Origin of the sequence: Psychrobacter sp. BI730, from assembly GCF_013414195.1 — a bacterium.
GTDB lineage: Bacteria > Pseudomonadota > Gammaproteobacteria > Pseudomonadales > Moraxellaceae > Psychrobacter.
In genome coordinates this window covers 1-48,750 of the sequence record NZ_JAATTV010000019.1, presented here as the reverse complement: position 1 = coordinate 48,750, position 48,750 = coordinate 1, and the positions used below count along the sequence as shown (strand labels likewise).

39 protein-coding genes and 2 tRNA genes are annotated in these 48,750 nt (G+C 43.2%); 18 read left to right on the top strand and 23 right to left on the bottom strand.

Annotated elements, in window-relative coordinates; translation table 11 throughout:
* Positions 1-104: 104 nt before the first annotated feature.
* From HCZ91_RS12815 to HCZ91_RS12775, 10 genes are all read right to left on the bottom strand, one after another.
* The gene (locus HCZ91_RS12815; protein ID WP_179799671.1) at positions 105-731 is read right to left on the bottom strand and encodes a DMT family transporter; all 627 of its coding nucleotides are present in this window, start codon (positions 729-731) and stop codon (positions 105-107) included.
* Between the two features lie 56 nt (positions 732-787).
* Entirely contained in the window at positions 788-1,636 is an 849-nt protein-coding gene (locus tag HCZ91_RS12810; RefSeq protein ID WP_257020065.1) for an FAD-dependent oxidoreductase, read from the bottom strand.
* A gap of 114 nt (positions 1,637-1,750) precedes the next feature.
* Positions 1,751-1,942: an NAD(P)-binding protein gene (locus tag HCZ91_RS14015; RefSeq protein WP_257020064.1), complete on the bottom strand. Its 192-nt coding sequence runs from the start codon at positions 1,940-1,942 to the stop codon at positions 1,751-1,753.
* 131 nt (positions 1,943-2,073) lie between these two features.
* Positions 2,074-2,496 carry a hypothetical protein gene (locus tag HCZ91_RS12805; protein ID WP_057761099.1) on the bottom strand — a complete coding sequence of 141 codons (423 nt, stop codon included), beginning with the start codon at positions 2,494-2,496 and terminating at the stop codon, positions 2,074-2,076.
* 433 nt (positions 2,497-2,929) lie between these two features.
* On the bottom strand, positions 2,930-3,418 hold the full coding sequence (locus HCZ91_RS12800) for a M48 family metallopeptidase (RefSeq protein WP_102092284.1): 489 nt from the start codon (positions 3,416-3,418) through the stop codon (positions 2,930-2,932).
* Between the two features lie 222 nt (positions 3,419-3,640).
* A complete protein-coding gene (betT, locus tag HCZ91_RS12795) occupies positions 3,641-5,686 on the bottom strand; it encodes a choline BCCT transporter BetT (RefSeq protein WP_102092283.1) in 2,046 nt (681 codons plus the stop codon).
* A 292-nt stretch (positions 5,687-5,978) separates the two neighbouring features.
* Positions 5,979-7,679 (bottom strand): choline dehydrogenase, encoded by a 1,701-nt coding sequence (gene betA, locus HCZ91_RS12790; RefSeq protein ID WP_179799670.1) that lies wholly within the window; start codon positions 7,677-7,679, stop codon positions 5,979-5,981.
* A 118-nt stretch (positions 7,680-7,797) separates the two neighbouring features.
* On the bottom strand, positions 7,798-9,300 hold the full coding sequence (gene betB, locus HCZ91_RS12785; protein WP_179799669.1) for a betaine-aldehyde dehydrogenase: 1,503 nt from the start codon (positions 9,298-9,300) through the stop codon (positions 7,798-7,800).
* Between the two features lie 181 nt (positions 9,301-9,481).
* The gene (locus tag HCZ91_RS12780) at positions 9,482-10,051 is read right to left on the bottom strand and encodes a TetR/AcrR family transcriptional regulator (protein WP_218870191.1); all 570 of its coding nucleotides are present in this window, start codon (positions 10,049-10,051) and stop codon (positions 9,482-9,484) included.
* A 1-nt stretch (position 10,052) separates the two neighbouring features.
* Positions 10,053-10,397 (bottom strand): multidrug efflux SMR transporter, encoded by a 345-nt coding sequence (locus HCZ91_RS12775; RefSeq protein ID WP_179799668.1) that lies wholly within the window; start codon positions 10,395-10,397, stop codon positions 10,053-10,055.
* Between the two features lie 487 nt (positions 10,398-10,884).
* On the opposite strand from HCZ91_RS12775, the gene HCZ91_RS12770 reads away from it, so the two are divergent.
* The 3 genes from HCZ91_RS12770 to HCZ91_RS12760 all read left to right on the top strand — a co-directional run bounded on the left by HCZ91_RS12770 (position 10,885) and on the right by HCZ91_RS12760 (position 12,561).
* Positions 10,885-10,960, top strand: a tRNA-Asn gene (locus HCZ91_RS12770).
* Between the two features lie 216 nt (positions 10,961-11,176).
* Positions 11,177-11,506 carry a hypothetical protein gene (locus HCZ91_RS12765; RefSeq protein ID WP_057761113.1) on the top strand — a complete coding sequence of 110 codons (330 nt, stop codon included), beginning with the start codon at positions 11,177-11,179 and terminating at the stop codon, positions 11,504-11,506.
* 323 nt (positions 11,507-11,829) lie between these two features.
* On the top strand, positions 11,830-12,561 hold the full coding sequence (locus tag HCZ91_RS12760) for a hypothetical protein (protein ID WP_179799667.1): 732 nt from the start codon (positions 11,830-11,832) through the stop codon (positions 12,559-12,561).
* Positions 12,562-12,666: 105 nt separating this feature from the next.
* On the opposite strand, the gene HCZ91_RS12755 is transcribed toward HCZ91_RS12760, so the two are convergent.
* The 3 genes from HCZ91_RS12755 to HCZ91_RS12745 form a co-directional block, all read right to left on the bottom strand.
* Positions 12,667-12,757, bottom strand: a tRNA-Ser gene (locus tag HCZ91_RS12755).
* A 92-nt stretch (positions 12,758-12,849) separates the two neighbouring features.
* Positions 12,850-13,998 (bottom strand): type I glyceraldehyde-3-phosphate dehydrogenase, encoded by a 1,149-nt coding sequence (locus HCZ91_RS12750; RefSeq protein ID WP_257020066.1) that lies wholly within the window; start codon positions 13,996-13,998, stop codon positions 12,850-12,852.
* A 159-nt stretch (positions 13,999-14,157) separates the two neighbouring features.
* Complete coding sequence (locus HCZ91_RS12745) at positions 14,158-16,104, bottom strand: AAA family ATPase (RefSeq protein WP_179799666.1); 1,947 nt, start codon at positions 16,102-16,104, stop codon at positions 14,158-14,160.
* A gap of 507 nt (positions 16,105-16,611) precedes the next feature.
* Between HCZ91_RS12745 and HCZ91_RS12740 the strand changes: the two genes are divergently transcribed.
* The 9 genes from HCZ91_RS12740 to HCZ91_RS12700 all read left to right on the top strand — a co-directional run bounded on the left by HCZ91_RS12740 (position 16,612) and on the right by HCZ91_RS12700 (position 28,126).
* The gene (locus tag HCZ91_RS12740) at positions 16,612-18,138 is read left to right on the top strand and encodes an aldehyde dehydrogenase family protein (RefSeq protein WP_179799665.1); all 1,527 of its coding nucleotides are present in this window, start codon (positions 16,612-16,614) and stop codon (positions 18,136-18,138) included.
* A 96-nt stretch (positions 18,139-18,234) separates the two neighbouring features.
* On the top strand, positions 18,235-19,263 hold the full coding sequence (gene adhP / locus HCZ91_RS12735; protein WP_173240509.1) for an alcohol dehydrogenase AdhP: 1,029 nt from the start codon (positions 18,235-18,237) through the stop codon (positions 19,261-19,263).
* Positions 19,264-19,583: 320 nt separating this feature from the next.
* Positions 19,584-19,910 carry a DUF779 domain-containing protein gene (locus HCZ91_RS12730; protein ID WP_179799664.1) on the top strand — a complete coding sequence of 109 codons (327 nt, stop codon included), beginning with the start codon at positions 19,584-19,586 and terminating at the stop codon, positions 19,908-19,910.
* A gap of 190 nt (positions 19,911-20,100) precedes the next feature.
* Positions 20,101-21,729, top strand: a complete 1,629-nt coding sequence (locus HCZ91_RS12725; RefSeq protein WP_179799663.1) for a GMC family oxidoreductase N-terminal domain-containing protein — start codon at positions 20,101-20,103, stop codon at positions 21,727-21,729.
* 459 nt (positions 21,730-22,188) lie between these two features.
* Positions 22,189-23,829, top strand: coding sequence for an ABC transporter substrate-binding protein (locus HCZ91_RS12720; protein WP_179799662.1), 1,641 nt, complete (start codon positions 22,189-22,191; stop codon positions 23,827-23,829).
* A 195-nt stretch (positions 23,830-24,024) separates the two neighbouring features.
* Positions 24,025-25,041, top strand: coding sequence for an ABC transporter permease subunit (locus HCZ91_RS12715; RefSeq protein ID WP_057761126.1), 1,017 nt, complete (start codon positions 24,025-24,027; stop codon positions 25,039-25,041).
* 133 nt (positions 25,042-25,174) lie between these two features.
* Complete coding sequence (locus tag HCZ91_RS12710; RefSeq protein WP_057761128.1) at positions 25,175-26,089, top strand: ABC transporter permease subunit; 915 nt, start codon at positions 25,175-25,177, stop codon at positions 26,087-26,089.
* Between the two features lies 1 nt (position 26,090).
* Positions 26,091-27,158: an ABC transporter ATP-binding protein gene (locus HCZ91_RS12705; RefSeq protein ID WP_179799661.1), complete on the top strand. Its 1,068-nt coding sequence runs from the start codon at positions 26,091-26,093 to the stop codon at positions 27,156-27,158.
* Positions 27,155-28,126 carry a peptide ABC transporter ATP-binding protein gene (locus HCZ91_RS12700; RefSeq protein WP_102093680.1) on the top strand — a complete coding sequence of 324 codons (972 nt, stop codon included), beginning with the start codon at positions 27,155-27,157 and terminating at the stop codon, positions 28,124-28,126. Before HCZ91_RS12705 ends, HCZ91_RS12700 begins: the two co-directional genes overlap by 4 nt.
* Positions 28,127-28,153: 27 nt before the next feature.
* Here the strand turns inward: HCZ91_RS12700 and HCZ91_RS12695 are convergent, their stop codons facing one another.
* The 4 genes from HCZ91_RS12695 to serS all read right to left on the bottom strand — a co-directional run bounded on the left by HCZ91_RS12695 (position 28,154) and on the right by serS (position 33,654).
* Positions 28,154-29,200, bottom strand: coding sequence for an NERD domain-containing protein (locus HCZ91_RS12695; protein WP_179799660.1), 1,047 nt, complete (start codon positions 29,198-29,200; stop codon positions 28,154-28,156).
* 60 nt (positions 29,201-29,260) lie between these two features.
* Positions 29,261-29,803, bottom strand: coding sequence for a hypothetical protein (locus HCZ91_RS12690; RefSeq protein WP_179799659.1), 543 nt, complete (start codon positions 29,801-29,803; stop codon positions 29,261-29,263).
* 271 nt (positions 29,804-30,074) lie between these two features.
* A complete protein-coding gene (gene tkt / locus HCZ91_RS12685) occupies positions 30,075-32,072 on the bottom strand; it encodes a transketolase (protein WP_179799658.1) in 1,998 nt (665 codons plus the stop codon).
* A 295-nt stretch (positions 32,073-32,367) separates the two neighbouring features.
* On the bottom strand, positions 32,368-33,654 hold the full coding sequence (serS, locus tag HCZ91_RS12680) for a serine--tRNA ligase (protein ID WP_179799657.1): 1,287 nt from the start codon (positions 33,652-33,654) through the stop codon (positions 32,368-32,370).
* Between the two features lie 498 nt (positions 33,655-34,152).
* On the opposite strand from serS, the gene HCZ91_RS12675 reads away from it, so the two are divergent.
* Both HCZ91_RS12675 and HCZ91_RS12670 read left to right on the top strand, forming a co-directional pair.
* Positions 34,153-34,812, top strand: a complete 660-nt coding sequence (locus tag HCZ91_RS12675; RefSeq protein WP_101206317.1) for a YcxB family protein — start codon at positions 34,153-34,155, stop codon at positions 34,810-34,812.
* Between the two features lie 256 nt (positions 34,813-35,068).
* Entirely contained in the window at positions 35,069-35,554 is a 486-nt protein-coding gene (locus tag HCZ91_RS12670; protein WP_179799656.1) for a Dps family protein, read from the top strand.
* 118 nt (positions 35,555-35,672) lie between these two features.
* Here the strand turns inward: HCZ91_RS12670 and HCZ91_RS12665 are convergent, their stop codons facing one another.
* The 3 genes from HCZ91_RS12665 to HCZ91_RS12655 form a co-directional block, all read right to left on the bottom strand.
* Entirely contained in the window at positions 35,673-36,377 is a 705-nt protein-coding gene (locus HCZ91_RS12665) for a DUF2057 family protein (RefSeq protein ID WP_102093671.1), read from the bottom strand.
* Between the two features lie 87 nt (positions 36,378-36,464).
* Positions 36,465-37,268, bottom strand: a complete 804-nt coding sequence (hda, locus tag HCZ91_RS12660) for a DnaA regulatory inactivator Hda (RefSeq protein ID WP_160022557.1) — start codon at positions 37,266-37,268, stop codon at positions 36,465-36,467.
* Positions 37,269-37,596: 328 nt separating this feature from the next.
* Positions 37,597-38,703: an AI-2E family transporter gene (locus tag HCZ91_RS12655; protein ID WP_179799655.1), complete on the bottom strand. Its 1,107-nt coding sequence runs from the start codon at positions 38,701-38,703 to the stop codon at positions 37,597-37,599.
* 519 nt (positions 38,704-39,222) lie between these two features.
* Here HCZ91_RS12655 and purM point away from each other — a divergent pair.
* Together purM and purN are read left to right on the top strand one after the other, a co-directional pair.
* Positions 39,223-40,284, top strand: a complete 1,062-nt coding sequence (gene purM, locus HCZ91_RS12650) for a phosphoribosylformylglycinamidine cyclo-ligase (RefSeq protein ID WP_179799654.1) — start codon at positions 39,223-39,225, stop codon at positions 40,282-40,284.
* Positions 40,284-40,976: a phosphoribosylglycinamide formyltransferase gene (purN, locus tag HCZ91_RS12645; protein ID WP_179799653.1), complete on the top strand. Its 693-nt coding sequence runs from the start codon at positions 40,284-40,286 to the stop codon at positions 40,974-40,976. The genes purM and purN overlap by 1 nt, the downstream gene beginning before the upstream one ends.
* Positions 40,977-41,147: 171 nt before the next feature.
* On the opposite strand, the gene HCZ91_RS12640 is transcribed toward purN, so the two are convergent.
* Positions 41,148-42,521: an NAD-dependent succinate-semialdehyde dehydrogenase gene (locus HCZ91_RS12640; protein WP_179799652.1), complete on the bottom strand. Its 1,374-nt coding sequence runs from the start codon at positions 42,519-42,521 to the stop codon at positions 41,148-41,150.
* Positions 42,522-42,925: 404 nt separating this feature from the next.
* Entirely contained in the window at positions 42,926-43,915 is a 990-nt protein-coding gene (locus HCZ91_RS12635) for a LysR family transcriptional regulator (protein WP_057761159.1), read from the bottom strand.
* Between the two features lie 698 nt (positions 43,916-44,613).
* On the opposite strand from HCZ91_RS12635, the gene HCZ91_RS12630 reads away from it, so the two are divergent.
* Positions 44,614-46,200 (top strand): isocitrate lyase, encoded by a 1,587-nt coding sequence (locus tag HCZ91_RS12630; RefSeq protein WP_179799651.1) that lies wholly within the window; start codon positions 44,614-44,616, stop codon positions 46,198-46,200.
* A gap of 153 nt (positions 46,201-46,353) precedes the next feature.
* Positions 46,354-47,964, top strand: coding sequence for a CYTH and CHAD domain-containing protein (locus HCZ91_RS12625; RefSeq protein ID WP_179799650.1), 1,611 nt, complete (start codon positions 46,354-46,356; stop codon positions 47,962-47,964).
* A gap of 146 nt (positions 47,965-48,110) precedes the next feature.
* Here the strand turns inward: HCZ91_RS12625 and HCZ91_RS12620 are convergent, their stop codons facing one another.
* Positions 48,111-48,626: a L,D-transpeptidase gene (locus tag HCZ91_RS12620; protein ID WP_179799649.1), complete on the bottom strand. Its 516-nt coding sequence runs from the start codon at positions 48,624-48,626 to the stop codon at positions 48,111-48,113.
* Between the last annotated feature and the right edge of the window lie 124 nt (positions 48,627-48,750).

Below are 48,750 nucleotides of genomic sequence, written 5' to 3'. Positions count from 1 at the left end.
CAATGTTTTTGATAACTTGTGCTCGAAAATCTGCTGAGTAGGTCATCTTTTATATTTCTCTTTGCTTGGTTTAAAAGCATTGTACCTTTTCTATTTTGGACTGACTATAGCAGCAGCGCTGCCGCAATCAACATACCTGGAGCGAGTGCGCCAGAAGACGCATTATCAGGCCAGCGTAACGTCCGATATATATTGCCAATAGCGAGTAGCACTGGACCAAAAAGCGCGATTAAAATCCAAAACACACTAGAATCTGGCGCAGAGAATTTATGCACGGCTAATGCTCCTGCCCCGATGAGTGCTGCGATGACCCCAAGCGCACGGACAATGTAAAATTGCTCTATACGTAGTATCAGCGCGCCAAGATAAGTTAGCAGTGGCGGTAATGAGAGGATTAAGGCGACGAAACCTGCGCCCACATGAGGAATGGCAGAGAATAATAGTAAGTTGGCGGCCGCGACACTGACCAGCGCCGCGACAAAGTAATACTCTAAGCTGCGAGCATTAAGAGGAGGAAGCTCTTTTCTGATGAGCGCTGTCATAAATAAAATAACAGCAGCGCCAGTAATCGACCAAAACAAAAACCCTAATGGGGTGAGACCGACATCGATAGCGTACTTTGCCACATTGGTCGAGATACCAGTGAGTGCCCCACCTGCCAGCAGACAAATGAAGGGCACCAGCCAAGTAGTAGTTTTGTGAATACTGGTTTGTTTGAGCGAGTCATTCATCGACTATCCTATTGGATGATGAATTTTTGAGTCATGTTAGATGGCTTTTATAATAGCTACTGGCGCAAAATGGTAGCAGGTAGGCTTTGTACAGCGACGGTTGCTGCATCAATTGCTCCAGCGACATAGCCAGGGAATTGCGCTGACCACTCACTACCACAACCTGTTAGACAGTCTTGCCACACGCCTGTTTTTGGTTTGGACGGCGGTGCTACTACATGCTGACCGTTACCGCTAGCATCAGCAGGCATCGCTGTTAATGGATCTTTTGCCCAGTCTTTAAGATATTCAGCTTTTGGAGTACTTGCCTGCGCACCAAATAGTCGCACTAACTGCGCACGGCAATGTTCTTTTAGCACCGTATCAGAAACGCTCTGTCGCACTTGAACAGGAACGCCAAAAAAACCAAACAACGCGCCATCGCCCTCTAACGTAAAAGCATCAAGTATCTCAGTGAGCGGCCCTATCGCACTGCGTGCGGCACCCGAGAGACCAGCATCTCGCCAAAATGGTGACTCATAAACAGCGACGTATTTGGCATGGGGTGCCATCCAAGTGGCTGTCTCGCGCCACTGTTCACTTAAGTCTTGCGGTAGCGCTGGCTGAAATGCTATCCGATCTTCTATCAATCGAGGCGGTAACGCAAGTAGCACATGCTGCGCTCGGAACGTCGTCACATGTCCGGTCACGTGCCCAAAGCTGTCTTCACTCTGTACTTCAATATATTGGGATGTCTTGTTTAATTGCTTTACGGTTTGACCAGTCATGATACAACTGGCATCTAAACGAGCATATAGCGCGTCAATCAAAGTGGCCATACCACCGACTAACCGCATAGAAGGTGGTGTGCTTTTGTAACCTTGCATACGCACAGGTGACTGATTGGCAGCGCGCTCAACCATCATATCGCCTTCTTCAAACTGCGCAAAACGTGATAAATCTAACGATTCAATAAGCGTACTTAACTGCGTTTGATAATCCGGCCAAAACCAAGACGGTCCTAAATCAAACGCCGCGCTTTATTCTGCTTGATCGATATCAGTACTGTTATTAGTAGCATGCGCATCTGAACATTTAGCAACTGCAATGCGACCACCTAAGGTATTACGCGCCTCTAGCAATCTATACGCTATACCCTTTTGCTCTAATAAAAGGGCGGCATATAATCCACTTAACCCACCACCGACGATTACCACAGGTATGTCTTGCATATCGGATTACCCTATTTATAATCGGTTCAATATCATTTGAATACAAGGAAGCCGAGTGAAAGTACTACAAGTAGTAAGCTAAGCGAGACTGACACCGTACTCAATTTATAGAGGATTGACTATAAACCAAACTACTCTGCCAATAGCTTCGTAAGCATCTCATCAATCTCAACCTTGAACTCTTTATCTTCTATTTTATTGGCTGTGACTTTGGCATTTTGCAGACTTTGGATAGCGGCTTCTTTTTCACCTGTCTCAAGCTGTAGCACCGCCATAGAAAAAGCAATCGATGACATATGATCTTTTGAGTTAATGGCAGTAGCTTTGGCCAATGCTTTGTCATAAATGACCAGCGCTGCGTCCAAATCTTCTGTGAAATCAGCAAGCGTTTCCCATTGTTCTGGGTGGTCTTTGTCAGTGCCTTCATTATCGGTACAAATGGCGTTTAGTTCAGCATACAGCGAATCAAATTTCTCTTGATTGCCTCTGCGATCCGCTTCTAATAACTCTTCAGCTAAGGTGTAAATGGCTTTATATATTTTGGTATTAATCATTGTTTACAACCTTTTATGGACTATATCGTGTGTGGTTAGGATTATAACGTAATTCTAGGGCGTGTCCTCATTTTAAAAATGGTGATAAAAATGAGATAAATTGCAGTCAAACAAGGAAAATAGCGCAGATCATATCGGGATATTAACCAGCTATTGAACGATGTTTGGCAAAATTTAGCCATTTTTAGCCCGTTTAGATATGATCAATTGAATTGAGGACACGCCCTAGCGGCTCAGATGATTGGCTTAAAAGAAGAACACGATATTTATGTGGCTGTTATTAAGATTACTATGAACCTTGTTAAGGTTGTTATTCGTACTATAGTCAATTCAATTTAAAAGTAGTACAAGGCAACCGAATGCAAGTTATATATTAGTATGCTTAGCGAGGATGACGATGTAGCAGATGTATATAGACTTGACTATATTAGGGCTACAACTCTCGCCAGTGTAACCATAGTCGTGTATCTAGCTCAAATTGATGATACTCAGGCTCCATATGGCAGCATAATTGATAAAACGCTTTGTTATGCTCATGCTCTTTGAAATGGGCAAGCTCGTGCACCACTATCATGCGCAAAAACTCTGGCGGCGCGTCTTTAAATAGGCTGGCTACCGTGATGCTATTGTGCGATTTGAGCTTACTGCCCTGTACGCGCGATTGCGTCGTATGGATACCTAGGGCATGCTTTAAAACCTTGAGCTTACTGCTATAGCTGACATTTGATAGCTGACCAATCTTACGCATGTATTGGGTTTTTATCTCATTTATATACTGATAAAGCGCTTTGTCGCTTTGGACTTGATGCTGAGTTGGGTACTTTTTTTCCAGATACTCGCCCAACCTACCATCACTGATAAGCTGAGCAGCTTGAGTTTGAATCTGTTCTGAGTAATGCGCTATGTACTTTAATTTGGTCACAAGTGTATCCTTTGCTAATACGTTGCAGCGTATCAGTCGATCAATTCAATCTTAATGAATTTTACCTTATATTTTCGGCGCTTGTTTTATACTTATTTGGGATATGTCCTCAATTCAAACGATAATTATTTATAAATGGTTATCCATAAAAGAAACCCCATAAGCTGCGAGCAACTTATGGGGATATTTTTACTGATAGTTTTACTTAAAAAGTGTACCGGATTAACGCTCTAAATGTAGATACTGCAAGTGGCGTTCGTACTGATTTAAGATATCAACCAATACCTGCTCTTTTGAGTAGCCAACCAAGTCATACTCTTGCGAGCCTTCGCTTAAGAACACTTCCGCACGGTAGTAATACTCTGCGTGCTTGGTAGATGTGCTCAATGTAAAGTTAGGACGATGAGCTTTAATCAGATTGACTTCATAAATAAAGTCATCTTCATCGCCATGACCGACACGCAATTTTAGACCGTCTACCTGACCACTATCTTGGTCCATGCCTGCATCGATACCTTCACCGATACTGGCAAGGTTTTTGGTATCCAACGAGGTTTTGAGGCCACCTGCTTTAAACTCTTTTTCGACCTCAGACATCGCTGGCATCACGACCGTATGCAAGAATTTCTCAACCTGTGCATGGCCTGGGAAACTCACAATACGTTGCAAGCGCGCTTTCCAACTCTTACCACTGTCCAACACATTTGCCGTGCCGATTGTACTGGCTTTACGCTTGTTGCCTTCTTCTTTTAGTGACTTCCACATAGACATCATGTATAGCACAAGAATAATAGAGAATGGCAAACCTGCAATGACAGAAACAGATTGCAATGAGGCAAAACCACCTGCAAATAGCAGTCCTAACGTAATAAGACCAGTCGCTGCTGCCCAAAACAGACGTAACCAAACAGGAGCATCGGTATCATTGGTCATACCTCTTGAGCTCAAGTTCGCTAATACTAACGCGCCTGAGTCAGCAGAAGTCACAAAGAAAATAAGACCAATAACAACACCAGCAAATGACAATACTTCACTGTAAGGGAAGTATTCAAACAGCGCAAACATGCCCATTGCCGCATCATTGACCGCGATTTCGCCAAGCTCTGTTGCGCCATTGGCAACCAAGTCTATCGCTGAATTACCAAAGATAGAGAACCATGCGAAGATAAAACCAAGCGGAATAAACATCACGCCAAATACAAACTCGCGCAACGTACGGCCACGGCTAATACGTGCAATAAATAGACCTACAAATGGTGCCCAAGCAACCCACCATGCCCAGAAAAATATCGTCCACCAAGATTTCCACTCGGCACCAGCAGCACCGTCATAAGCATAAACGTCAAAGGTTTTATAAATGATGGTTTGAAAATATTGACCAATATTTTGAGTAAAGGTATTTAATAGATACACCGTATTGCCCATTACCAATATGGCAAGCAACAACAGTATTGACGACAACATGTTGAATTCAGATAGACGACGAACGCCTTTTTCGACACCTGTCATCGCAGAAATAGCAGCTGCAGCGACGACACCGACGATGATGAGCGCCTGAACCGTTTTGCTAGATTCGATACCGAACACATGGGTCAAGCCAGCATTTGCCTGCAATACCCCAATACCTAAACTGGTTGCAATACCCATCAACGTACAGACGACACCGAAGGTATCAATACCATCGCCTAACCAACCTTTGATTAAACGTTCACCAAATATCGGTGTCAACGGCGAGCGTAACGCGAGTGGCATGTTTTTGCGATAAGCAAAGTAAGCCAGCGCCATACCGATTAGTGCATAAATACCCCACCCGTGTAGACCCCAATGCAAGAAAGTCTGAGCAAGTGCTTCGCGCATGGCCTCAGCACTAGCAGGCTCTAAGCCTGTATGCGGGGTCAAATAATGCATCAAAGGCTCAGAGGCACCAAAGAACAACAGGTCAATACCAATACCCGCTGAGAACAGCATGGCCGCCCACGCTAAAAACGGAAATTGTGCTTTTTCGTGGTCTTGACCAAGCTTTATATCACCGTACTTAGAAAAACCAACAAACAACGCAAAAATACTATAAGCGGCAACCACCAACATATAATACCAGCCAAACTTGTCTGATACCCAAGTCATGCTTGCGCTCAACAAGGCCTCACTATAATCTGGAAAAACGATGGTCCAGATTATCAATAAAATAGAAATAATAGCTGAGCCCATAAACACGGTTTTGTTTAGGGTCAGAGGTTTCGTCACATCTTGTGATGGCGAACTGTACATAAAAGACCTCAATATATAAATTAAACAGGGTCCGATATTGCTTTGTCCGGCATCGTCTAATAGTAGACTGATGATCTATAACCGTATAACGTGGAACCAACCGCATGACGGACAAAGCAGTACCAATAAATAAAAAGCTAATAAAATTATAAACAAATTCAACCTGAACGGTATTCATTATTCTAATATGTTAGCGCTGATAGAAAAGGCCTCTACTTGGAAAGGCCTTTTGGTTAAAATTTTCTCATATCATTATTTATTCAGTATCCTATATGCAGGCTTATATCACAGCCTACACCGTCGAGAGATAATCGCGCATTGGCTCTGAGCGCAGCGGTGCACCATTGGCCACGTAATAATCTGCCGTTGAAAGTGGCAGCTGTACGCCTCTCATCTTATCGACAATTTTTTCGGCGAGCATAATAGTTGTAGCATTGAGATTACCACTAATAATGTTTGGCATGATAGACGCATCGACGACTCGCAAGCCATCAATACCATGTACCAGACCTTCGCCGTTTACTACCGAATCGTTATCTTCACCCATCGCACAGGTACAAGATGGATGATAAGCCGTCTCACTATGATTGCGTACGTATTCATCTAACTGGGCGTCGGTGACCAGATCATCGGTCGGTGCAATTGCGCGACCACGATAAGGATCAAGCGCTGGCTGATGCATGATCTCACGCGTGATACGCATTGCAGCACGGAATTCTTGCCAGTCTTGATCATGCGACATATAGTTAAACAAGATACTTGGATGTGCTTTCGGATCACGTGATTTTAGCTTGACGCGGCCACGGCTCGGTGAGCGCAGTGAGCCGACGTGTGCTTGGAAGCTGTGTGATTTCACAGCACTGCGGCCATCGTAGCGTACGGCTAGTGGCAAGAAATGATACTGAATATTTGGATGGGTAAACTTCTCATCCGTACGGATGAAACCGCCACCTTCGAATTGGTTAGACGCACCAAGACCTGTGCCATTGAATAACCATTCCGCACCAATCGCAGGCTTATTCCACCATTTATTGGCAGGCGCGATTGACACTGGCAGTTTACATTCATACTGCATATACAGCTCTAGATGGTCCTGTAAGTTATTACCAACACCTGGCAGATCCAATATTTCAGTCACGCCAGCATCTTTTAGCCACTGGCCAGGACCGATACCTGAACGCTGCAGCAGTTGCGGTGAGGCAATCGCACCAGATGAAACAATCACTTCGCGAGCGGCATGGAAGTTTTTGGCCTGGCCTTCGTGCTCGACTTTGACACCGACGGCGCGTTTGCCGTCAAATAAAATTACGTCAGTCAATGCACCGGTCAAAATCGTGATATTGCTACGTGGTTTGGCACGGTCAAGATAGCCGCGAGCCGTTGATGCACGGCGACCGTTGGGCGTGACAAAGCGATCCATCGGACCAAAACCTTCTTGCTGATAGCCGTTTAGATCTTCGGTACGTGGATAGCCAGCTTGTACGCCCGCTTCAATCATAGCTTGGAACAGTGGATTGACCCCTGGCTTTGAGGTGGTCATTTCAACAGGACCGCCCACGCCATGATAGTCATTCTCGCCAGCGTCACAGTTTTCTAGCTTTTTAAAATAAGGCAGGCAATCCGAATACGTCCAGTCTGACAGGCCTTTTATTTTAGACCAATCATCAAAATCTAGCGCATTACCACGGATATAGCACATACCGTTAATCAATGATGAGCCACCTAGCCCTTTGCCACGACCGCAGTCCATGACACGGTTATTCATATATGGCTCAGGATCTGTCTTATAACCCCAGTTATAAGTCGTCCCTTGTAGCGGCATGGCAAGCGCAGCTGGCATTTGGGTACGGAAGTCAAAACGATAATCTGGACGACCTGCTTCTAACAGCAATACCTTAATATTGGCATCTTCGGTCAGACGCGTAGCCAGCACATTTCCTGCTGAGCCTGCCCCAACAATAATATAGTCATACTCAGGTGTGGTTGATGTCATAACATACTCCATAATATTGAAAAAACATACATCGTTTAGGGTCAGTAAGGTCTACTAAAAAGGCTAAATTAAAGCTAATAAGAAACCTTACTGGCTTCGTTTTTCTCAATAAGATTGATTAAAAGACAGATTCAAACGCACCCAACTCTACTTGGATAGATTTGGTCTGAGTATAGTGTTCGAGCGCTTCGATACCGTTTTCGCGGCCGATACCAGAATGCTTGTAGCCGCCTACTGGCATTTGTGCTGCCGACTCGCCCCATGTATTCAACCAGCAGATGCCAGCTTCGATCTGAGCGATGACTCGATGCGCGCGTTTTAGATCTGCAGTCACGACCCCAGCTGCCAAACCGTAATCGGTATCATTGGCACGGCGAATAACTTCTTCTTCGGTCTCGTAAGTCAATATCGACATCACTGGGCCAAAGATTTCTTCGCGTACGATAGTCATATCGTCCGTGCAATCAGTGAATACTGTCGGTGCGACAAATGCGCCGTTTGCAAGCTTGTTCGTTGTAACGCGCTCGCCACCTGTTAGCAGACGTGCGCCGCCTTTCTTACCTTGCTCGATATAGCCAAGCACGCGCTCCATATGCGGGAAGCTAACCAGTGGACCCATATTGATGTTCTCATCCATAGGGTCGCCCAGTCTAATACGCTCAACACGAGTTAAGATAGCTTGCTCGAACTTAGCTTGTAACGCTTTAGGAACGAATACGCGCGTACCGTTGGTACATACCTGACCCGTACTATAGAAATTGGCCATCATAGCGATGTCAGCAGCGGTATCGATATCTGCGTCATCAAATACGATCAATGGTGATTTGCCACCAAGCTCTAAAGTTACGTCTTTTAGAGATGAGCTTGCCGCGCTCGACATGACTTTCTTGCCAGTCGGTACGCCACCTGTGAACGATACTTTTGCAATATCTGGGTGATCGGTTAGCGCCTGACCTACTTCATAGTTACCTTGCACCACGTTAAATACACCGTCTGGCAATCCAGCTTCGGTCAATATTTCTGCCAGTTTTAATGCCGTCAACGGTGTCACTTCTGATGGTTTAAAAATCATCGCATTACCAGCAGCCAGTGCAGGTGCTGCTTTCCACATCGCGATTTGAATCGGATAGTTCCATGCGCCAATACCTGCGACCACGCCAAGTGGCTCACGGCGAGTATAGACAAAGCTAGTATCACGTAATGGAATCTGACGACCTTCAATCATCGGTGCTAGCCCTGCATAGTATTCAACGACATCAGCACCAGTGACGATATCGACGTACTTAGTTTCAGAGTAAGCTTTACCTGTGTCTTTGGTCTCAAGTAGTGCCAATACATCATTGCGATCGCGCAATATCTCAACAGCCTTTGATAAAATGCGACCACGCTCGACCGCTGTCATCGCCGCCCAAACTTTTTGACCTTTATGTGCGGCTTTTACGGCCTCGTCAATTTGCTCATTGCTGGTTTGCTGAATCGTTGCCAATACTTCACCAGTGGCTGGATTGATATCTTCAAAAGTCGTTAGCGATTCATCAACCGCTAGATAGCGACCGTTGATATAAGCTGTTTGTACTTGGTCTAAATCGATAATATCTGTCAAATTATTAATATCAGTCATAAATTCTCCTCAGGACGATTGGCAAAAGTAGCTATATAAAGGTAACTATGTAAAAGTACTGAAGCCGAATAGTGTCGTCGTTAGTTAAGTTTCGAAATTTAGTCTTTAAGAAATTTAGTCTTTAAATAGTAAAATAAAAATTATTTTATAAATCAGCATCGTTTTATGAATCAGCAACGTTTTACAAATCAAAGTCTTGTTGTGTCATTTTTATCAAGCGATCACGTAATGATTGTTTGTCTGCGATATCGATACCTGAAAAGTCTGAGAGCCAAATACCGTCAGCGACAAGGCGAACCATACATAATGTCTCGGTATTATCCGTTGCTGCATGTTTTTTGAGTTGCTCGTTCGCCCACTTAGCCCACAACTCACGCAGCTCACTATCACCTAGCATTAGCACATATAAGGTCGCTTGGTTATCGTACTCTTCCTGCCCTTGCTCGCCGAGACTGATGGTGGCGTCTATGTAAGCGCGGGTAAATGAACCGTACTTAACAGGATCGTCAGCCATTGCTGCGTTTACTTCTGCCTCAAACTTAGCCATTGCATCATTGAAGACTTCTAGCACGAGTGCGTTTTTGGTAGAAAAATGATGCATCACGCCACCCTTTGTCACCCCAACCGCATCAGCGACCGCCTGAAAAGTCACTTTAGATAAGCCCTGCTCCAATGTGATACGTGCTGCTTGATCTAACAACGCACGACGAATGACTTCTGGCTGTTTTTTACGCTTATAAGCATTTTCCATATCAATGCACCACAGAATTAGACAATAAGTTCATCACAACAACACCGCCGACGATCATCGCGATACCGACCACTGCTGCTGTATCAAGATTTTGCTTGAATAGCACCACACCAACGAGTGATGTCAGTACGATTCCGAGTCCGCCCCACAGCGCGTACGCAATACCTAGCGGTATGGTCTTAAGCGTCTGAGCCATTAGATAAAATGAAACCGCATAGAGCGCGCCCATCATCAAAGTTGGCACCAAACGGGTGAACTGCTCTGACTTTACCAAAAAAGTCGTACCCACCACTTCGCATATAATGGCAATAGTCAGATAACCGTAAGCAATTGTAGTAGGACTCATCTTTAGAACACCCGCTTTTGTTCAACGCATGCTATGAAAAAACATAGCAAAGAAACCACATGGTCGGTATTTTATAGAACTCTACTGCCAATGTGAAGGACTGTCTTGCAACTTTATTGTGTCAAACGGTATCGCACCACCTTTATATTTAAAAATACAAGGCATCAAATCCAATTTTACTTTGCCGAATCGACGTCTGGCTCTATATTCTTATCGTTTATCCTATGTGCCATATAAAAGTTTCTAAAAATATTTTTTATTTCTAAAGCACATTTATCGTCATTTTCTACTGAGTGCTGCCTTGAAATAGCCTATCTGATAAGGGATTGGCGTTAATTTTCAATAATTGCGATAATATTTATAATTAAACGCATAATAAGGTTGACAGCCTGTAGTGACTTGGCTAAAATGTGCCCCACATAACGCAAACAAGCTAATTAACTGCTTTAATATAAAGCATCAATAACTTGCTGTTATGACCAGCTATTCTCCAATAGCTCAGTTGGTAGAGCAACGGACTGTTAATCCGTGTGTCCCTGGTTCGAGCCCAGGTTGGAGAGCCATATACTAAAAACCTTCATCATAATTTGATGGAGGTTTTTTTATTGCTGTGTCTTTTATATTTACTTCTAATAATATTAGCACGGCTGTGGTGTTCTTTTAGACATTTTTGTTGTATGGTAAGATTAGTTTTGATTGGGTTCGTTTTTGTTTGAGTGCTTCGCTCTTACTCACTATTTGAGTGCTTCGCTCTTACTCACTAAAAGTAATGGTTTATTATGATACCTGTACGTATAAAAAATAAGTTTTCTGATCATCCGCAAAAAATCATGCGCCCGATTAGTATTCGTTTGTCTGAAGAAATGATTGGCCTATTAGAAACGACGTCATCAGACTTGGGCTTTAAGCGCATTCAAGGGCTTATTCGTCTTTATATTCGTCAGGGCTTGGATCGTGACCATCAGGATTATACGCTTGCCCATGATGAAGTATTCATCGAAACGCTACGTAAACGCGGCGTTAGCCAGCATATTATTGATGAAGCGATTGTAGTGACGCATAACAACAACATCACTCATCCGCTATCTGAGTTACAAGACAACGATTAAACAATTAATAATATCGTTGCTAATTAATAGTAACGCTGCTAGATAATACTAAAATAAAAAAGACCGAGTTTGCTAATGCGAGCTTGGTCTTTTTTGTGGCTGTTATAAAAGTTAAAGCATTACTGATATTTCTCTAACTCTCTTCTTGTTACGCCCTTCCTCTATTTAATCCATAGTAAATATTTTTCTAGGTACTCCGATATATTTGCGGTTTTAGTTAGCCATAACTAAACACAACAGATGTTTAAACAAGGTATATTAAACATATAGTCGCGACTATTTATAAGGTTTCAACATAATAAAGATCTGTAAGGAGGGGTACGATGACGGGCTTACATCAGCGTTTCAACAAAACTTTGTTTTCAACCATGACGGTAGCAATGCTAGTGATTGCGACTGGCTGCTCATCACCGCAGACTGATCCAAGTAAAACAACCATACCGACAGATTCTGACCAATGGCAAAAAAAATTAGGGCAAACTTTTGAGCAATTGTTTGAGGCCGATCAACAAGTACTCAGCCGATATATGCTGCGTATGAAATTGAGCGACGCTTATGAATCAGGAGCCATGCCGCGCACCACTATCAAGCAAGCGCTGATACAACAGCGTGAATACGAGCGTCTGCATCCAAACAACCCAACGGGCAAGAAAAGCCCAATTGTCAAAGGTCAGGCGACTAATGCTACCGCACAGATGTATCCTGTCGCCCTGCTCCCTGTAAAAACCAGTGATAGCGATAGCTTAAATCAAGTCAAAATGCAGTTTATGCTATCCAATCATGGCAAAAGCGCGATAAAAAGTTTTAAGGGGACGCTGACCATGAAAGATACCAACCTGAAAAAGGGCAAAAACTTTAATGTGCCCTTGACAACGTTTGATCCACCTATCGCACCAGAACAGTCTGGCAAGATCATTATTGAAAGCAGCATTGAGGATATCAATGTCATGCGCGCTATCAAAAATGCTAGTGGCATCACTATCGAGATTAATAAAGGCACGCTTGTCTTAGTAGATGATCAGACAATCGAATTTGAAAACTCACTGGTGAAGTAGCTGTACAACCTACTATTGAGGATTTTATAGAAGGTACTAATTAATATTTTTATTAATACCATAAAAAAAAGCCCCAATCAGCAATGATTGGGGCTTTTTCGAATTTGGCGGAGACGGAGAGATTCGAACTCTCGAAGGGCTATTAACCCTTGTCGGTTTTCAAGACCGGTGCATTCAACCGCTCTGCCACGTCTCCATTGGTGCATCATTATATAGATATCATTTTATAATGCAAGCCCTTAAACTAAAAAAATTCAATTAATTTTCGAACACTTGTAAATTGGTGCATTATCGCTTGCTTGAGGCCAGATGTAAGCACATATCGAGCAGCCTATTGGCATAGCCCCATTCGTTGTCATACCATGCAAAAACCTTATATTGACCGCCTACTTGCATAAGCTGCTGACCATCAATGATAAGCGACTCAGTCTGATGGATGAAGTCACTAGATACCAATGGCTCATCGGTATAAGCCATGATGTCATGCAAATGTGCCTGACTGGCAGATTTAAGTACCTCTCGTACTGTCTCGACATCGACATCTGGCGTATCAAATACAAAGGTGACATCAATCGCAGCCACATCGATAGTGGGCACCCGTATCGAATGACCATTTATTTTGCCGACCATGGCTGGTAGCACCCGTTCTGTCGCAGCGATACTACTGGATGTCGTTGGGATAATATTATAGCCAGAAGCGCGCGCCCGTCTTGGATCTCGATGTGCTTGATCTAGTACCGTCTGATCAGCGGTAACTGCATGAATCTCTGTCATCATGGCGGACTGCACACCAAACGCTTTATCTAGCGTATCAATCAACGGCACCAATGCTTGCGTGGTACAAGAAACACTAGAAATAATCGGTAGCTCAAGCGTGAGCGCATCGGTATTCACGCCCATCACGATACAGGCATCCACATCGTCAAATGGCGCGGCACCGATAATTACTTGCTGCGCGCCAGCATCGATATGTAGCGTCGCCTGCTCATACGAGCGAAAGTGCCCAGTACATTCTAAAACCACATCGACACCCAGCACCTGCCAAGGTAAATTTTTAGGATCAGGCTCTGATAGCATATTGATGCAGTAAGTCAGATTGTTTTTAGTCAGACAGAGCTCAGTCTTGCTTGTATCACCTGACTCACTCTCTACAATCTCAGCATTTACGCCTAATCGACTGAGACGGCCATGTGTGCTATCAAACTTGAGTAAATGCAGCAATATATCCGCTGGCGCTAAGTCATTAATTGCCACTACATGAATCGCACGGCCCAACACTTCAAAGCGCTCTAGCAAAGCACGAAGTACATTGCGCCCTATACGACCAAAGCCATTGATAGCGACTCTCAGTGGCTGTGTATGCTCACCAGTAGTACGGAACGTCGCCGCTATCGGGTCAGAGGTCAATTGATAAGTAGCGCTCGAAAAATCAGGCATAACATTGGACATAAAGGGTATCGCTATAAATGAGGGTAAAAACTGAGCGTTATCACGTTGAGTGCGCTAATGATTGCTGAATACTAAGAAATAGCAAAAATAAAGCCTATAAAAATAAAGGTGACAAAGTTATAGGCAATAAAATTATAAGCAGCAAAACTATGGAGTGATAAAAATCAATGCGAGGCGAATGGTATTGTAGTCAATACTTTGCTTGAGATGATCATATATCGGACGCAGCTTGATGCTACCGTCATCATTGAAGTCATTTGGATTATTGGCGACTTTAATGGCGACATAGGCATTACCTACGGCTGTCATCACCTCATCATCTGGACGCAGATGATCGCAGGCAAGACTCGGATCTTGCGATTTTAGGTCAGCAATGTGACGCATGATAGTCGACTGTGACAACTGACGGGCTTGTGATATCTCCGCAATGGTCAAACTCTCTTCTAACAACACTCTGGTCGCAAGTAGAGTACTGTCTGATTTATCAGAGACCTGATTACCTAATTTCTGTTTTTTATCGATTTTCGCTTGCTGTTGTTCGCGGCGTTTCTTTTGTAGCGTGGCATAGGCATCGATTACCGACTTGCTCAATGTCCCACCTGACTTCAGCACGAATTTTTCATGTGCCTGCTGCATACTTTCTTCATCTAGCATCGCATAATTAGCATCCGCTTCTTCAGACAGTACCAAAAACCGCTTATCTGCGCCGCGAGCCAATGGATCGAGTTGCAAGCTCATGTCGTTCATACCAAGCAGCTGTAGGCCAGATAGCGACTTGAGGCGTGATAATGCCACATAGCCTTGTCCCAACTCAAAAGTACGCGACAAATCGATTTCAGCTGCATCGAGGGTCATGCCCTGGGATTTATGAATGGTGATTGCCCATGCTAGACAGAGCGGTACTTGTAAATAACTTGCCAGCACATCGCCCGTTTCATCTTCGATGATCCATTCTTCAGGTTCAGCGATGACTTCACGTCCGGAGTTTAGTCTAACCACAGGCATTTTTTGCGTCGCCGCTTTCTTTGCTTTTGGCTTATCGGCTTCTTTTTTAGCAGCGCTTTTTTTACCCTTGGTCGTCTGTTTATCCGTGGTTTCGTCAGTATCTTCACGGTCCGCATCAATGTTATTTTCGATCAATGCCTCACTGCTGTCTTTACTGTCATCCACTTTGACAGCAGCAAAACCAATCAGCTCACCCATCGTCCCATTAGACACGCCAAGCTCGGCATTGTTTTTGATAAACATGACCTTTGAGCTAACTTTTAGAATCAACTCATCTTGCGTACGTACGGTTTTTTTCAAGGTTTCAACCAGCTTGCTATCGCCAGTGGTCGTCGCCTCAAAGCGCATCATCTCACCGTCGAGCGCAGCCAGCTCTTTGTCATTGATTTTATTGACATTGAGATTATGCGTGTAGAGACGGGTACGCTTGATATCGACGCTTTGGTCATGCGTGTTCTCTAAAGCGGCAATCGCCTCAAACGTCACTTCCTGACGACGGATTTGATTGAGAATATCATCTAGATCAAGCCCGCCATTCGCCGCGTCACTGACTTGTCTATGCTGCTCTGACAGATAGCAAATATGGAACTTGGCATCGAGCCACGCCTCAGACATAAAGGCAAATTTTTCACGATTGCTCTCGCCCTTGCTACCGATGGGCGGCAGCTGAAAAAAGTCCCCTGCGACAACGACCTGAATACCACCAAACGCTTTGTCATTTTTGCGAATATGCTTGAGGACTTGGCTGACTAAGTTAAGCTGCTTGGCATGTAGCATCGATATCTCGTCAATAACCAACACAGCCGTGTCTTTTAGTCTGTCTGCTAAGAACTGCTTGCGTGACAAGGTGGATAAATCTCGATCAGACAGCTCATCCTTGATACCAATACCCGACCAACTATGAATCGTTGTGCCGTTCATGTGTGTGGCAGCAATACCGGTACTGGCAGTCACCGCAACAGGCACACGGCGAGCGCGCAGATAATCAATATATTGATTGAGCGTATAGGTCTTACCTGAGCCTGCTGAGCCCGTTAAAAAGACATTTTGACCTGTTTTTAAGATATCGAGAGCAGAAGATTGACGCATAGATTCAAACCAGCCAGTAATGTGAAAAAAGAGAATAATAAAACCATCATCATAATGGAAAAAAACGCAACATTTGCCTAAAATCACCTAAAATTTGCGGGCTGTGCAACCTTGAGGTATCGACAATAAAATAAACAATTGTCAATAGAATATAGATAAAAAATGCTTTATTTTTTATAAATGCAAAAAATCAATAGCTTATCTTTTAATTTTGTCCGTAAAGTATCTGCTTTGATCATAAATACCAAGCCTATGCATTCTAGGCTTTACAGCAATAAAATCATGGCCATTAAAGCAAACTTTCTGTTATGTGTTAACTCATCAGTCATTATAAAATTTTAGTATGATTATCAGCAGAAGCCGAGTAGTATGGAACGTGTACAGAGAGCAATTGATGTTAATCAATCACAACATCAACTGATATTGTTTTGCGATAACAGATATTAGGATAGATAAAATTGCGCTTGTATTATCCGATAAAACAAACAACACAACAAGGAGTGTTTCATGCTGTATGCAAATCCCAATACGGAAGGTAGCCCTGTTCAGTTCCGCGAAAAATACGATAACTTTATTAATGGTGAGTGGACCGCTCCTATCGATGGAGAGTATTTTGATAACACAAGCCCCATCGATGGTAAAACTATTTGCCAAGTCGCCCGCTCAAAAGAAGCCGATATCGAAAAAGCCCTAGACGCGGCGCATGCTGCCAAAGACGCATGGGGCAAGACCAGTGTTACTGAACGTGCCAACTTGTTACTCAAAATTGCTGACAGCATGGAAGCCAACCTAGAAGCGATTGCGATTGCCGAATGTTACGAAAACGGCAAACCTGTTCGTGAGACACTCGCAGCCGACATCCCTCTAGCCATTGATCACTTCCGTTATTTTGCCAGCGCCATTCGCGCACAAGAAGGCGGTCTCAGTCAGATTGACGAAGACACTGTGGCTTATCATTTTCATGAGCCACTTGGTGTCGTCGGTCAAATCATTCCTTGGAACTTTCCTATCCTAATGGCCGTTTGGAAGCTAGCACCTGCCCTTGCTGCTGGTAACTGTGTCGTTCTAAAGCCAGCCGAACAAACGCCAGTTTCTATTCTGTTCATGTTAGAGACCATCGGCATCGCTGATATCTTGCCAAAGGGCGTGCTAAACGTCGTCAATGGCTTTGGTGTCGAAGCGGGTAAACCACTTGCCTCAAACCCTCGTATCAATAAAGTTTCCTTCACTGGTGAGACTACCACTGGCCGCCTCATTATGCAGTACGCGAGCGAAAACATCACTCCAGTGACGTTAGAGCTTGGTGGCAAAAGCCCTAACATCTTCTTTGCCGATGTTATGGATGAGGACGATGACTTCTTGGACAAAGCGGTCGAAGGTCTAGTGATGTTTGCACTGAACCAAGGTGAAATCTGCACCTGTCCATCGCGGGCACTCGTTCATGAGAGCATCTATGATGAGTTTATCAAACGCTGTATCGCCCGTGTCGAGGCCATCAAAATGGGCAACCCACTCGATACCGACACCATGATTGGCGCGCAAGCCAGCTCAGACCAACTAGAGAAAATTTTATCTTATCTCGATATCGGTAAAAAAGAAGGCGCAAAAGTGCTCGTCGGCGGCGAACAAGCCAAACACGATGGCGACTTAGCAGATGGTTACTACGTCAAGCCAACGATCTTTGAGGGCACCAACGACATGCGCGTGTTCCAAGAAGAGATCTTTGGACCTGTCCTTGCCGTGACTACTTTTAAAGACGATGACGAAGCCATGCAGATTGCCAATGACACCTTGTATGGTTTAGGCGCTGGTGTATGGACCCGTAGTGTACACAAGGCATATCGCTTCGGACGTGGTATCCAAGCAGGCCGCGTATGGACCAACTGCTATCATATTTATCCATCACATTCGGCGTTCGGTGGTTACAAACAATCTGGTATCGGACGTGAAAACCATTTAATGATGCTCGACCACTATCAGCAAACCAAAAACATGCTGGTGTCGTACAGCCCTAAAAAAATGGGGTTCTTTTAAACTAAAGTTCGAAGCACTTTGCAATCAAGGTTGCAAAGTGTGTTAGGTATATTCACAGATTATTTTTATGCAAAAACTCTAACAAGGAAGAATTATATGAGTAATAAAATGAAAGCTGCCGTATTACATGAGTTTAACCAACCATTACAGATCGAAGAAGTTGATATTCCAACGCCAGGCGCTGGTGAGATTGTCGTCAAGATGCAAGCATCTGGTGTCTGTCATACTGACTTGCATGCTATCGAAGGCGATTGGCCTGTAAAACCTAGCCCACCATTTATCCCTGGACATGAAGGCGTTGGCCTGATTACTGCCGTTGGTGAAGGTGTTACCCATGTAAAAGAAGGTGACCGTGTCGGTGTACCTTGGCTCTACTCTGCTTGTGGTCACTGTACCCATTGTTTAGGTGGCTGGGAAACCTTGTGCGAGCGTCAACAAAACGCAGGCTATTCAGTTAATGGTAGCTTTTCAGAATATGTACTGGCGAATGCCAACTACGTCGGTATCATCCCTGAAAGTGTTGACTCGATTGAAATTGCACCCGTTTTATGCGCAGGCGTCACCGTGTACAAAGGCCTTAAAATGACCGACACCAAGCCTGGTGATTGGGTTGTTATTTCTGGTATCGGTGGTCTCGGTCATATGGCAGTACAATACGCCATTGCGATGGGACTCAACGTTGCGGCAGTCGATATCGATGACGAAAAGCTCGCATTTGCCAAAAAACTAGGCGCGACCATTACCGTTAATGCAAAAAATACAGATCCTGGTACTTACTTAAAAGAAGAAATTGGCGGTGCCCATGGCGTGTTAGTAACAGCCGTATCTGCTATCGCGTTCGATCAAGCGTTGAGCATGGTCAGACGTGGTGGCACGGTGGTCTTTAACGGCTTACCAACTGGTGACTTCCCTGTTTCTATCTTTGATACGGTGCTCAACGGTATTACCATTCGCGGCTCTATCGTCGGTACGCGTCTCGACTTACAAGAGTCGCTGGACATGGCAGCAGCAGGTAAAGTAAAAGCCACTGTTAGCGCTGAGCCGCTCGAAAACATCAACGATATCTTTGAGCGTATGCGTAACGGCAAAATCGAAGGTCGCATTGTGATTGACTACAGTATGTAGTTATAGTTGATTCAGTTTAAAAGAGAGTCAAGGCAACCGAGCGCAGATGTATATGTGATACCTCAAGTGAGGTTAACGCTGTAACTCTTTTATAGAGGATTGACTATATTGCTTGTGAGATTCTGACATTGTCTTAATGCGTCACACATTTAATCACAAACCATCAGTCGTATCGTCTTCATTCACATGCTATAAATGATGTGAGTGAAAACGATACGGCTTTTTATATTCTCATCCAGTATGACACTTATACTTAATAAGACGCTCATAGCTAATGAGACGTTTTCTACAATTACATTCTATATGATAAGGAAATCATCATGAAAGTCAAAGCGACAGAGTCCTGTATAGACTTAATCGAACTACTGAAATCCAAGCACGGTGAGCTGATGTTTCATCAATCTGGTGGCTGCTGTGATGGTAGCTCCCCCATGTGTTATCCGCTAGGTGAGTTTAAGGTAGGCGGCCAAGATGTATTGGTCGGTGAGATTGCTGGTTGTCCATTTTATATGGGCAAGGCGCAGCACAAATTATGGCAACATACGGATCTCACCATTGATGTCGTCAATGGGCGCGGTGCGAGTTTTTCGTTAGAAATCCCTGAAGGCAAACGCTTTATCGTACGCTCAGAAATCTGTGCGATATAAGGACGTTTGACGCAAAGCTAGGTAGCATTAATCTTACCTAATGTACCGAATATAACAGTCTTCGCTTGTCCTACGATATTGACGCAAACAGATACCGCAGAGTCATTTTTATTTTATTATTTCAGCAGAATAATAGTTACTGTAAAGCGTACCCTATTTTAATTAGCATGGATGCTATAAGGAATATAAAATGGAATTTGACACAACAGTTGACTATGTCATCGTCGGCGGAGGTTCGGCGGGTTGCGTGCTCGCCAGCCGTCTCACTGAAAACCCAGATATCAGTGTCTGTTTATTAGAGTACGGCGGTGATGGCAAAGATCTAGCAGTACGTGTGCCTGCTGGACTTATTCTGATGGTTCCTGGCAAACCGCTTAAATTGAACAATTGGTGCTTTCACACCACCCCGCAAGAGCACCTTAATAACCGTAAAGGTTTTCAGCCGCGTGGACAATGTCTGGGCGGCTCATCAGCGATCAATGCCATGATCTATACACGTGGTAGTAAGCTAGATTATGAACGTTGGGTAGAGCAAGGCTGTACTGGCTGGGGATTTGACGATGTACTTCCCTACTTTATCAAAGCTGAAAATAACGTTCGTGGTAGCGATGACCTACATGGCGATAGCGGGCCGCTGCATGTTAGCGACCTACTCAGTCCACGAGACATCTCCAAAGCATTCGTAGAAGCTGCGATTGCCAATGGTCTAGATCACAACCCTGACTTTAATAGCGAAAAGCAAGACGGTACAGGGTTGTATCAAGTCACTCATTTCCATGGTGAAAAACAAGGCCAACGCTGTTCTGCCGCGGCCGCCTATCTACATCCTGTACAAAACCGTGCCAACCTGACTGTTATCACTCATGCACAGGCTAACCGCGTCATTATTGAAGACAATCAAGCGACAGGCGTCGTCTACGAAAAAGACGGTGTCGAACATACTGTCACGGCGCGTCATGAAGTCCTACTATCAGGTGGCGCATTTGGTTCACCCAAAGTTCTGATGCTCTCAGGTATCGGCCCTGCAGATCATTTGCAGTCTCATGGTATCGATGTGGTGGTAAATGCACCTGAAGTCGGTGGCAATTTGCAGGATCACTTAGACGTCGTCTTTGATTACGAGGTCAATACTACTGACGTCATCGGTATTGGCATGGCATCGATTTCGACATTGACCAAAAGCATTCGGCAGTGGAGAAAAGACGGTACAGGGTTACTGTCTACCAACTATGCAGAGGCGGGTGCGTTCTTTAGCGTTGGTGATGACCCAAAAGAGTGGCCAAACACACAGCTGCACTTTGTCATCTCGCGCGTGATCGAGCACGGTCGCGATCTCAGACGCGGATTTGCTGTCTCTTGTCACAGTTGCTACTTACGGCCTGAAAGTCGAGGTACTGTCAGATTGGACTCAGCCGACCCCTCCGATGCTGTCTTGATCGATCCAAACTATCTATCGCATCCAAAAGATGTAGAGTATATGGTTGCCGGTGCCGAGCGTACTCGCGCCATTATGCAAGAGTCTGCACTCGCTAAGTACATTACTGAAGACTACCCTGCCCCTTACCTCGAAAAAGACGGCATGCTCGGCTATATCCGCAATAAATCCGACACCATCTACCATCCAGTAGGCACCTGCCGGATGGGGTCAGATGACAGCTCTGTGGTTGACTTAGAGCTAAAAGTACGCGGCGTAAAAGGACTACGGGTTATTGATGCCTCAGTGATGCCAACGCTTATTAGCGCCAATACCAATGCGCCAACTATCATGATTGCCGAAAAAATAGCCGATCTCATTAAGGCGAATCATAACCCTGTTTAATGCTGTATTGGGTAAACGGCTTATATTTGGGCACGTCAAAGGGACATAACTTTATTATTTCTAACTGTTTACACCTAGTAAAATTGTAACTGGTTAGCAATCTAGAAGTATGTCTCTTAATTATTTAGATTTAACAAACATAAAGCCATAGAATCTAGTATTTAATATCTTATTGATGCTAAATACGGCAAAACCGTACATTTTTTATCAAAATTAGTCTATTTATAGCTTGCATTATCACAGATTAAGAGAGTATATTCGAACGACTTATTTATATTTTTAGTTTCCATCTATATAATTTAAAGTTATAACAACCTTTAATATGTTTTATTTTGTATATATAAAATACTGCATAGATAGATACTTTAGAGGTCACTAAACGCTTTCTCATCGTATTCATGATCGAGTACGAACATATGGATACATGAGTACCTACCTACCATTACATAGGATGTAATAATGCAAAAATCACTCTTCAAACTTACGATGTTGGCGACGTTTGTCTTAGGTATCAGCGCCTGTAGTGGAGACAACAAAACTACGGACGACTCTGCTGCTAGCTCAGATGCCAAAGCCGCCAAAACATTGCTATATTGCTCAGAAGGTAGCCCTGCTGGATTCGATCCAGCGCAATATACTTCAGGTACGGATTTTGATGCGAGTGCCTTCCCTATTTATAATGGCTTGGTAGAATTCAAAAGAGCGGAAACTGAGATTCAACCAGGACTTGCGGAGAGCTGGGATATTAGCGAAGACGGCAAGACTTATACCTTTAATCTACGCAAAGGGGTTAAGTTCGGTACAACTGACTACTTTACTCCAACTCGCGATTTCAACGCAGATGACATTGTCTTTACGCTAGAACGTATCACTGACCCAGACTTTGAATTTAACAAAGCTTATCCTGCTGAATTCCCATATTCGGTCGGCATGGGGCTACCTGATATTATCTCTAATATCGAAAAGGTTGACGACTATACGGTAAAAATTACCCTTAGCGAAACCAATGCGCCGTTCCTACAGAACCTAGCGATGCCTTTTGCTTATATTGGTTCTGCTGAGTACGCAGATCAATTGCTAGCCTCTGGCAATGCTGCTGATATCAATACTAAGCCAGTCGGTACTGGACCTTTCGTCTTTACCTCATATCAAAAAGACGCGCAAATTCGTTATACCAAAAACCCAGACTATTGGAATAAAGACGACATCTATATCGACAACCTGGTGTTTGTCATCACTAAAGACTCAGCAGTTCGTGCTCAAAAAGTGCAAGCTGGCGAATGTCACGTGTCCGCTTATCCAAAACCTGCCGAAATTGAATCTGTCAAAAAGTCAGGTAAAGCCACTGTTCTCGATCAGCCTGGCTTCAACGTTGGCTATGTCGGTTACAACGTAGAAAAACCCCAACTGAGCGATCTTAAAGTGCGTCAAGCATTAGATATGGCGATCAATAAAGACGCTATTATTAACGCGGTTTATCAGAGCGAAGGCCTCAAAGCGACCAACCCAATGCCGCCAACGCAGTGGGGCTATGATGAGTCACTTAAAGACGCGCCTTACGACGTCGAAAAGGCAAAAGCACTGATCAAAGAAGCTGGCGCGGATAACCTTTCTATCAATCTATGGTATATGCCAGTTCAGCGTCCATACAACCCAAATGCCAAGCTAATGGCTGAAATGCTACAAGCAGATTGGGCGAAGATTGGTGTCGATACCAAACTTGTGACTTATGAGTGGGGCGAGTACCTAAAACGCGCTGCTAAAGGCGAGCCTGATGTCATTCTAGCAGGTTGGACTGGCGATAATGGTGATCCAGACAACTGGCTTGGTTCGTTATTGTCTTGTGACGCGGTCGGTGGCAATAACTACTCGCGCTGGTGTAATAAAGACTTCGATAATTTGGTGACCAATGCCCGTCAGATCAATAATCAAGATGAGCGTGTCACTGAATATGAACAAGCTCAGCAGATATTTAAAGAGCAGCTTCCTTGGACGACAATGGCGCATTCGGTAGTGACCGTATTCACCGCACCAAATGTGGTCAATTATAAAATCAGCCCACTTGGCTCAATACGCTTCGATGGTGTAAAAGTTGAATAACCTTGACTGATTAATTCCGTTACGACGTAAGCAATTTATTCATTTTATTCATTCATATAAGTGCGGCTGGGTCAGATACTCTGCTCCAGCCGAATTTATATAAATGATATGAACAATATGAATTAAGCGCTTTGTCACGGATCTCTTCATTATCGCTAATACTCTAATCATTGAACCACAACTATTGAGCAGCCCATGCTACTTTATATTCTGCGTCGTATTGCCATTTTAATACCCGTCTATCTTGGCCTAACGCTATCGACTTTTACTCTGATTCGTCTCGTACCTGGAGATGCGGTCGAGATTATGATGGGCGAGCGTATGGTCGATCCCGAGCTACATGCTCGTGCCTTAGAAAGGCTAGGATTAGACAAACCACTCGTTGCCCAGTATTGGGATTATTTGACTGGCATCCTAACAGGTGATTTTGGTCAGTCCTTTCGTACTCGTACGCCCGTATTACAAGACTTTTTTGCCCACTTTGTTCCTACTTTAGAGTTGGCGTTATGCGCTATTGTTATCGCTAGTGTCATTGGTGTTAGCTTAGGCATCTTTGCTGCCTTGCGCCGTGGTACATGGATTGATTACACCCTCATGTCAGGCGCGTTGGCAGGCTACTCTATGCCTATCTATTTATTAGGTCCCATCCTGACTGGTATCTTCGCTCATTATTTAGGTCTACTGCCCGTCGCTGGGGTGATATCTGTCGCACAGTTTTTAGATGTGCAACCACTGTATGGGTCATGGTTACTCGGCTCACTAAGCTCAGGAGAGCCTGGCGCGTTTTGGAACGTGGTCAAACACTTTATATTGCCCTCTATAGCCTTATCGACCATTCCGTTAGCGATGATTGCGCGGATGACACGCTCTGCAATGCTAGAGGTATTAGATGAAGACTATGTGCGTACAGCACGAGCCAAAGGCTTATCTCCACGCCGAGTAATACTGGTTCATGTCATGCGTAACGCCTTGATTACTGTGGTTACCGTCGTTGGCCTACAGATGGCGACATTACTCGCAGGTGCCATTATTACCGAGACTATCTTTAGTTGGCCAGGCGTTGGTAATTGGCTACTCGATGGGTTTTTCACTCGTGACTACCCTATTGTACAAAATGGTATTTTATTGGTCGCCACCGCTCTGATTTTGGTTAGTTTATTTATTGATATTTTGTATGGTCTGATCAATCCACGTATTCGCCATACTTCTTAATTTAACATTAATAAATACTCACATTATAAATAGTGATGATTAGCGCTCAAGTGAAGTTTTAGCAATGCTTAGTACTTTTTTATGAATAAGATTCTAAAAAATGTCACTGCGCTAGCCACTATAGGAAATGCTCATGAAGCCTTCTGTTCTCCCCTCTGATGTCAATCTGATGGCAGCCACACCGCCGTCATCTTGGCAGCTATTTTTATCGACGTTCTGCCGAAACAAAGGCGCCGTGATTGGTTTTATCGTACTGGCATTGATGGTTCTAGTTGCCATACTTGCGCCTGCTATTGCCCCTCACGATCCTTACGAGCTGTTCACCGGTCAAGAGCAATTGCCACCTGCCTTTTTAGATGGCGGCAATGCGATGTTTTGGCTAGGCACTGATGATGCAGGCCGAGATACATTGTCTCGAGTGATGTATGGCGCGCGTTATTCATTATTTATCGGTCTAAGCGCAACGACTCTGGCGATGTTGGTTGGTATTTCTTTAGGTCTGAGTGCAGCATTTTGGCCAAAGGTCTGGGGCAAGGCGGTCATGTTGGTCAATGATATTCTGATGTCATATCCGAGCTTGCTATTGGCGATTATCATTGCCGCTATCTTAGGGCCATCTATGACCAATACGATTATTACGATCGCACTGGTCTGTACACCGCCTTTTATTCGTCTGACTCGTGCCACAGCAATGGTAGAGCTACAACGTGAGTATTTTATTGCCTCACAAGTGATGGGCGCTGGCGTGCTCAGATTGTTGTTCATTACTATTTTGCCCAACTGTATGGCACCGCTTATCGTACAGGCAACGATGATTTTCTCGTCTGCTATTTTAGAAGCGGGTGCGATTGGTTTCCTAGGCTTTGGCGTACAGCCACCTGATGCCGAATGGGGCGCGATGCTAGGTACGGCACGTCAATATATTCAAAGTAATGTTTGGCTAGCAATCTGGCCGGGTGTCGCTATCTTCTTAGCTGCACTATCGATTAACCTGACTGGTGATGGCTTACGCGATGCGCTAGATCCTAAATTAAAGCAGGTGACTTAAGATGACTGAAACATTAATTAATACGCCTATCACTCATACGTCTATGAATGGTGCATCAACAAAAGACTCACCATTGTTGTTAGATATTGAGAACCTGTCTGTCACTTTTGGACAAGGAGTGCGTGCCTTTCGCGCAGTCGATGATGTATCGTTAAAGATAACCCAAGGTGAGGTCATCGCTGTCGTGGGTGAATCTGGCTCAGGTAAGTCAGTCACTATGATGGCGCTGATGGGGCTGTTGCCACCTTCTGCGACCGTTCGCGCACAGCGAGTGGTCTTTGACAATAAAGACATGCTCAGTATGTCAGCCAAAGAGAGACGTGGCATCATTGGTAAAGACATCTCTATGATTTTTCAGAATGCGATGTCTTGCCTAAATCCAAGCTTTACTGTTGAAATGCAATTGGGTGAAGTGCTACGCAAGCACCTTGGTTTACGAGGCGCAGCCGTACAAACACGTATCTTAGAACTGCTAGAGTTGGTCGAGATGCCCGATGCCAAAAATCGACTCAAAGTCTATCCGCATCAACTATCAGGTGGTATGAGTCAACGAGTTATGATTGCGATGGCCATTGCTTGCGAGCCAAAACTACTGATCGCAGATGAACCAACCACGGCTTTGGATGTCACCGTACAGGCGCAAATCATGGATTTGCTCAGCCGATTGCAACGCGAAAAACAAATGGCCATGGTATTAATTACCCACGATTTGGGACTGGTCGCACAGAACTCACGTGATGTCGCGGTCATGTATGCGGGACAAGTGGTGGAAACCAGTACCGTGCCAGAGATTTTTCAAAATCCTGCACATCCTTATACCGAGGCATTGCTACAAGCCATCCCTGAACTGGCTATCGGTCAAGACCGTCTAAACAGCTTGCCCGGTGTCGTACCCAGTCAATACGATCGACCAGCTGGCTGCTTACTGTCTCCTCGTTGCCCGTATAAAGAACCTGCTTGCGAAGTACCGCCACCTATATTAGATACACCTACTGGCAAGGTACGTTGTATTGATTCTAATATTACCTCTCGCCCCTCTCACGCTGCTACTTTGGAGTCCCAAGTATGAGTAATAAAGTGGTCCTAAAAGCAGACAATCTACACAAGCACTACCCAGTATCACAAGGTCTGGGCAAAGCAAAGGCCTACGTAAAAGCGCTCAATGGTGTCTCTTTCGAGCTTGAAGCTGGCAAGACATTGGCCGTCGTTGGTGAGTCGGGCTGCGGCAAATCCACCCTTGCCCGCCAGTTGACACTGATCGAAGCACCTACACATGGTGAGCTATTTATCAACGATGAAGGCACCACTGGCTATAGCAGAAAGGCACTAAAAGAGCTGCGTACTGAAATTCAAATGGTCTTTCAAAATCCTTATGGTAGCTTAAATCCGCGTCATACCATTGGCTATCAATTGACAGAACCATTAGATATCCATACCAAACTGTCTAAAGAAGAAAAGCGTGACAAAATCAACGAGATGATGAGACATGTCGGTCTACGTCCCGAACATGCAGGCCGCTATCCACATATGTTTTCGGGTGGTCAGCGCCAACGTATTGCCCTCGCCCGCGCGATGATGCTCAACCCTAAAATCGTCGTCGCTGATGAACCGACTTCCGCGCTCGATGTATCAATCCAAGCCCAAGTCCTAAATCTATTTATGGATTTGCAGGATGAGTATCGCACCGCTTACGTCTTTATCTCGCATAACTTGTCGGTCGTACGCCATGTGGCTGATGATGTAATGGTGATGTATTTGGGTCAAGCTGTTGAGCACGGCCCCAAAGAAGCGATTTATAATGCGCCAAAACACCCTTACACCATCGCACTATTGGCTGCGGCACCAACGGTAAACGGCCATAAAAATGATTTGACCCTACAAGGTGAGCTACCAAGTCCGCTTAATCCACCAAGTGGCTGTGCGCTACATAAACGCTGCCCCTATGCCAAGCAGCAATGCAGCGAGGTAGAGCCACAACTGCGCGAATGGGACGGTCGATTGGTTGCTTGTTTACGTTTAGAAGAGATATATGGTTAAGGTGAATAAGATTAAGGTAACTAACGATTAATCAATATTCACCACACCCCAACATTTAGGAAACTGGCTACAACCAAAAAAGGTCTGACCTTGATTCAGGCCTTTTTTTGCCACACGCTTTATCATCTCACCGTTACACCTTGGGCAGGTTGGTGTTTGAATTAAATCAGCTGTATGGTCTATCACCTCAACTGTCGCAGAGGAACTCGCTGCTAGTTCAGGATCCATAACTTCAAACGGCGTAAGAAAAACCTTATCAGCAATATCGTGCGATGTAATTGTATGCTGAGTGACTGCCTGCTGAGTGTCCATACTATCAATTGGTAACTCGGTAGATTCAACTTCAGTCTGACCAGACCATCGATGCACTTCTCTACTTTTTAGAATAGCTCGTTTAGCGGTCTCTTTTACTATCGGCTCGGATATAGGCTTATTAGCCACTTTAGCAATTGGTTTATCATTAGCGTTACCGCTAGGCTGCTTATTCGTATTTTGGCTTGGATTGCTATGCTTGTCTTTTAGATAGGCTTTATGCTCTCTATTGGTACGCCAAGACTTACTAAATCTATTGCTATTAATCTGCTCAACGATAGATGTGACCTCGTCTTCGGTGAGTATTTTATCTTGCTTCTTCTTCACATAAGACACCATACCACCTGTTAACACGTGTTCGGGTAGCTCATCACGGGTTTTTAGCTCGCACTCACCGATGAAAGCAATCATTGAATGAAAGTAGCTCAGCTCCAAATCTAATAAATCAGCGAGCGTCTTTATGTGCAAGTAGTTTTGGCGCAATGGATTTTGGAATTTGAATTTACTTCCATTTTGGAAAACTTGTGTCCACTGTCTTTGGTTCTCGCTACCATATATCCAGCCTTTATAGTTTTTGGTCTCAATCACAAAGATGCCGTATATGGAAACGATGACGTGATCGATTTGCGTACTACCACCATTGGCTAATGGCAAAGTGACATTGTTTAGCCGGTGATAGATGTCTTTTTCAAGCTTTAGCCACATGGCGACGTTGATGACGGTTTCACCAAGGAAACCTTTAAAGGTGGATTTTAGGGACATAATAGCGATCTTTAGAATGGTTATAGAATGTGCTAAGCGTAATACCAAAACTCTTTAAATTTAATTAATCAGCACTCTCTTACGATGCTTTAAAGGCTTGGCATAAGCAGAAGAACATGATTTGATATGTTTATAAAAACTCTTATAAACCCGATCATATTCTTCATCAAGCTGTTTAAGTATATCTAAAGTACTATCGCTAGGATTAACTTCATGTTCATGCTGTGCATTTATCAGGTTTCCCCCTGCATTTAAAAACAACTCATATTTTTTCTCAAGCTCTGGAAAATATAAAGCTATTAATATTTCTATCTTGCCACCTTCTCTATAAAATTCATCAACGTCTAAAGCTTCATCGCAATTGCTTGAAAAACTTTTGGATTGAACTTCCTCAATAATGGCTGCAAAATCAACCAGTCTAAAAACCACTTCCTCAAACTTTATTCTCAAAAAGGCTTCATACTCCTTCTTGCGTTCAGCTCTCTGAGTAATGAGAATACCGCACAGTCCAAATATTCCGATTATGCAGGCTGCTATCAAGCCTTCACTTAGTTCAATCTGTTTTAGCCATGTAATAGCATTTGCCAGTTCGATACTATCCATCTAATTTTTCCAGTTCTGTAGTCATATAATTTATTTTTATATGAGAGCTGCACAAGCCGTGAAACTTAGCTTCGTGAGCAATCAGTCTATTCTAATTTACCACTAAATCATCATGTTGAGGCACAGAATTTAGTACTGATTGCAGCAGTTATTTTACCGATAGCCATATTGATGAAAGCAGACCAAAAGAAAAATCAAAGATTAAGCCATAAAAAAAGCCACCAGATTTCTCTGATGGCTCTTTTTTTAAACACTAACTAAGTTAGGTCTATCACACCAAACTATTTACCGCTTCAATCACAGCATCCGTCGTGATACCAAACTCTTTATACAAGTCGCTAGCAGGAGCAGATTCGCCATAAGTCGTCATACCGATGACTTTGCCATCTAGACCAACGAACTTATACCAGTAATCCACATGCGCCGCTTCGACTGCGACGCGAGCACGGATATTGGCAGGCAATACCGCTTCACGATAGCTAGTATCTTGCTCGACGAAAATCTCAGCACACGGCATAGAGACCACACGGACGCCAACGCCATTTGCGCTTAGTTTTTCATACGCTTCCATCGCTAGGCCAACTTCTGAACCAGTTGCGATGATGATTGCTTGTAGCTCGCCCTGCTCTTTCGCAAGTACATAACCACCTTTGGTGATGTTCGCGACTTGCTCGTTATCACGCGCTTGATGTGGCAAGCTCTGACGACTAAAGATCAATGCTGATGGGTTGTTTTCTGATTTGATTGCTTCTACCCAAGCGCTTGCAGATTCAGTCGCATCACAAGGACGCCATGTACGTAGGTTTGGCGTGGTACGTAGGCTAGTCAATTGCTCAACTGGCTGATGCGTTGGGCCATCTTCACCAAGACCGATAGAGTCATGCGTATAGACATGGATGACTCGCTGCTTCATGAGTGCGCCCATACGTACTGCGTTACGTGCGTATTCCATAAACATGAGGAACGTCGCTACGTAAGGGATAAAGCCGCCATGCAATGCGATACCATTGGCAATCGCAGTCATACCAAACTCGCGTACACCGTAATAGATATAGTTGCCGTCAGCATCTTTTTCGATGCCTTTAGCACCTTTGAATAGCGTCAGGTTCGAGCCAGCTAGGTCGGCTGAACCACCCAATAGTTCTGGCAATAATGGCTGCAAGCTGTTGATAGCGTTTTGGCTCGCTTTACGGCTAGCAACATCCCCACCCGCTTCTTGCGTTTGCTGAATATAGGCTTGCGCTTGACTAGCAAAGTCAGCAGGCAATTCACCATTTAGACGGCGTGATAGTTCTGAAGCAAGCTCTGGATAGGCTTTTTTGTATGCTTCAAAGTCCGCATCCCAGTTCTTTTGCTGGACGTCGCCTTTGGCTTTGGCATCCCATGCTTCATAGATTTCGTCATCTAATTCAAATGGGGCATGTTTCCAAGATAGCGCATCACGAGTCAAGGCGATTTCATCATCGCCAAGTGGTGCACCATGACTGGCCGCTAGACCTTGCTTGTTCGGGCTACCAGCACCGATCGTGGTTTTACAAATAATTAGACTTGGCTTATTAGTCTCTGCAATGGCTTGCTCAGTCGCTTGCGTGATTGCATCAGTATCATGACCGTCAACTTTGATAACTTGCCAGCCGTATGACTCAAAGCGCGCTTCGGTATCGTCAGTGAACCAGCCTTCGACATTACCGTCGATTGAGATGCCATTGTCATCATAGAAGAATACCAACTTGCCAAGCGCCAACGTGCCAGCCAGCGAGCAAACTTCATGACTGATACCTTCCATCAAGCAACCATCGCCCAAGAACGCATAAGTATGATGATCGACGACGTTATGACCGTCACGGTTGAACTGTGCGGCTAGCGTCTTTTCTGCAATTGCAAAACCAACCGCATTAGCAATGCCTTGTCCTAGTGGACCAGTAGTCGTTTCTACACCAGGCGTGTAACCAAGTTCAGGATGCCCTGGGGTTTTTGAATGCAGCTGACGGAAACCTTTAAGGTCATCAACGCTCACATCGTAACCTGATAAATGTAGCAATGAATAAATAAGCATCGAGCCATGACCGTTTGACAGTACAAAGCGATCACGGTTGTGCCAATTAGGATCTGCTGGATTGTGCTTCAAAAATTTGCGCCACAAAACTTCGGCAATATCAGCCATGCCCATTGGCGCACCCGGATGTCCAGAGTTGGCTTTTTGAACCGCGTCAAACGACAGTACACGGATGGCATTGGCTAGTTTACGTTCGCTAATTGGAGCTGGCATAGAGTGTCCTAATATTCGAATGAGTCGTATAAAGATAAGAGGAGAGTTTACTCAGAGGATAATCCACCAAAAACGCGACAGGCGTCCTCAATGGATAGGCTATAAAATAAAAATGCAATATTAACATATTTGCTATGAGCCTAACCAAAAATGCGGTGACAAGACCGTTTATATTTAGCAATGACTCACATCAGTTTTGTTAAACGATAAGCAATGACGGACTTTGATTTAAGTTATAAATAACAAGCTGCGAGTGACCTAAGTGACAAGCAGCTCATTACTTATAGTCCATTGATTAAACTGAAATAGTCTCAGCACCGCCCATAAACGGACGTAATACTTCTGGAATCGTAATGCTGCCATCAGCGTTTTGATGATTTTCCATCACTGCCAGTAGCGTACGACCCACGGCCAAACCTGAACCATTTAAGGTATGAGCTAAGCTGGTTTGCTTACCATCCTTGACACGCGTACCCATACGGCGTGCTTGGAAATCACCACAGTTAGAGCAGCTAGAGATTTCACGATAGGTATCTTGGCTTGGTAACCATACTTCGATGTCATAGGTCTTTTGTGCGGCAAAACCCATATCACCCGTACATAGCTGTACCGTACGGTATGGCAAGTTCAACTGCTGCAAGATATATTCGGCCTGCCCTGTCATCGCTTCTAGTAACTCATCGGACTGATCACTAGTACCGACATTGACCATTTCCACCTTCTCAAACTGATGCTGACGAATCAAGCCGCGAGTATCACGACCGTGTGAGCCAGCTTCACTACGGAAACATGGCGTATGCGCCGTGAATTTTAGCGGTAGCTCTTTGATATCCAAACGCTCGCCGCGTACCAAGTTGGTCATTGGTACTTCAGCAGTTGGGATCAAATAAAAATCCATTTCATCGTTATTCGTGTGATTGCTTAGCTTAAACAAATCATCTTCAAACTTAGGCAACTGACCCGTACCTTTTAAGCTATCGCTATTAACGATATAAGGCACATAAGTCTCAAGATAGCCGTACTTCATAGTATGCGTATTCAACATAAATTGAATTAGTGCGCGATGCAATTGTGCCAATTGCCCTTTGAGCACGTTAAAACGGCTACCAGTCAATTTGGTCGCTGCCTCAAAGTCGAGCATACCAAGCGTCTCACCGATATGAGTATGATCTTGAATTTCAAAATCAAACGTACGCGGCGTGCCCCACTTACGTACTTCTACGTTATCATCTTCTGACGTACCGACTGGTACATCCGCCGCCGGAATATTTGGAATTTGCAAAGCCGCTTGAGTGATGCGCTCTTGTAGCGTCCGTAGCTCGTCTTCCGCAGCTTTAATCTCACCGCTAACGCTTTGCATCTCAGCCAATAGCTCACTGGCATCTTCGCCTGATTTTTTTAGGGCACCTACTTGCTTAGCACCAGCATTACGGCGCGATTGCAACTCTTCGGTTTTGACTTGTAGAGACTTACGCTCGTTTTCAATCGTCTGCCAGAACTCCATATCAAGCTCATAACCACGGGTGGCTAGCTGCTGCTGTAGGTCGCTTAAATCGCCGCGTAAGAGTTTCGGATCAATCATAGTAGTTGCCTGTAACACTAAAGGTGAGTAAAAGGTTTAAAAGTATTATTAATAGGGTAATTGCCTAGCACATCGCTATCACGGTCTTTGTGATAACTGGCTATGACGTTATGTTTTATATCAACATATCTTGTAGTCGCTATAATACCAAGACACGGCAGATTTGACCATGTTTTGGATATCTTTGGCTACTTTTCCCTGTTTTTGGCTGACTCTCACTAGCTTTTGTTCATTATGCTAATCGCTTATAGCAAGTTATTATGTTTTTAATTGCTCACTTTTGCTTTCGTCTAGTCTTAGTAAGCTGAGTATAGAGCGTGAACTACGTCATTAATATGACATCTATCCGTGAACAGTCTTGCTTATATGTTTCATTTAGGAGTACTTTTCGGTAAGATAAGCGCATACCTTTATTCACTTCTAGCCAAGTACAGCATTGCTGCTTCGCTTTGGCAGTTTTAATCCAACGCTTTTAATATAAGTATTTGAGAAACCTTTATGGCCCTGTACCCCTACACGCTCCAACCTGTCGCCTTAAACCTAACTGAGGCTGAATTTCACCAAGCACAGTATGAACTGTTTGCCAGTGCCAGCCCTTCTTTTGGTTTATCAAGCTTTAAGACCAAAGAGTGGATCATTATGGCCGTGGTTGTGGTACTCGCTATTGCAGGACTGATCTTTGTAACAGGCTATTCAACCATTATCTTTTGGTTGATGCTGGTTGGTGTGGTGATATATCTATTGGCGCGTACTTTAGGTTTTAAATGGTACGTAAAAAGAGAGTTTGACAAACAAGTTGCCGACCAAGAGATGCCAGATGAAATGCGCCAAATGAAGTTAGGTGTGCAAAAGCATGGTCTGGTCATGGCAATGCCAAGCAACCAGCCTGATATGATGAAAAACTCGCAAATGCGCGGTATGCAAATGCGTGCAGGCGCGACTCAGCAAGCAGTTATTCCTTGGACCTCTATCAAGAGTTGGGATGAGACTGACGACTATATTTTTATGATGTTTGAGCTAAAAGGTCAACAAGGTAGCCAAATCGTGCCAAAACGCTTACAAGCACAGAAATTTCCTATCGATACGATACGTCAACATTTACAAGAAGTGGTTCCCGTTAAAGGCTTAAATCCTGAAAACTTGCAGCCACCAGCGTAAATGTAATGAGGTCTCTCTATCGTTTAGAAAAACAGTAAAGAGACTTGGTTTTAGTTTTATAAAATCAATCATGAAATTGCATTTATTAAATTTAACTTATTAATAATAGTTTGCTATTATTATAAGCACCAAGGGAAGAGCTAGAGCTTATATAGATATTAATAAAAGTTGAGATATTTTTATTTTTATGTTAATTAACTACTACTCGTCTTTCTTCAATTTTATATAACAACACTCACACTATAAGGACAATATTATGAGTAATACTAATAACGCTACTAACCAGATCGGTCTAGAAAAAGCAGACATGAGCGAAGTCATCGCCAAGTTAAACAACCTACTATCGACGTATCACGTGTTTTATCTAAACGTACGTGGCTATCACTGGAATGTAAAAGGTGAGCATTTCTTTACTTTGCATCCACAATTTGAAGAGCTATATACGTCACTACAATTACAAATTGATGAAATCGCTGAGCGTATCTTGACTTTGGGTGGTACACCACTTCACGCTTATAGCGATTTTACGCAGCATACTAGTATCAGTGAAGATAAAAACGTTAAAAATGGTACAAGCTGTGTCAAAGGTGTGGTCACTGGCTTACAAGCGTTAATTGCAGAGCAACGCCAAGTATCAGCGTTAGCAGAAGAGAGCGAAGACCAAGGTTCAGCTGACCTAATCGATGCTTACGTACAAGAGCAAGAAAAACTGGTATGGATGTATAACGCGTTTTTGGGTTAAGAATCGTTAGATTTTACTAGGCTAAATTTTAATAAGCCTAATGATCATCAAATACTAAATAATAAAAAAGCACCTAATTAGGTGCTTTTTTATTGTCTATCTTTTAGAAAAGACTGTTTTATTTTTCGATCCATTGACGCATTTTTTCACGTTCAGCAGGCGTGGCTTGTAGCCATACTTGCATAAACGTATCTAACGTACTAGTAGAAGTATTTACGCTAGATGTTTGCTTAACAGTGGTCGTGCCAGTGTTGACGTTGCTAGTAGAATTTACTACTGGTTGATCTAAAGAGGCGATAGCACGTTGATTCTGTAGCTCTGCATCACCTGCACCGCCGAACACGCCGCCTAGCGCTTTACCAAGGCCTGAAAATAGACCACCTTGGTTACCGGCCATACTTTGCTGGCTAGCAATGACAGTATTGTTTTGTTGCACAGCGAGTGTTGGCTGCTTGGCATATTCTCTAGCAGCTTCATAATCTTCTGGTTGATTAGGCATAGTCAAACGATATGTTTGATTGTCGGCCAATTGTGCCGTCACACTGACATTACCTGAACGCAAATAATCATGCTCATCACGACGCAAGTTATATAAACGGTCATACTTAGCAGTAATAGCATGTTGTCCAGGCTGTAACGTAAATGTTTTCTGCAGCGGCTGAAAAGCGCTCTGCTGAATTTCCTGTCCATTAATAGCGGTTACTTTGATATGGTCATCAACCTGTAGGGTCACTGCTGCCTGTGACAACATAGAGACCGAGGCAGCACCTACCAATAACGTACCTATCGTTAATTTTTTTAGCAAAGAAGCATTCGATTTCATAAGTTATTCCATTAATAGTAAAAGCGAGTTGGACAAAAGATTCGTATTCTTACGGCTATTCATTTTTTGCTGCTAAAAGTCTTACTGCTAAAAATCAAGTGGCATCGTATGTTGGTCTTGATCAGGCGTGTCGTTATCCACTTGTGTCTCTTGAGCGATATCCGCCAGCTCCGCGGCAAGCGTCTGCTCATCGATGGTACGCAAAGCATCACTTATGACTGCTTTTGAGATATTACTGCGACCAAGATTAGAGAACATTGGTTGAATATAATTAAGTACTTCCATCATCGCACCGATACGATGCGGTCCATCAGTGAGTAAGTGATCAATAATTCGATCGTCAAACTGCCATCCACGCCGACGCAAAATAGACTGTAATAGTGCTTGTCTATCTGCAAAATCATGACCAGTAGGCACTTTAAAGGTTGGTGCTTGTGCCAAACGCGTCATTAAATCTCTTAACTGAAATGGTAAATCATCAGCGGGTTTATTAGCGGCAAACAACAACTGGCGTTGCCCTTCTCGACTACGATTGATCAGGTGAAATAAAGCTTCTTGCCACTGACTGCTTTGCTCAAGCACTTCCAAATCATCAATGGCGATAAGATCAAAGTTTTCTAAAGATGATAGTACGTGGACATCTGTATGAATCAGCTCATTAAGGGACAAACAGATAGCCGATTTGTCCATCTCGACAAATGACTCGCAAATAGCAGACAGCAAATGAGACTTACCTGTAGCAGGGCTACCAAACAGATATAGTTGACCGATCAGGCCGACATGTAACTGCCGTACTGCATCAATAATCGACATCCAACCGGGACCGGCAAAGTCGCTAAGACTTGCATCGTGCTTAATGTCCAGATTGAGACTTAGCTGTGCTTCTGCCATGAATCATCAACTCGTGTTACGTAGTGCAATGGAAAAATATAATAAAAAAGATAGATTGTTTTGAGCTGTATTCATTATTATCAATACTAGCCGATACAAGTGTAGTTAATGGCCCTATATCCTTTGCAAAAATAGGTCAGTCACTTTGTCGAAAACAACGTTAGCAAAACTGGTACCAAAACGGTTTATACTATCAACACTGCGCCTATATATAACATATTTACAAAATAACTGACAAGTCTTTTACCCATTAAGCCTTATCAATCATTGCGTTCCTATCTTGATATTACATATCAATCTTTATCTAGTGCATTCAATAATAAGATAATTATCTTTTTTCAAACAATGCCAGTTGTTTACGACCTTTATAAAAGTCAGTGGTCCGATAATAGTTATATAGATGGCGGAACAGAACGTTTAAGACAGCGGATACTGGCAAGGCGATTAGCATACCGACAAAACCTAGTAGACTGGCACCTGCCAATACGGCAAATATGACCCACAATGGCGATAGACCAATCTTATCACCTAACAGCAATGGTTGTAGGATATAGCCTTCTGCAGCTTGTCCAATCAAGAACGCACCTACGACCAATGACAAATACGTCCAGTCCAATCCAAACTGAAATAGGCAGGCGATAATAGCCGCGATAAAACCAATACCAAATCCTAAATACGGCACAAAACTGGCAATGCCTGCTACCATACCAATGATAAGCCCAAGCTCTAGCCCAATGAGCTGTAACTGTACAGCATAAATAGCGCCTAGCAACACCATCACCAGTAATTGACCTTTGATAAATGCCATCAATGCCAGATCACATTCTTTAGCTATTTCAGTCACTTTTTGACAGTAAGCACCTGGTATCGCCATCTTCCAGTTATGCAAACGCTGATCCCAATTAAATAGGAAGTAGAATGTCAAAATAGGCACCAATACAATCAGACCTGCATTATTGATAAAGTTCATACTTGAAGTCAGTATTTGGCTCATCATGGTGCTAGCATCAGCGAACTTATAGTTCGTTTGCATATAATCAACGAGAGTATCGGAAAACTCTTTAGACTCTAGTTCAGGCAGTTTGATACGAGTATTACTATTGAACCACTCTCTTACGACTTGGTTGTACCAATTAAATATCTTTGGCAAATAATCCCAAGCTGCTTGCAGCTGATGCCACAATGTCGGTACCAACCACCACAGTAATAACGCCATCCCTAAAGTAATCGTCGAGTAGACAATAATAATAGCGACCCAACGCTTAATGTATTTCGATAGGCGCTTGACTAAAGGATTAAATAGATAAGCCAACATAAAGGCAAAAACAAAAGGCACGATGACGGGCATCATCAAATACAAGAGAAACACAGCCACAACTAACGCCACGACAATAAATAAACGCCGAAAAAAAGGATCTATTGGTTGGTTCATCATGGCAAGTAATCCTATAGTTGGACGAGGTTAAAAAAGTGACAGGTTTGAAAAATTGACAGTGAGTCAGCCAGTGATAGCGATTTCTAAATGGTATAACTATAACCATCACGATGTGTCACTAGGCGAATTGCTTTTTTCTCATTAGTTTTAGCTAGTTAAACTGAGACGTATCGAAGTTCTTAAAAAATCTAATTTTTGATAAATTTATGTTTAGTATTTTTTATTCTGTTAATCACATTTGAACTTTTATTAAGGCCATTATTGACAATAAATTTAGCGTTCTATTATCGCAGAGTACAACAAAAAATCAGTCATTTTTTGTTTCTTAACGGCTTATTTGCCACTTAATGCAAATCTTAGTCAAATATTGGCAAGTTGCTTTGCGAGTACGGTCTGTTTTTGGGTATAATGCGCGCACTGTCTTTAAACTTTGCTTTTGAACTTTATAACGCTGATTTTTGCGTGCTCAATTACTTTACCTTCTAATCCCAATTATCTATCCCCAACTGTGAGATGACTATGAGTGACAAGCCTTCTTTAAGCTACAAAGATGCCGGTGTTGATATCGATGCAGGCGATGCTTTGGTTCAGCGAATCAAGTCCGTTGCAAAAGCCACTACTCGTCCTGAAGTCGTGGGTGGACTTGGCGGTTTTGGTGCGTTATGCCGCATCCCAACAGGTTATACCTCACCATTATTGGTTTCTGGCACTGATGGCGTCGGCACCAAACTAAAACTGGCGCTACAGCTGAACCGTCATGACACGATTGGTATTGATTTGGTCGCGATGTGCGTCAATGATCTACTGGTTTGCGGCGCAGAGCCATTATTCTTCTTAGACTACTATGCAACTGGTAAGCTGGATGTCGATGTAGCGGCGACTGTTGTGACTGGTATTGGCGATGGTTGTAAGTTAGCTAACTGTGCGCTTATCGGTGGTGAAACTGCTGAAATGCCAGGCATGTATCAAGACGACGATTACGATCTAGCTGGATTCTGTGTAGGCGTGGTTGAAGAAGCAGAAGTCGTCACTGGTGAAAATGTCGCAGAAGGCGATGTACTGATTGCCCTTGCCTCAAGTGGCGCGCACTCAAACGGCTACTCATTAGTTCGTAAAGTCATCGAAGTTAGCGGTGTGGATGTTACAAGCAGCGATGAGCAACTAGACGGTCAGCCTATTCAAGATGCTTTAATGGCTCCTACCCGTATCTATGTAAAAGCAATCAAAGCATTACAAGACTCGCTTGGCAGCTCAGCTTTACATGCGATGTCACACATCACAGGTGGTGGTCTAACGGATAACTTACCACGTGTACTACCTGATAACCTAGCGGCTAGCATCGATACTAATAGCTGGCAGTTCTCAGAGCTATTCACTTGGCTACAGACCCAAGGTAATATCGCGCAGAGCGAGATGTACCGTACCTTTAACTGCGGCGTTGGTTTTGTCATCGTTATGCCAAAAGACAAAGCAGAAGCTGCTATCCAAACCTTGACTGATGCAGGCGAGACAGCTTGGCAACTAGGTGAAATGGTCAAACGCAGCACTGATGGCCAGGCGGATGCAGTGGTGTACCGTTAATGTCAACTGATAACGCAAGCCAACCTATCAAACCATTGCGTATTGCTGTTCTAGTCTCAGGAAGTGGTAGCAACCTGCAAGTGTTAATCAATGCAATGCAAGCAGGTGCGCTACCGATTGAAATCGTTGGTGTCATTAGTAACCGTGAAGATGCTTATGCATTGACACGTGCTAAAGATGCCAATATTCCAGTTGCGGTATTGTCACACGTTGCTAGTGGTAAACGTATGGGTATCAAGACATTTGAAACCTATGCCAACGAGCAGTTAATAGCGTGGCAACCTGACTTGATCGTCTTAGCTGGGTTTATGCGCGTACTAAGTGGCTCATTTATCGATAATGTACCAGCGCCCATGATTAACCTTCACCCTTCTCTACTTCCGGTTTATAAGGGTTTAGATACTCATAAACGGGTCATACAAGCGGGTGAACGTCGTCACGGTTGTAGTATTCATAAAGTAACAGCGGAGCTTGATGCAGGTCAGGTATTGACTCAAGCCGTCTTGAATGTCGATATTAACGACACAGTAGAGAGCTTACAGTCACGGGTACAGAAACTTGAACATCAGTTGCTACCTTGGACGATTTTACTACTAGCAAAAAATGTATTGTCACTTGAAGCAAATAATATATCATCGCAAACGGAAACTTATTTACCTAAGTTGCCTTTGCAATTGCTTATAGACGGATAAAAATCTCGGCTTATTAAGCTGCTTTTTATACTACTTTATATAGCGCAATAAAAAGCCCAGCTACTCGTAATGAGTAACTGGGCTTTTTTATTTGATAACCATTTATTATTTAAAATCATTTAAAATCGTAAATAGTTATCTATTTAGCTAATTTGTATAGTTAGTTCATTCTTAGAATACATGAACCGCTTTGATGTTGACAAATTCTTTGATACCGAAGCCGCCATGCTCACGACCATAACCTGAGTTTTTCACGCCACCAAATGGCAGTGCAGGATTAGCTAGACCATAACCATTGATATAGACCATACCTGTATCGAATTGCTCACGTGCTAGACGAACGGCTTTCTCTTCATCTTTCGAGAAAATCGCGCCACCTAAACCATAACGACTGTCGTTAGCGATGCGCATTGCGTCGTCTTCATCTTTGGCACGAATTAGTGAAGCGACGGGGCCAAATAGTTCGTCATCGTATGCAGGCTGACCTTTTTCAACGTTCTCTAGGATAGTTGCTGGATAGAAGCTACCTTTACCTTCAGGTACCTTACCGCCAACAGCAATCGTTGCACCTTTAGCCACACTTTGCTCTACTTGCTCATGTAGCTGCTCACGCAAATCTGCACGTGCTAATGGACCGATATCTGAGCTGTCATCCATTGGATCACCCGCTTTAGTACCTTCAAATTTCTCAACGATACGCTTACGGAATTCGTCATATACGCTATCGACTACGATAAAGCGTTTGGCTGCTACACAAGTTTCACCGTTATTAATTAGACGTGCTTGAGTACAAGTTTCTACTGCAGTTTCGATATCAGCATCTTCTAATACGATAAATGCATCATTTGAACCTAGCTCTAATACCGCTTTCTTAATCGCCTTAGCTGCTTGCTGTCCAACGATCACGCCTGCTTTGTCACTACCTGTTAGTGTCACGCCACGTACTTTGTCATTGCCAATCAATGCTTCTGATTGATCATGGTCAATGATAATCGTACGGAACAAATCACTTGGTAATTCAGACTCATGAAGAATTTTTTCGATTAGTAGACCAGAGCCTGTTACGTTAGATGCGTGTTTTAGTAAAACACTGTTACCTGCCATCAAGTTTGCAATGGTATAGCGGAATACTTGATACGCTGGGAAGTTCCAAGGCTGCATGCCGTAGATAATACCGATAGGTTGGTACGTCACTAACCCTTTTTTCATGCTTTCGATATCACGTACATCATCAGCTAAAGAAGCAACACCGTTTTCAGCAGTGTAATCACAGATGGCTTTACAGAGATCAATCTCTTGCATGCTCTGGCTGTGTAACTTGCCGCGCTCTTCAGTCATCAGTTTAGCCAGCTCTTCTTTGTATTCCATCAGCTTATCACCGATAGACTTGATGATACGGCCGCGTTCTTCGTGGCTCACTGTACGCCATTCTAAAAATGCGTTATGTGAAGCATCGACAATCTTGTTGACTTCGTCATTGCTCATATAATTGTAGTTACTAATTTCTTCGCCCGTGGTTGGGTTAATAGTAGTAATGTCTGACATAGTTACTGTCCTTATTGTTCGAATTTATACTTGGGATTTATAATCGGGTTTACTGTCACTTGTAGTTATTTTGCTGTAACAGTTTTAATTATTAAATTTACGTCGATAGCACAGTCTATTGGTAGCTCGTTTTCTATCTGCCGTTATCTTAACAAGCTATTTGATTAAGAGTTTTACAATATATTGTGAAGTGTGTTGAAGATGTTAATAGTGTGACTGACTTATTAAGTCTATCTAAATGTAAAATATCAATTATTAATCCCTAGAACATAAAAAAAACCAGCCTAACGGCTGGTCTAATAACTATATAGAGTGGGAGATATAGGAAAATATGTTTATTAAAAATTCAGATAATTAGGAACATTTCGCTTTAATAAAAGATAGATTCAACTCACACAAACCAATCAAAACAAATGATTAATAACCGGTATCTCTTGTGGTGGATTTTCTTCTTCAGCAACGACTTGTCGTGCCACATGCATAATTAGCTGACGTAACCAGCGATGGGCTGGGTGATGCTGCAACAAAGGAGACCATGCCATCGTAAGCTCAAACTCAGGAATAAAAAACGGCGGATCTTCCATCATAATGCTGTCATTATTTGCCTGCATTCTTGCCACACGTGTTGGCAAGGTCGCTATCAAATCTTTATTTGCTGCAAGCATGGCAGGCATTTGATAATGTCGAGTAAAGACACTGATTTGGCGTTTTTGACCAAGGCGCTGCAAGGCCTGATCGATAGAGCCAAGTCCACCAGATTTCTCTGGATTAACCCCAAAACCCACACCCATCCCTGTTTTAGATACCCAAACGTGCTGTGCTTTAAGGTAGTTTTTCAAATTAAAACGATTGGCATAAGGACTGTCAGAAGATAATAAGCAACTAAAAGTATCACGCCACACTAGAACCTGATGGAAGCTTTGAGGTATTTCATTAAAACGGTTAATCGCTAAATCAACTCGTCCCTGCTCCATATCTCGATAAGAGACGTCTGATGGAGTCAAAAAGTCCAAAATTACATTAGGTGCTTCAGAACGTAGTGCTTTTACCAGCTTAGGTACTAGGGTCGCTTCGGCATAATCCGATGTCATGATACGGAACACACGAGAGGTACTATAAGGGCGGAATTCGGTACGCGGCTCCAACACTTGAGTCAAGTCAGCGAGTATCTCACGGATACGTGGCTGTAGCTCAAGAGCGCGTTCAGTCGGCGTCATACCCTCAGATGAGCGTACCAATAATGGATCATTAAACAGCTTACGCAAACGGCGCAAGATATTACTCATAGCAGGCTGAGTAATCCCAAGCTGCTCGGCTGCGCGAGTGACGTTTTTTTCTCGTAGCAACACATCTAGATGGACTAATAAATTTAAATCAACCCGCTGCAAATTCATATTTGGTTCTCTTGGCTTTTGAGTAAACGCCATATTAAGGCTGACATTTGTAGTGCTGCTACAATGATTTGTGCGTTATAACAGCATAATTTCATTATTTTTTACTAATTTGGTTCTAGTTTTTTCTGATAGAGCTGCACTATAACTCATTCAACCTATCGTAAGGCCCTGTTATATAAACATTATATCATACAGAAATACCAAAGATAACTATCATAAATTAGATAAATCTTGGTAAGGTGGTTATAGTGAGTTCTATAAAGGATTTGCAGCATAGACGACGAACTTTAGGTTCATAAGCTGTTTTTATCCGATTAAATATTGTCGCTAAGTAATATATTAATGGTTTTTATCAGTCGTTAAATACGGTTAATTGACCTCATTATTGTAACATCTCTTGCTACCAATTATGACATCACTGCCTATTAAGTATTCAGATACCTTTTAGACATATAGTGAGAATCGATAAATATTTATAAACCAGCAATTATTTTCAACTGTTGAGTTCAGCAAATTTCTTGTAATAGCCTAGCGGTTTGTTTAGGGTAAATAGAGCTTCGATAGATAAATGATAGACCAAATTTTGAATATTACTTTTTAGTACAAAGGTTTTAGTAAAGCGGATTTTAGTAAAACGACAGACCCATTATTTTAACAATTAACTTATTTGTTTTTACACCCCACCAAGGAGACTATAGATGTCAACTGCATATAAATCAGCGATCGACTTAGTACGTGAATTAAAGCAAAAGCACGGCAACTGGCAGAACATTAGCGAAGTTGATGCTGCACGTATGATGTCACAAAACCGTTTCAAGACGGGTTTGGATATCGCAAAATATACTGCAAAAATCATGCGTCAAGACATGGAAGATTATGACAATGATACGTCTCAGTACACGCAGTCTTTAGGTGCATGGCATGGTTTTGTTGCACAGCAAACTATGTACGCTAAGAAAAAATATTTCGGTACGACTTCTAAAACTTATATCTACCTTTCAGGTTGGATGGTAGCTGCCCTACGCTCTGAGTTTGGTCCACTACCTGACCAATCTATGCACGAAAAAACATCAGTACCTAAGCTAATCGAAGAAATCTACACCTTCTTGCGTCAAGCAGATGCTAAAGTGTTGAACGACTACTTCCGTGAGCTAAACGCTGCTGAAGAAGCTGGCCAAGACACTTCAGCTATCCTAGAAAAAATCGAAAACTTTGATTCACATGTTGTGCCGATCATCGCTGATATCGATGCAGGTTTCGGTAACGAAGAAGCTACTTACCTATTAACTAAGCAAATGATCGAAGCTGGTGCTTGTGCCATTCAGGTTGAAAACCAAGTATCTGACGCTAAGCAATGTGGTCACCAGGCTGGTAAAGTAACTGTACCGCATGAAGACTTCATCTCTAAGCTAAACGCTATTCGTTATGCATTCTTAGAGCTTGGTGTTGAAGACGGCGTTATCGTTGCTCGTACTGATTCTGAAGGCGCCTCACTAACGCAAAAAATTCCAGTATCAAATGAGCCAGGCGATCTTGCTTCTAAATACATCGATTTCATCGAAATGGAAGAAGTAACGCTAGAAAATGCTCAAGAAAATGACAGCCTACTTAAGCACAACGGCAAGCTAGTACGCCCAGTTCGTCTACCTAACGGTCTATATCAGTTCCGTGAAGAGACTAACATTGACCGTGTTGTACTTGACTGTGTAACTGCTCTAGAAAACGGCGCTGACCTACTATGGATCGAAACACCGACTCCAGATGTAGAACACATCAAAATGATGGTTGACCGTATTAAAGAGCAACAGCCTAAAGCCAAGCTTGTATACAACAACAGCCCATCATTCAACTGGACGCTTAACTTCCGTAAGCAAGTTATCGCTCAGTGGGAAGAAGAAGGCAAAGACATCTCTGCATACAATAAAGATGACTTGATGAGTGCTGATTACGACGGTACTGAGCTTGATGCAGCAGCTGACGTAGCCGCTAAGAACTTCCAACGTGATGCGTCACGTGATGCTGGTGTATTCCATCACTTAATCACGCTACCGACTTACCACACGACTGCTCTTAGCGTTCATGAACTTGCTAAAGGCTACTTCGGTGAAGAAGGCATGCTTGCTTATGCAGCTGGCGTACAGCGTAAAGAAATCCGCGAAGGCATCTCTTGTGTTAAGCACCAAGCAATGGCTGGTTCTGACCTTGGCGATGACCACAAAGAAATCTTCTCAGGCGATAACGCACTGAAAGCTGGCGGCGGCAAGAACACAATGAACCAGTTCTAATAACCGACACACTAGCAGTATTTATCAAAAAACCGCCATACATCATGTATGGCGGTTTTTTATTGCGGTTTAAATAATCAGAGAATGGTAGACTAATAATTGTTTATTCTAACCATCGATCAGAGCCATCAGTCAGAATTATTAGGAGCTAATATGCAAGAGATAGAGCTGAAGTTTTTGGTACCAGAGTCACGACTGAAAGGATTAATGCGTCAAACGCACGTTAAATCCTCACAAGTGACGCAACTGGCTGCACATTATTACGATACGTCTGACCAACAGCTTGCACAGGCAGGTATCGGCCTGCGTATTCGCAAAGAAGGCGATACATGGGTACAAACCATTAAAGCTGGTGGTGATGGTATCGCGGCACGCTTGGAGCACAATGCCATACTCGATAATGAGCAAGTACAAGCGATGCTCGATAATAATGAGCTGATACCTGATTTAACAATATATCAAGACACTCCAATCGCTGCAGCATTGGCTGACTTTAAACTCAAAAAGTTGGTAAAAAATCTGACACGACTTTATGTTACTGACGTCGAGCGCACTACGCGGTTGCTAACAGAAAGTAATGAAGATGAAACCGATAATTGCATCGAAATGGCTTACGATCAGGGAGAGATTATTCATGGTACTGATGACTCGCTACGCAAAACTATTCAAGAGATAGAGTTTGAACTGGTGTCAGGAGATTTAGACTTTCTATTTACGACTGCCAAAACATGGTGCAAGCGCTATAAGCTGTGTCTATCTACCGTTACCAAAGCTGAAAACGGCGGCTTACTTATTAACGGACAAAATCACAGTCCAGCGGTCAACGCAAATCTAAGTCAATTGCAAATAGACAAAGACAGTAGTGCGCCTGCCTTTATACGTGCGGTCGTACACAATTGCTTATTACAGATACTACCAAATAGCAGTGCTATCGTCGCTGGCAGCATAGATGATAATCATATTCTACAGTTAAGAGTTGGTATTGATCGCTTGCGTACTGCGTTGAAAGCATTTGCTGAATTCTCTGATGAGATTAACCCTGAATGGTTGCCAATACTAAAGCAAACTGCAACCTTACTTAGCGAATACTATCAACTTGCTTATATCAATGCACAGATCGAACCTGAGCTACAAGCATGTGGCGCGCCTGCCGTCGACTGGACAACAGATATCGAAGATATCAAGATCACACCTATCAATACGCTGCAAGCCAATGACTTTCAGATAACCTTGCTAGAGCTGATTGCCTTTACTATGAGCGACCCCAGCATTGAACCTCAGACTGATCAGCTTGCCCGCGATAAGCTAACGAAAGTCCTTTCTAAACTATATAAAAAATGCCTTAAAACCAATAAAAAATCTGACGAAGTAAGTAATGAAGTAAGTGACGAAGTAAGTGTTGCTGAGCTTGTGAGCGATGACATAGAGGTAAACACAGACATTGCTGATCATGACCAACATGAAAACGAGCTGCTCAATCAGTTAAGAGATTTGCGTTACATCAGTGAATTTTCTACGCCTTTACTAAGTAAGAAAAAAGCTAAAAAGAAAACGAAACGTTGGTTAAAGCGTCTGATAAAAGCACAAAAAGCATTAGAACAACTGAACGATGATAATCAATATCAGCAGTTTTATGAATTGAAATCAAAAACAGATACTAATGCTTTATATGGTACGGGTTGGTTTACGGCCATACTGACTGATGACCAGAGTCATATTGATGCACGTTTAGCAAAATTTGCAGATAGCTCAACGTTTTGGTAGAAGTAGGAATATTATTTTTATGACGGATACTGCTTTCATAAAGTAAAACCACTCCATAAAAAAGACAGCTTGTTATATAACAGGCTGTCTTTTTTATTGTGTTCAAATAGTTTCCGTAAGCGCCATGGCTAAATGGGCAACCTGTCCTAATTAGCCACAATCGTAACGGGCATACCCTCTTCTACTTGCTCAAATAATTCTACAATATCTTCATTACGCATACGGATACAGCCATGAGATAACGGAATACTCATTGGTTCAGTATCTGGTGTACCGTGAATATAGATATAGCGCTCATAAGTATCACAACCACCTTGGCCATTGCTACCTTTGTTTAACCCTTCTTCAAGACCGCTTAACCAAAGAATACGGCTCAATATCCAGTCACGCTTGGGATGTAGCTCACCAAGATTTGCATCGTATATCTCACTTGTCGGCACACGCCCGACAAATACCGCATTCATAGGCTCACTACCACCTATTTTCTGTTCAATGACATGCCTACCGAGCGGCGTGCAACCACTATCCTGCTGACTACCAATACCATTCTTTGCAGTGGAGACTACGTATCTCGCAACCTCAGTCTGCTGCTGGTACATCGTCAATGTTTGCTCAGCGATATTAATCATGAGTTGTTTATCAAGCGTCTTATTATTGGTCATAAATGCTTCCGACTATCAGTCATTCATCAGATTACTATCAAGGTTATTAGGGCGTGTTGAACATTGGCGACAAATTAATGGCAAAAAAAATAGCGAACGGTTAATCTTTAAGCTCTCACACAAA

Bases quoted from the DNA above. Each gene is read 5' to 3' on its own strand.
- HCZ91_RS12700 (WP_102093680.1), top strand. From the start codon at position 27,155: ATGAGTAATAAAGTGGTCCTAAAAGCAGACAATCTACACAAGCACTAC.
- HCZ91_RS12805 (WP_057761099.1), bottom strand. From the start codon at position 2,496: ATGATTAATACCAAAATATATAAAGCCATTTACACCTTAGCTGAAGAG.
- HCZ91_RS12810 (WP_257020065.1), bottom strand. From the start codon at position 1,636: ATGATGGTTGAGCGCGCTGCCAATCAGTCACCTGTGCGTATGCAAGGT.
- HCZ91_RS12620 (WP_179799649.1), bottom strand. From the start codon at position 48,626: ATGACCAATAATAAGACGCTTGATAAACAACTCATGATTAATATCGCT.
- HCZ91_RS12655 (WP_179799655.1), bottom strand. From the start codon at position 38,703: ATGATGAACCAACCAATAGATCCTTTTTTTCGGCGTTTATTTATTGTC.
- HCZ91_RS12750 (WP_257020066.1), bottom strand. From the start codon at position 13,998: ATGCCTGATTTTTCGAGCGCTACTTATCAATTGACCTCTGACCCGATA.
- HCZ91_RS12690 (WP_179799659.1), bottom strand. From the start codon at position 29,803: ATGGATAGTATCGAACTGGCAAATGCTATTACATGGCTAAAACAGATT.
- HCZ91_RS12705 (WP_179799661.1), top strand. From the start codon at position 26,091: ATGACTGAAACATTAATTAATACGCCTATCACTCATACGTCTATGAAT.
- HCZ91_RS12815 (WP_179799671.1), bottom strand. From the start codon at position 731: ATGAATGACTCGCTCAAACAAACCAGTATTCACAAAACTACTACTTGG.
- HCZ91_RS12625 (WP_179799650.1), top strand. From the start codon at position 46,354: ATGCAAGAGATAGAGCTGAAGTTTTTGGTACCAGAGTCACGACTGAAA.
- HCZ91_RS12720 (WP_179799662.1), top strand. From the start codon at position 22,189: ATGCAAAAATCACTCTTCAAACTTACGATGTTGGCGACGTTTGTCTTA.
- HCZ91_RS12630 (WP_179799651.1), top strand. From the start codon at position 44,614: ATGTCAACTGCATATAAATCAGCGATCGACTTAGTACGTGAATTAAAG.
- HCZ91_RS12710 (WP_057761128.1), top strand. From the start codon at position 25,175: ATGAAGCCTTCTGTTCTCCCCTCTGATGTCAATCTGATGGCAGCCACA.
- HCZ91_RS12765 (WP_057761113.1), top strand. From the start codon at position 11,177: ATGATACCTGTACGTATAAAAAATAAGTTTTCTGATCATCCGCAAAAA.
- adhP (WP_173240509.1), top strand. From the start codon at position 18,235: ATGAGTAATAAAATGAAAGCTGCCGTATTACATGAGTTTAACCAACCA.
- HCZ91_RS12675 (WP_101206317.1), top strand. From the start codon at position 34,153: ATGGCCCTGTACCCCTACACGCTCCAACCTGTCGCCTTAAACCTAACT.
- betB (WP_179799669.1), bottom strand. From the start codon at position 9,300: ATGACTGATATTAATAATTTGACAGATATTATCGATTTAGACCAAGTA.
- HCZ91_RS12725 (WP_179799663.1), top strand. From the start codon at position 20,101: ATGGAATTTGACACAACAGTTGACTATGTCATCGTCGGCGGAGGTTCG.
- HCZ91_RS12780 (WP_218870191.1), bottom strand. From the start codon at position 10,051: ATGGAAAATGCTTATAAGCGTAAAAAACAGCCAGAAGTCATTCGTCGT.
- purM (WP_179799654.1), top strand. From the start codon at position 39,223: ATGAGTGACAAGCCTTCTTTAAGCTACAAAGATGCCGGTGTTGATATC.
- serS (WP_179799657.1), bottom strand. From the start codon at position 33,654: ATGATTGATCCGAAACTCTTACGCGGCGATTTAAGCGACCTACAGCAG.
- HCZ91_RS12775 (WP_179799668.1), bottom strand. From the start codon at position 10,397: ATGAGTCCTACTACAATTGCTTACGGTTATCTGACTATTGCCATTATA.
- HCZ91_RS12745 (WP_179799666.1), bottom strand. From the start codon at position 16,104: ATGCGTCAATCTTCTGCTCTCGATATCTTAAAAACAGGTCAAAATGTC.
- HCZ91_RS12665 (WP_102093671.1), bottom strand. From the start codon at position 36,377: ATGAAATCGAATGCTTCTTTGCTAAAAAAATTAACGATAGGTACGTTA.
- HCZ91_RS12730 (WP_179799664.1), top strand. From the start codon at position 19,584: ATGAAAGTCAAAGCGACAGAGTCCTGTATAGACTTAATCGAACTACTG.
- HCZ91_RS12635 (WP_057761159.1), bottom strand. From the start codon at position 43,915: ATGAATTTGCAGCGGGTTGATTTAAATTTATTAGTCCATCTAGATGTG.
- HCZ91_RS12670 (WP_179799656.1), top strand. From the start codon at position 35,069: ATGAGTAATACTAATAACGCTACTAACCAGATCGGTCTAGAAAAAGCA.
- HCZ91_RS12695 (WP_179799660.1), bottom strand. From the start codon at position 29,200: ATGTCCCTAAAATCCACCTTTAAAGGTTTCCTTGGTGAAACCGTCATC.
- HCZ91_RS12740 (WP_179799665.1), top strand. From the start codon at position 16,612: ATGCTGTATGCAAATCCCAATACGGAAGGTAGCCCTGTTCAGTTCCGC.
- hda (WP_160022557.1), bottom strand. From the start codon at position 37,268: ATGGCAGAAGCACAGCTAAGTCTCAATCTGGACATTAAGCACGATGCA.
- betA (WP_179799670.1), bottom strand. From the start codon at position 7,679: ATGACATCAACCACACCTGAGTATGACTATATTATTGTTGGGGCAGGC.
- HCZ91_RS14015 (WP_257020064.1), bottom strand. From the start codon at position 1,942: ATGCAAGACATACCTGTGGTAATCGTCGGTGGTGGGTTAAGTGGATTA.
- HCZ91_RS12640 (WP_179799652.1), bottom strand. From the start codon at position 42,521: ATGTCAGACATTACTACTATTAACCCAACCACGGGCGAAGAAATTAGT.
- tkt (WP_179799658.1), bottom strand. From the start codon at position 32,072: ATGCCAGCTCCAATTAGCGAACGTAAACTAGCCAATGCCATCCGTGTA.
- HCZ91_RS12760 (WP_179799667.1), top strand. From the start codon at position 11,830: ATGACGGGCTTACATCAGCGTTTCAACAAAACTTTGTTTTCAACCATG.
- betT (WP_102092283.1), bottom strand. From the start codon at position 5,686: ATGTACAGTTCGCCATCACAAGATGTGACGAAACCTCTGACCCTAAAC.
- HCZ91_RS12715 (WP_057761126.1), top strand. From the start codon at position 24,025: ATGCTACTTTATATTCTGCGTCGTATTGCCATTTTAATACCCGTCTAT.
- purN (WP_179799653.1), top strand. From the start codon at position 40,284: ATGTCAACTGATAACGCAAGCCAACCTATCAAACCATTGCGTATTGCT.